The organism is Ruegeria sp. YTSC004 (genome assembly GCF_059609805.1).
Map to the genome: position 1 here is coordinate 57672 of NZ_JBXWMJ010000006.1, position 57671 is coordinate 115342.

Annotated in this window: 50 protein-coding genes and 1 riboswitch (2 of these 51 cut by a window edge); of the genes, 21 read left to right on the plus strand and 29 right to left on the minus strand. The window is 57.6% G+C overall.

Annotation, left to right across the window (positions count from 1 at the left end):
• The 4 genes from sucD to AC2FFP_RS12280 all read left to right on the plus strand — a co-directional run.
• Nucleotides 1–438 carry the end of a succinate--CoA ligase subunit alpha gene (gene sucD / locus AC2FFP_RS12265; protein ID WP_496739150.1) on the plus strand. Its footprint begins 453 nt before the window's first position, so only the last 438 of its 891 coding nucleotides appear in the window; its start codon lies beyond the left edge, outside the window; its stop codon occupies nucleotides 436–438.
• A complete protein-coding gene (locus AC2FFP_RS12270; protein ID WP_496739149.1) occupies nucleotides 438–1409 on the plus strand; it encodes a 2-hydroxyacid dehydrogenase in 972 nt (323 codons plus the stop codon). The genes sucD and AC2FFP_RS12270 overlap by 1 nt, the downstream gene beginning before the upstream one ends.
• Nucleotides 1410–1454: 45 nt before the next feature.
• Nucleotides 1455–2432, plus strand: coding sequence for an HpcH/HpaI aldolase/citrate lyase family protein (locus AC2FFP_RS12275; protein ID WP_496724917.1), 978 nt, complete (start codon nucleotides 1455–1457; stop codon nucleotides 2430–2432).
• 233 nt (nucleotides 2433–2665) lie between these two features.
• Nucleotides 2666–3631, plus strand: coding sequence for a GlxA family transcriptional regulator (locus tag AC2FFP_RS12280; protein ID WP_496724915.1), 966 nt, complete (start codon nucleotides 2666–2668; stop codon nucleotides 3629–3631).
• A 31-nt stretch (nucleotides 3632–3662) separates the two neighbouring features.
• Here AC2FFP_RS12280 and AC2FFP_RS12285 read toward each other — a convergent pair whose 3' ends face one another.
• The 7 genes from AC2FFP_RS12285 to AC2FFP_RS12315 form a co-directional block, all read right to left on the minus strand.
• Nucleotides 3663–5531 (minus strand): adenylate/guanylate cyclase domain-containing protein, encoded by a 1869-nt coding sequence (locus AC2FFP_RS12285; RefSeq protein ID WP_496844289.1) that lies wholly within the window; start codon nucleotides 5529–5531, stop codon nucleotides 3663–3665.
• Nucleotides 5532–5597: 66 nt separating this feature from the next.
• Complete coding sequence (locus AC2FFP_RS12290; RefSeq protein WP_496766203.1) at nucleotides 5598–6290, minus strand: thiamine ABC transporter ATP-binding protein; 693 nt, start codon at nucleotides 6288–6290, stop codon at nucleotides 5598–5600.
• Nucleotides 6277–7824, minus strand: a complete 1548-nt coding sequence (locus AC2FFP_RS12295) for a thiamine/thiamine pyrophosphate ABC transporter permease ThiP (protein ID WP_496766205.1) — start codon at nucleotides 7822–7824, stop codon at nucleotides 6277–6279. Before AC2FFP_RS12295 ends, AC2FFP_RS12290 begins: the two co-directional genes overlap by 14 nt.
• On the minus strand, nucleotides 7800–8780 hold the full coding sequence (gene thiB, locus AC2FFP_RS12300; RefSeq protein ID WP_496766207.1) for a thiamine ABC transporter substrate binding subunit: 981 nt from the start codon (nucleotides 8778–8780) through the stop codon (nucleotides 7800–7802). Before thiB ends, AC2FFP_RS12295 begins: the two co-directional genes overlap by 25 nt.
• 33 nt (nucleotides 8781–8813) lie before the next feature.
• Nucleotides 8814–8919: riboswitch (TPP riboswitch) on the minus strand.
• A gap of 137 nt (nucleotides 8920–9056) precedes the next feature.
• A complete protein-coding gene (locus AC2FFP_RS12305) occupies nucleotides 9057–10421 on the minus strand; it encodes an ArsB/NhaD family transporter (RefSeq protein ID WP_282169644.1) in 1365 nt (454 codons plus the stop codon).
• A 24-nt stretch (nucleotides 10422–10445) separates the two neighbouring features.
• Entirely contained in the window at nucleotides 10446–10934 is a 489-nt protein-coding gene (locus tag AC2FFP_RS12310; protein ID WP_058272048.1) for a CBS domain-containing protein, read from the minus strand.
• A 319-nt stretch (nucleotides 10935–11253) separates the two neighbouring features.
• On the minus strand, nucleotides 11254–12018 hold the full coding sequence (locus AC2FFP_RS12315) for an enoyl-CoA hydratase (RefSeq protein ID WP_496766210.1): 765 nt from the start codon (nucleotides 12016–12018) through the stop codon (nucleotides 11254–11256).
• Between the two features lie 475 nt (nucleotides 12019–12493).
• Here AC2FFP_RS12315 and AC2FFP_RS12320 point away from each other — a divergent pair, with 475 nt between their 5' ends.
• Nucleotides 12494–13279: a HalD/BesD family halogenase gene (locus AC2FFP_RS12320; RefSeq protein WP_496844291.1), complete on the plus strand. Its 786-nt coding sequence runs from the start codon at nucleotides 12494–12496 to the stop codon at nucleotides 13277–13279.
• Nucleotides 13280–13517: 238 nt separating this feature from the next.
• On the opposite strand, the gene AC2FFP_RS12325 is transcribed toward AC2FFP_RS12320, so the two are convergent.
• Nucleotides 13518–14570 (minus strand): zinc ABC transporter substrate-binding protein, encoded by a 1053-nt coding sequence (locus tag AC2FFP_RS12325; RefSeq protein WP_496881091.1) that lies wholly within the window; start codon nucleotides 14568–14570, stop codon nucleotides 13518–13520.
• A 56-nt stretch (nucleotides 14571–14626) separates the two neighbouring features.
• Between AC2FFP_RS12325 and AC2FFP_RS12330 the strand changes: the two genes are divergently transcribed.
• From AC2FFP_RS12330 to AC2FFP_RS12340, 3 genes are read left to right on the plus strand one after another with little or no spacing between them, the layout of a single operon-like run.
• Nucleotides 14627–15139 (plus strand): Fur family transcriptional regulator, encoded by a 513-nt coding sequence (locus AC2FFP_RS12330; protein ID WP_496881092.1) that lies wholly within the window; start codon nucleotides 14627–14629, stop codon nucleotides 15137–15139.
• 2 nt (nucleotides 15140–15141) lie between these two features.
• Nucleotides 15142–15894, plus strand: a complete 753-nt coding sequence (locus AC2FFP_RS12335) for a metal ABC transporter ATP-binding protein (RefSeq protein WP_282169639.1) — start codon at nucleotides 15142–15144, stop codon at nucleotides 15892–15894.
• On the plus strand, nucleotides 15894–16691 hold the full coding sequence (locus AC2FFP_RS12340; RefSeq protein WP_496881093.1) for an iron chelate uptake ABC transporter family permease subunit: 798 nt from the start codon (nucleotides 15894–15896) through the stop codon (nucleotides 16689–16691). The genes AC2FFP_RS12335 and AC2FFP_RS12340 overlap by 1 nt, the downstream gene beginning before the upstream one ends.
• Nucleotides 16692–16756: 65 nt before the next feature.
• On the opposite strand, the gene AC2FFP_RS12345 is transcribed toward AC2FFP_RS12340, so the two are convergent.
• The 5 genes from AC2FFP_RS12345 to AC2FFP_RS12365 form a co-directional block, all read right to left on the minus strand.
• The gene (locus tag AC2FFP_RS12345; RefSeq protein ID WP_496881094.1) at nucleotides 16757–17494 is read right to left on the minus strand and encodes a maleate cis-trans isomerase family protein; all 738 of its coding nucleotides are present in this window, start codon (nucleotides 17492–17494) and stop codon (nucleotides 16757–16759) included.
• Nucleotides 17491–18558 (minus strand): pyridoxal phosphate-dependent aminotransferase, encoded by a 1068-nt coding sequence (locus tag AC2FFP_RS12350; RefSeq protein WP_496881095.1) that lies wholly within the window; start codon nucleotides 18556–18558, stop codon nucleotides 17491–17493. Before AC2FFP_RS12350 ends, AC2FFP_RS12345 begins: the two co-directional genes overlap by 4 nt.
• On the minus strand, nucleotides 18555–20207 hold the full coding sequence (locus AC2FFP_RS12355; protein WP_496881096.1) for a hydantoinase B/oxoprolinase family protein: 1653 nt from the start codon (nucleotides 20205–20207) through the stop codon (nucleotides 18555–18557). Before AC2FFP_RS12355 ends, AC2FFP_RS12350 begins: the two co-directional genes overlap by 4 nt.
• Entirely contained in the window at nucleotides 20207–22303 is a 2097-nt protein-coding gene (locus AC2FFP_RS12360) for a hydantoinase/oxoprolinase family protein (protein ID WP_496766225.1), read from the minus strand. The genes AC2FFP_RS12355 and AC2FFP_RS12360 overlap by 1 nt, the downstream gene beginning before the upstream one ends.
• Nucleotides 22304–22565: 262 nt before the next feature.
• Nucleotides 22566–23537, minus strand: coding sequence for a TetR/AcrR family transcriptional regulator (locus AC2FFP_RS12365; RefSeq protein WP_496766227.1), 972 nt, complete (start codon nucleotides 23535–23537; stop codon nucleotides 22566–22568).
• A 179-nt stretch (nucleotides 23538–23716) separates the two neighbouring features.
• Here AC2FFP_RS12365 and AC2FFP_RS12370 point away from each other — a divergent pair, with 179 nt between their 5' ends.
• The 10 genes from AC2FFP_RS12370 (at nucleotide 23717) to AC2FFP_RS12415 (ending at nucleotide 37057) form a co-directional block, all read left to right on the plus strand.
• Entirely contained in the window at nucleotides 23717–24850 is a 1134-nt protein-coding gene (locus AC2FFP_RS12370) for an LLM class flavin-dependent oxidoreductase (RefSeq protein WP_496766229.1), read from the plus strand.
• A 10-nt stretch (nucleotides 24851–24860) separates the two neighbouring features.
• Nucleotides 24861–25508 carry a 3,4-dihydroxy-2-butanone-4-phosphate synthase gene (ribB, locus tag AC2FFP_RS12375; RefSeq protein ID WP_496766231.1) on the plus strand — a complete coding sequence of 216 codons (648 nt, stop codon included), beginning with the start codon at nucleotides 24861–24863 and terminating at the stop codon, nucleotides 25506–25508.
• Nucleotides 25509–25556: 48 nt separating this feature from the next.
• Complete coding sequence (locus AC2FFP_RS12380) at nucleotides 25557–25934, plus strand: nuclear transport factor 2 family protein (protein ID WP_496766233.1); 378 nt, start codon at nucleotides 25557–25559, stop codon at nucleotides 25932–25934.
• A 26-nt stretch (nucleotides 25935–25960) separates the two neighbouring features.
• Complete coding sequence (locus tag AC2FFP_RS12385; protein ID WP_496766235.1) at nucleotides 25961–27349, plus strand: amidase family protein; 1389 nt, start codon at nucleotides 25961–25963, stop codon at nucleotides 27347–27349.
• A gap of 39 nt (nucleotides 27350–27388) precedes the next feature.
• Nucleotides 27389–29038, plus strand: coding sequence for a long-chain-fatty-acid--CoA ligase (locus tag AC2FFP_RS12390; RefSeq protein WP_496881097.1), 1650 nt, complete (start codon nucleotides 27389–27391; stop codon nucleotides 29036–29038).
• A gap of 23 nt (nucleotides 29039–29061) precedes the next feature.
• The gene (locus AC2FFP_RS12395; protein WP_496766239.1) at nucleotides 29062–30243 is read left to right on the plus strand and encodes an acetyl-CoA C-acyltransferase; all 1182 of its coding nucleotides are present in this window, start codon (nucleotides 29062–29064) and stop codon (nucleotides 30241–30243) included.
• Nucleotides 30244–32541 carry a 3-hydroxyacyl-CoA dehydrogenase/enoyl-CoA hydratase family protein gene (locus AC2FFP_RS12400; protein ID WP_496844298.1) on the plus strand — a complete coding sequence of 766 codons (2298 nt, stop codon included), beginning with the start codon at nucleotides 30244–30246 and terminating at the stop codon, nucleotides 32539–32541.
• Between the two features lie 12 nt (nucleotides 32542–32553).
• On the plus strand, nucleotides 32554–34323 hold the full coding sequence (locus tag AC2FFP_RS12405) for an acyl-CoA dehydrogenase family protein (protein WP_496881098.1): 1770 nt from the start codon (nucleotides 32554–32556) through the stop codon (nucleotides 34321–34323).
• A 140-nt stretch (nucleotides 34324–34463) separates the two neighbouring features.
• Entirely contained in the window at nucleotides 34464–35600 is a 1137-nt protein-coding gene (locus tag AC2FFP_RS12410; RefSeq protein WP_496881099.1) for an LLM class flavin-dependent oxidoreductase, read from the plus strand.
• Nucleotides 35601–35887: 287 nt separating this feature from the next.
• The gene (locus AC2FFP_RS12415; RefSeq protein WP_496766248.1) at nucleotides 35888–37057 is read left to right on the plus strand and encodes an amidohydrolase family protein; all 1170 of its coding nucleotides are present in this window, start codon (nucleotides 35888–35890) and stop codon (nucleotides 37055–37057) included.
• Between the two features lie 204 nt (nucleotides 37058–37261).
• Here AC2FFP_RS12415 and AC2FFP_RS12420 read toward each other — a convergent pair whose 3' ends face one another.
• From AC2FFP_RS12420 to AC2FFP_RS12435, 4 genes are read right to left on the minus strand one after another with little or no spacing between them, the layout of a single operon-like run.
• Nucleotides 37262–38410 carry an acetyl-CoA acetyltransferase gene (locus tag AC2FFP_RS12420; protein WP_496844302.1) on the minus strand — a complete coding sequence of 383 codons (1149 nt, stop codon included), beginning with the start codon at nucleotides 38408–38410 and terminating at the stop codon, nucleotides 37262–37264.
• 11 nt (nucleotides 38411–38421) lie between these two features.
• Nucleotides 38422–38835 (minus strand): Zn-ribbon domain-containing OB-fold protein, encoded by a 414-nt coding sequence (locus tag AC2FFP_RS12425; RefSeq protein WP_496706163.1) that lies wholly within the window; start codon nucleotides 38833–38835, stop codon nucleotides 38422–38424.
• A gap of 16 nt (nucleotides 38836–38851) precedes the next feature.
• Entirely contained in the window at nucleotides 38852–40480 is a 1629-nt protein-coding gene (locus AC2FFP_RS12430; protein ID WP_496881100.1) for an acyl-CoA dehydrogenase family protein, read from the minus strand.
• Nucleotides 40477–42321 carry a feruloyl-CoA synthase gene (locus tag AC2FFP_RS12435; RefSeq protein WP_496881101.1) on the minus strand — a complete coding sequence of 615 codons (1845 nt, stop codon included), beginning with the start codon at nucleotides 42319–42321 and terminating at the stop codon, nucleotides 40477–40479. The genes AC2FFP_RS12430 and AC2FFP_RS12435 overlap by 4 nt, the downstream gene beginning before the upstream one ends.
• A 208-nt stretch (nucleotides 42322–42529) precedes the next feature.
• Here AC2FFP_RS12435 and AC2FFP_RS12440 point away from each other — a divergent pair, with 208 nt between their 5' ends.
• A complete protein-coding gene (locus AC2FFP_RS12440) occupies nucleotides 42530–43291 on the plus strand; it encodes an SDR family NAD(P)-dependent oxidoreductase (protein ID WP_496766258.1) in 762 nt (253 codons plus the stop codon).
• A 9-nt stretch (nucleotides 43292–43300) separates the two neighbouring features.
• The gene (locus AC2FFP_RS12445; RefSeq protein ID WP_496766260.1) at nucleotides 43301–44071 is read left to right on the plus strand and encodes a crotonase/enoyl-CoA hydratase family protein; all 771 of its coding nucleotides are present in this window, start codon (nucleotides 43301–43303) and stop codon (nucleotides 44069–44071) included.
• Nucleotides 44072–44147: 76 nt separating this feature from the next.
• Here the strand turns inward: AC2FFP_RS12445 and AC2FFP_RS12450 are convergent, their stop codons facing one another.
• Both AC2FFP_RS12450 and fdxA read right to left on the minus strand, forming a co-directional pair.
• Nucleotides 44148–44954 (minus strand): ferredoxin--NADP reductase, encoded by an 807-nt coding sequence (locus AC2FFP_RS12450; RefSeq protein ID WP_109311145.1) that lies wholly within the window; start codon nucleotides 44952–44954, stop codon nucleotides 44148–44150.
• A gap of 9 nt (nucleotides 44955–44963) precedes the next feature.
• Nucleotides 44964–45293 carry a ferredoxin FdxA gene (gene fdxA / locus AC2FFP_RS12455; RefSeq protein ID WP_282169614.1) on the minus strand — a complete coding sequence of 110 codons (330 nt, stop codon included), beginning with the start codon at nucleotides 45291–45293 and terminating at the stop codon, nucleotides 44964–44966.
• Between the two features lie 268 nt (nucleotides 45294–45561).
• Here fdxA and AC2FFP_RS12460 point away from each other — a divergent pair, with 268 nt between their 5' ends.
• Entirely contained in the window at nucleotides 45562–46674 is a 1113-nt protein-coding gene (locus AC2FFP_RS12460) for a CaiB/BaiF CoA transferase family protein (protein ID WP_496766264.1), read from the plus strand.
• Here the strand turns inward: AC2FFP_RS12460 and AC2FFP_RS12465 are convergent.
• From AC2FFP_RS12465 to AC2FFP_RS12510, 10 genes are all read right to left on the minus strand, one after another.
• Nucleotides 46669–47094 carry a MarR family winged helix-turn-helix transcriptional regulator gene (locus AC2FFP_RS12465; RefSeq protein WP_108859585.1) on the minus strand — a complete coding sequence of 142 codons (426 nt, stop codon included), beginning with the start codon at nucleotides 47092–47094 and terminating at the stop codon, nucleotides 46669–46671. The genes AC2FFP_RS12460 and AC2FFP_RS12465 overlap by 6 nt on opposite strands.
• Nucleotides 47095–47166: 72 nt before the next feature.
• Complete coding sequence (locus AC2FFP_RS12470) at nucleotides 47167–47868, minus strand: ABC transporter ATP-binding protein (protein ID WP_496766266.1); 702 nt, start codon at nucleotides 47866–47868, stop codon at nucleotides 47167–47169.
• Nucleotides 47861–48634: an ABC transporter ATP-binding protein gene (locus AC2FFP_RS12475; RefSeq protein WP_496766268.1), complete on the minus strand. Its 774-nt coding sequence runs from the start codon at nucleotides 48632–48634 to the stop codon at nucleotides 47861–47863. The genes AC2FFP_RS12470 and AC2FFP_RS12475 overlap by 8 nt, the downstream gene beginning before the upstream one ends.
• Nucleotides 48631–50442, minus strand: a complete 1812-nt coding sequence (locus AC2FFP_RS12480) for an ABC transporter permease (protein WP_496881102.1) — start codon at nucleotides 50440–50442, stop codon at nucleotides 48631–48633. The genes AC2FFP_RS12475 and AC2FFP_RS12480 overlap by 4 nt, the downstream gene beginning before the upstream one ends.
• A gap of 100 nt (nucleotides 50443–50542) precedes the next feature.
• Nucleotides 50543–51757 carry an ABC transporter substrate-binding protein gene (locus tag AC2FFP_RS12485; protein WP_496844305.1) on the minus strand — a complete coding sequence of 405 codons (1215 nt, stop codon included), beginning with the start codon at nucleotides 51755–51757 and terminating at the stop codon, nucleotides 50543–50545.
• 88 nt (nucleotides 51758–51845) lie between these two features.
• Nucleotides 51846–52427 (minus strand): amino acid synthesis family protein, encoded by a 582-nt coding sequence (locus AC2FFP_RS12490; protein WP_496844306.1) that lies wholly within the window; start codon nucleotides 52425–52427, stop codon nucleotides 51846–51848.
• Complete coding sequence (locus tag AC2FFP_RS12495) at nucleotides 52424–53005, minus strand: amino acid synthesis family protein (RefSeq protein ID WP_113788527.1); 582 nt, start codon at nucleotides 53003–53005, stop codon at nucleotides 52424–52426. Before AC2FFP_RS12495 ends, AC2FFP_RS12490 begins: the two co-directional genes overlap by 4 nt.
• Complete coding sequence (locus AC2FFP_RS12500; protein WP_496739110.1) at nucleotides 52998–53861, minus strand: UPF0280 family protein; 864 nt, start codon at nucleotides 53859–53861, stop codon at nucleotides 52998–53000. The genes AC2FFP_RS12495 and AC2FFP_RS12500 overlap by 8 nt, the downstream gene beginning before the upstream one ends.
• Nucleotides 53862–53867: 6 nt before the next feature.
• A complete protein-coding gene (locus tag AC2FFP_RS12505) occupies nucleotides 53868–55361 on the minus strand; it encodes a 6-hydroxynicotinate reductase (protein ID WP_496881103.1) in 1494 nt (497 codons plus the stop codon).
• Nucleotides 55351–57671: the 3' portion of a molybdopterin-dependent oxidoreductase gene (locus AC2FFP_RS12510; protein WP_496766279.1), read on the minus strand. 430 nt of this gene lie beyond the right edge of the window; the window shows 2321 of its 2751 coding nt (coding positions 431–2751); its start codon lies beyond the right edge, outside the window; its stop codon occupies nucleotides 55351–55353. Before AC2FFP_RS12510 ends, AC2FFP_RS12505 begins: the two co-directional genes overlap by 11 nt.

Genomic DNA, 57671 nt, shown 5'->3' on the forward strand with positions numbered 1-57671 from the left:
GTCGGAATCATTGGCCGCTCGGGGACGCTTGGATACGAGGCTGCGGCCCAACTCAAGGAACGTGGTATTGGCGTTTCGACCAGCGTGGGTATCGGTGGTGATCCGATCAACGGGTCCTCGTTCCGCGATATCCTTGAGCGGTTCGAACAGGACGAAAGTACCGAAGTCATCGCCATGATCGGCGAGATCGGTGGCCCGCAGGAGGCCGAAGCCGCGGAATACATCCGCGATCATGTGACCAAACCCGTCGTCGCCTATGTCGCAGGCTTGACCGCACCCAAAGGCCGGACGATGGGCCACGCGGGCGCGATCATCTCGGCCTTTGGCGAAAGCGCGTCCGAGAAAGTCGAAATCCTTTCGGCAGCCGGCGTCACGGTCGCTGAAAATCCCGCGGTCATCGGCGATACCATCGCCCGCGTCATGGGAAAGGCTGCGTAATGGTTAAACCTTCGGTTCTTGTTACCCGTCGCTGGCCTGCTGCCGTCGAGGCGCAGTTGGCCGAGAATTACAACGTCGTTCTGAATACCGGGGACAAGCCCATGTCCCCGGCTGAAATACGGGATTGCTTGAAACACTATGATGCGGTGTTGCCCACCGTCACAGATACGTTGAACGCCGAGGCACTGGACGTTTCAGCGGCGCAAACCAGGATCCTTGCCAATTACGGGGTCGGCTACAGCCACATCTGCGAACCCGCGGCCCGCGAATTGGGCATGACGGTTACAAACACGCCTGACGTTCTGTCCGAATGCACTGCTGATATTGCGATGACGTTGCTGCTGATGGTGGCGCGCCGTGCAGGTGAGGGAGAGCGTGAGTTGCGCTCGGGCAACTGGACCGGATGGCGGCCTACACATCTGGTGGGCACCAAGGTCAGTGGCAAAACTCTGGGCATCATCGGCTACGGCCGCATCGGACAAGAGATGGCCCGCCGGGCGCACCACGGGTTCGGGATGGATATCATTGTCTACAACCGCAGCAAGGTGGCGCCGGATGTACTGGCCCGATGCAACGCAACTCAGGTAGATACGATTGACGATCTGTTGCCGCAGTGTGACTTCGTTTCGTTGCATTGCCCAGGTGGTGTTGCGAACCGGCACCTGATCAACTCGCGCCGGTTAAGCCTGATGAAACCCGACGCCTTTCTGATCAACACCGCGCGCGGTGAGGTGATCGACGAATGGGCACTGATCCAGGCGCTGATGTTTGACATGATCGGCGGAGCGGCGCTGGATGTTTTCGATGGCGAACCCCGCATCAGCCCGGACCTGTTGCAATGCGACAACCTCGTGATGCTGCCGCATCTGGGCAGCGCCACGCGCGAGGCGCGCGAAGCGATGGGGTTTCGCGTTCTGGATAACCTCAACGACTTTTTCGCCGGACGCGCGCCCCGAGATCGCGTGATCTGAGGCCAACCCCGATCACTCTGAACCAAAAGACGAAGGACCCAAACCATGAGCTTTCATTCCATCGACCAGGCACCCGCCCGCCTGAACCGCAGCGAACTTGCCGTTCCGGGCAGCCAGCCTGGTATGTTCGAAAAGGCCGCGAAATCAGATGTGGACGTCATTTTTCTTGACCTCGAAGACGCTGTTGCCCCGGACGAAAAGGAACAGGCGCGTAAGAATATCATCGAGGCACTGAATGATATCGATTGGGGTTCCAAAACCATGTCGGTTCGGATCAACGGGCTGGATACCCATTACATGTATCGCGACGTGGTCGATGTGGTCGAACAGGCTGGTGAGCGGCTGGACCTTATCATGGTCCCAAAGGTAGGCACCGCCGCAGACGTCTATGCTGTTGATATGCTTGTCACTCAGATCGAGGATGCCAAAGGATATAAGAAGCGGATCGGTTTTGAACACATTATCGAAACTGCATTGGGCATGCAGAACGTCAGCGAGATCGCGGCCGCCTCAAAACGCAATGAAAGCCTGCATTTTGGGGTTGCCGATTATGCCGCTTCTACCCGCGCGCGGACGACGATCATCGGTGGGGTGAACCCGGATTATTCGGTTCTGACAGACGCGGATGCTGATGGTGGCCGTCTGACTCATTGGGGCGACATGTGGCACTATGCACTAGCCCGCATGGTCGTTGCTGCCCGTGCTAACGGTCTGCGCCCAATCGACGGGCCTTTCGGAGACTTTCAGGATCCTGACGGCTACAAGGCTGCGGCAAAACGTGCGGCCGTTCTGGGCTGCGAAGGCAAATGGGCCATCCATCCCAGCCAGATTGCATTGGCCAACGAGGTCATGTCCCCATCTGACGCTGAGGTGAACAAGGCACAGCGTATCCTTATCGCCATGTCCGAGGCCGAGGCATCCGGGAAAGGTGCTGTGTCGCTGGATGGACGATTGATCGACTATGCTTCGATCCGTCAGGCAGAAGTATTGGTCGAAAAGGCAGGCCAGATAGCGGCGGCATAAACCAAGGTAGACCAGGCATCACTTGGCGCGGGGTCGTTCAGACCCTGCGTTTCGATTTTACGACTACGATCGGAAACGCATGGCCGCGACGACCCCTGCGGACTTGTTCCTTGCTTTCAACCCCACGATCGGTTCAAACTAGGTCCTTGCCAATTGATGTTCGGCTGCCCCAAAGATTGATCGGGTCTTGAAAGGGGCTATCGCGCTGATAAAGAACAACAAGATCTCGTCGAATGTTAGCACTCACAGACAAATCGAAGACCGAACAGCAAATAGCTTTCGAGATTTTTGTTCAGGCGGAATTTGCCTATCTGGAGCTGTCATCCATCATTGCAGTTTTGCAGACGGCAAATGATGTTCTCAACCGCGATCTTTTTCGGTGGCAGATTACGTCGGACACGCCCGGCTTGGTATCCAGCAGTTCAGACCTGATTGTGCGGGCAACGCCTGCCATCTCTGACCAGTATCTGAGCGATTGCCTGTGTGTCGTGGGCGGTCAATTGGGAAATGTCAGTACATGGTTGCGACGCGTCCGGGCAATGCAAAAGCATAAACGACCGGTTGCCTTGTTTTCGGACGCGGCGCGCGAATATATCAAGGCGACAGTGCAACAATCCGGGCCGGTCACGGCACATTGGCGCGACATAGGTTTGCTGCGTGAGATTGGGGATTACCCCATGCTTTCTGAAAGTCTTGTTGCCCGAAATGGAACGGTGCTGACTTGCGCCGGGCACGGTCATACCGTCGAGGCGATCATCGGCATTCTGGCCGAGGTTCTTGAGCCTCAGGACAGGGCTGAACTGGCCTGTCAATTGATGCTGAACGACGTTCGGGGCCACGCGCAAGAGCAACCCAAAGGCGTGAGCGCGAACCCGAATTTCCTAGAAAAGCGGCTGCAAAACGCGATCCGCATCATGGAAGAAAACACGGAACACCCGTTGCCAACGGCCAGTCTTGCCCGCCGCGTGGGCGTATCCACCCGGCAGTTAGAGCGCCAGTTTATGCTTCACTTGAGCACATCGCCCGGAAAATTTTATAGAAAGATCAGATTAAAAAAAGCGTTTACCCTGGTCTCGAACTCGCAAATGCCGATTATTGACATCGCCATTGCCTGCGGTTTTGCATCAACCTCTACGCTTGCCCAGACATTTAAGGCCGAATACGGCAAAACACCAAAGCAATTGCGGCGCACCGAGTGACCTTTATGTGGCCTCCGGAATTTCTGGCAGGTTATGCTGAGGGGCCAAGGGTCTTATCTGCATCGCAAAGGCGGTAGACATTCACTTTCCTTGAACGTCCTTTGACCGTGAATTCGCCGCAGTCGATCAGATGAAAAACCGGGCCGATCAGTCGCGCTGTGGCATCGCTGATCAAAATCCTGGTTTGCTCGTCACTTGGCAGTTCGCCTACCAGGGTTTCGATCCGGGCACAGGTGTTCACCGTGTCGCCGATCACTGTGTAATTCATCCTGTCGACGGCCCCGATATTGCCGACAATCAGCGGTCCGGTGTGCACCGCGATCTTGACGCCGTACTCGACGCCAGCCTCAGCCAGAGATTGCTTGATTGCCAATGCAGCCCGGCAGGCGCGCTCGGCATGATCCGTCTGGTCCTGAGGGGCGCCCCAGAACGCCATCGCCGCGTCGCCGATGTATTTGTCGAGCGTTCCGCCTTCGGCTTCGATACAGCGGTTCAGGATCTCGAAATGCCGGTTCAGCATTGCTGCCGTGGCTTGTGGTGTCATGGCCTCGGATGCGGGTGTGAACCCCACGATGTCGGCGAACATGACGGTCAGTTCGACTTCGCGCGGCAACACAAGGTTAGGGTCTCCGGTCTTTAGCATTTGCCGTACAAGGGTTCGGGGCAAATAAGTTTGAAACCAGCGCAGCCCGTCGAGCATCTTGTTGAAGGCCACAGCCTGAAGGTTCAGTTCAGAGACCCGAGAGGGGGGCAGGTGGTCGATTTGGTTCAGATTCAGCTCGCTGATTTTGATGGCTTCTTCGGTCGACCTGTGAATGGGTGCCGCCAATCGTCTGGCCAAAACAAGCGCCGCAATGACCGAAGCGATCAGTAAACCAAGACTGACCAGGGCGGCATCACTCAGCCGGGACCACTGGTTGCTCCAATCGCTTAGTGGAGAATACTGCCCGATCACCCACGGCTCAGATCCGAAGCCTCTGACGATGCTTGTCAAAACCAGGTGTTCTCCGTTCAGCGCCTCGACCACATATCCGACAAATGTTCCATCGTTGCCCTGAAACTCAGGTGGCTGCATCAGCATTTGTGAGATGACCGCGTCATCAAGTGCTGCGACTGAATGCAAGGGGGCGTTTGAGCTTAACGTGTTTGCAGACAGGTTCAGCAATTTGGGATGGGCCAGAACGCGGTTGTCACCGTACAGAACAAAACCGGTTGCCCCGTATTTCCCGCTTAACTCGTCGACCAGGCCCGAGAAATGGTGAACGGTAGAAGAAACGAGCACGGCCCCGAGGAAAATACCGTCTTTATAGGCAGGTACAGTCGCTGAGATATGTGTCCGGCCCTGGTCAAAGAAGGGTTCGTTCCAGAACAAACCATCATAGCCTTTAACATCTTTAAGATACTGAAGTGTGCCTGCAGCCGGAGGCTCGTATGACGTTATTAAACGTGGCCCCTCAACATCCGTGATATGTGTTGAAATGAACAGACTGCCGTCAGGATACACGATGGCAAGATCTGTCAGATACGGGACCGAAGCCACCACGCCTTTGAAGTAGGCTTTCAGAAAATCGGTGTCGTGCAGATCGACTTCACCCGTGCTTGCGTCTTCTTGTAGGGATTGTGCCAGTTCCTCGATCGGTGTCGTCAGGCTGAAGATATCGTCTTCGATGGATTCGACGATCATCGCGGCAGACGTATTCAACAGTTCCGTCGTGTTCTGAAAATTGGCATAAGTCGAAACCAACAGAACTGCGCCAGCCGATATTGCCACCAGTCCGCCAATGGTCAGCGCCAGCAGAGTGGAAATTCGGATTTTCAACCTTGTTTGGCGGTTGCTTTGCGCCTGGGCGCTTTTGTCGATCACGCCAGTGTGCTGCGTATGCTTGTCTTCGTTGACCATCTTTGAACGATATTTAGCTTGGCGACCCGTTACAACGCCTCGTTGACTTCTGAGGCGGGATCACCGCTAGCCAAGATAGGCACGCAGGCTTGGCGGCGGGTTGTCAAAGAGTTCCGCTGTCTGAACGGGGGCATGCACCGTTTCGTCTGCAACAAGTACGGTTTGGTCGGCAATACGGCGTGCATCCTGCGGGTCGTGGCTGACCATCAACAGGGTCGTTTGAGTTTCGGCTACCAGATCGGCCACCAAATCCAGCATTTCGGCCTTTAGGGCTGGCCCAAGGGCCGCAAATGGTTCGTCCAAAAGCAACAGTTCGCGCCGCTGCACAAGTACGCGGGCCAGGGCAACCCGGCTTTGCTGTCCTCCGGACAGTTCCGAGGGTTTGCGCGCGCCCATACCATGCAAAGAAACCCGGCCCAGAGCGGACTGAACCTGTGCATCCTCGTCTTCGGACAACCGACCGTTTGGGCGCAGGCCCAGGGCGATGTTTTGTTCAGCCGTCAGATGCGGAAACAGGTTTCCGTCTTGAAACAGCATCGCCATAGGGCGCTTGCCGGGATGCAAGTTGGAAATCTGCTGACCACCCCAAAAGATCTGACCCTTTTTCAGATCCCGAAATCCAGCGATAGTCTCCAACAATGTGGACTTGCCCGCCCCGGAGGGGCCGACAATGGCAATGCTGTTGCCAACCTCGATCTGGATATCGGCGTTTAGGGTGAAATTCCCGTTTTCAATCACGCAGTCGTCAAGCTTCAGCATGCGAGCGCCCTCCTCGGTCCAATAGCCAGAATGCGCCCATGGACAGCAGCAACAGCAGTAATGCCCCGCCGGCAGCCGCCTGCATCTGATAGGCACCCATCAAGCGGTAGATTTGCAAGGGCAGGGTCGCGATCTGCGGATCGGCGAACAGTGCGATCACGCCCAGATCACCCATTGACAGAGCCGCCCCAAGACCAGCGGCGAAACCGATCTGTGGACGCATGCGCGGTAGCAAGATGCGCGTGAAAAACGTCCATTTTGTCATATCCAATGAAAGCGCGAGACGTCCGTGCCTAGCGGTTATGTCGCGCGCCGCGGGGACCAGAATGCGTAAAGCAAAGGGCAGGGCCATCGCGGCATTCACCAAAGCAGTGACAGGCAGAGCCAATGTCGTCGGATTTGCCAAAGGCCGGATCAGGATGAACAGGCCCGTACCGATGACCAGTGGTGATGCCGCCAAACCCAAAATGCCACTGAGTTCCACAAGCCCGTGCCGGCCGCTCGCGACGGCGGTGGCCATGGGCAAAGCAAGCAAAAGCAGGACAGCGGTACTTGCAGCGGCAACAAGGACCGAGATCAACGCGGCACGAAAAACGATTGCGGGCATGTCAAACAACCCGGCAACTCCCGAAATTACGACCGATGCCAAAGGCAGTAGCAAAAAGACGGCCGCTGCGACGATCCAGAATACATCTATCGTCGGCGCACCCCCGTCCCAGCGGCGCAATGCGCGATCAAGGCCTGTTCCAAAACCGTCCCCGCGCGAAAACTTCAGCGCCACTAAAGCGGTCGCAGCTGTCAGGGCAAGTTGCAGGGCGGATAACAGGGCGGCGCGGCCCAGGTCGAAATCGTAGGTGAAGGCCTGATAGATCGCCAGTTCGATCGTTGTAGCCCGTGGTCCTCCGCCCAAGGTGAGGGCGACGGCGAAGCTGGTCAGGCAAATGGCGAAGATTACTGCAAGAACCCCGGGCAGGGTCCGTTTCAGCATGGGCATCTCGATCAGTCGAAACATGGCCATGCCGTTGCATCCCAGTTGTGCGGCCAGGCGAAACCGTTCTGCCGGAATTTCCTGCCAGGCTTGCAACACAAGGCGTGTGGCCAGAGGCAGATTGAAGAACACATGCGCCAATACGACGCCATGCAAGCCGTAGATGCGTATGGGCGGCAGGCCGAAAATGCCAAGGATGTCCGAGATCCATCCCGACCGGCCAAAGACTTGCAGCAGACCCAGAATGGCAACGATGACCGGCAGGATGAAGGGCGCGCCCAAAAGCGCAATTAAAGCCCGTCGGCCGGGGAACCTCCGACGTGCCAAAGCCCGCGCAACCGGCACGGCCAACACCACGCTGAACAATGCGGACAGTGTGGCTTGGGTCAGCGTGAACCGCAGCGCAGCCCAGTCGGCGGGAGTGAACCCGCCGCTGGTTTCAGCACGCAGTGCAACCGCCGCAAGAGTGCCCAGGATCAGCGCGGCGACCAGAGCTGCCGCACCGATACCGGGCCATAGGCTTACTGGCTGAGCGCGTTCTGCCATTCTGCCAGGGCCTGATCCCGCACGGCGGCGGCTTCATCGGGAGAGAACAGCAGCGACTTTGCCGGCACTGTCAGGGTGTCAAACCCTTTAGGCAAACCTTCTGCCGGGGTTACGGCCGGGTACATCCAGTTGGTTGTCGGAATAATTTGCTGGAACGCATCCGAGACCATGTACTGCAAAAACTGATCCGCCAGTTCGGCCTGATCCGTCGCGGCCAGCTTTGCCGCAACCTCAACTTGCAGATAGTTGCCCTCGTCAAAAGCGGACGCGGCCTTGCTGCCGTCATCCTCGGCGATCAGGTGATAGGCCGGAGATGTGGTGTAACTGAGAACCATGTCCGACTCGCCCTCAAGGAACAGGCCGTATGCCTCGGACCAACCTTTGGTGACGGTCACGATGTTGTCGGAAAGACCTGCCCAGATTTCGGGTGCTTCGTCACCATAAGCCGCTTTGACCCACATCAGCAGACCCAGACCTGGTGTGGACGAGCGAGGGTCCTGGATGATGATCTTGGTGTTGCTGTCCGCCAGTTCCCGGAAGTTTGCAGGCGCTGTCGCATCCGCTTTGTGAACGAAGGCGAAGTAGCCCCAGTCATACGGTGTGAACGTGTCATCGGTCCATTCGATCGGCAGCGCGAAGTCGGCAGAGACGGAATTGGGCGCAAACAGGCCGGTTTCCCGGGCCGCTGCAATCAGGTTGGTATCCAGACCAAGCACGACGTCGGCGTCAGAGTTTTCACCCTCAAGCCGGACACGCGACAAAAGTGCGGCACCATCTTCGACGCCCACGAGGTTCAGCTCGCAGTCGCAGGTTGCCTCAAAGGCTTCTTTGACCTGCGGGCCGGGGCCCCAATCGGATACAAAGCTGTCATAGGTGTAAACGGTTAGCTGAGGCTTGTCGGCAGCGATGGCCGTAGTTGCACTCAGAAGTCCCGCAGCAATTAGCAGATGTTTCATGTCATCCTCCATTGCGGCGAGAGGGCAAGGATGGATGAAACCGAAACCCTTCCCTCCGCCGGTTCTAGCCGGTTCAGGTTCTACGGGTTCGCTTGATAAGCATCTCAGCGCGGCAGGCCGTGCTCCCCGAGGTGAGGCCGTCACTAGGGGGGATTGGCTAGAAAGACAACCAAATTCGGTGCCTCAGCGCGGTGCGTGTCACATGCGGGCAAGTAAACCTGTCCGGAGTCGGACGCCCTTTGAACCTGTAATACGTTTGGTTCAAAGGGCCATAGGTCAGAAGTAACGCAGCCAAATATAGACGTTCGCGATCATCAGGGTGAGGATCATGATCGGGAATGCAATTTTGGCGAAGGCGATGAAGCCGATGGGCTGCTTGGCCTTTTCCGCAAAAGCAGCCACCGTAAGGTTGGCGCTTGCCCCCAACAGTGTACCGTTGCCGCCCAGACAGGCCCCAAGCGCCAGCGACCACCAAAGGGGTTCAATCGCGTCCTTGCCGCCGAACGTGTCTGCGGTGGACTCGATCAGAGGGATCATCGTTGCCACGAAAGGAATGTTGTCGAGGATTGCGGACAAAATGCCGGAGGCCCAAAAGATGAAGAACGCGGTCCACATCATGTCGCCTTGGGTCAGCTCCAGCACTTTCTCACCGAAGAATGCCAGCAGTCCAACATGTTCGACACCGGCAACGATGACGAACAGCCCACCGAAGAAAAAGATTGTGACCCATTCAACTTCGCCAAAGATGTGGTGAACCGACTCCGACTGTTCTTCACCGCTTTGGTGGCCATAGGCCAGCAGCATCAACAGGCCTGCACCGGCCAACGCTGACGTACCCGGCTGAATGCCGTAGCTGTGCCCCAGCGTGAACCCCAGCAAAACCAGAGCCAAAACGGCCAGAGACTTGATCATCAAGACTACATCAGTAACCGCTTCGGATTCGTTGAACCCCATAATCCGATCGCTGGCCGATTTCGGAATGCGGGCCAGTTCCTTGCGGTTCATAAGGTAAATAATGCCGGTCAGGACAACCAGACATATGGCCGAGATAGGCGCCAGGTTCACCACGAAATCGTTGAAGCTAAGCCCTGCGGCCGAGCCAATGATGATGTTGGGTGGGTCACCGATCAGCGTCGCTGTTCCGCCCACGTTCGAGGCCAGGATCTCGGCGACAAAGAACGGGAACACACGCGTTTCCAGGGCTTCAGTGATCAGCAGCGTAATCGGGGCGATCAGCAAAACGGTCGTCACGTTGTCCAGCAGGGCCGAGAACACCGCCGTAATCAGCGTCAGCATGATGAGGATGCCGGTTGGATTGGCTTTCACCGCTTTTGCGGCCTTGATCGCTACGTATTGGAACAATCCGCATTTGCTGGTGATCCCCACGATGACCATCATGCCGATAAGCAGTGCCAGAGTGTTGGCGTCCACACCCGCCACGGCCTGTTCCTGATTGATGATGCCAAACAGGACCATCAGGGACGCGCCCAGCATCGTCAGAATGGCGCGGTTAACCTTTTCGGTGATCAGGACCGCATACACCAAAATCAGAATTCCGGTCGCGATCCAAAGCGGATCAATGCCCAATAGTTGTGGAACAGAGAGAGCGGCCTCTCCGTGTGACGTCGAATGCGTAGCCAAGGTTTTAGTCCGGTTTGTATAGGGTTAGCTGAGTGCGCGATCCAAAAGCGAGTTGGCGCTTACGGTGCCAACGAAACGGTTGGTTTCGGGCTCAACAAGGATCACGTGCCGTTTGAATTTGTAGATCAGGAAGATACCTTCCATCACCGGCGTATCAGGTGCAGCGACAGGGATGTTCGAGGGCCTCGACATGTTGTCGCGAACCTTTTCGGTCTTCAGCCGCTCCATCTGTTGTTCGAAATCATCCCGCGTCAGATTCATGAAGCTGAGCGAGTCGATCGCGACGCGCGACGCATCATCATTTAGACCGATTGTAGCCGCCTTCGGCAGAATCAGTTTCAGCAGCGTCGGGGCGGTAAAGACGCCAACATAAGTCCCGTCTTCGGCCACGACAGGCAGAAACCGTGCCCGGCTGCCCCTGATGATGTTGAAAGCCGTGGCGATGCTTTCATCCGGCAGAATGGTCTTTTGTACCTCAGGCGGCACCATCACGTCATAGCAGGTTAGGCCCATGCTTTTCCTCTGACTTCACGCGGCTATCGGGTGAAACGCCATCCAACAGCCACAGGGCACGCCCTTTTCGGCTTGTTAAAGCGTGTCAGGGCGAATCAAAATTTGTTGATGTGCACTGATTCCATTGCCGGGCGGAATTGACCAGCCCGGTAATGAAATTAAGTTGTTATCCTTCCGTTATTCGCGATGCAGGCCAATAACGGAAGGTTGGTTTCAGCTTGGGTTTGCGTCAGAGGCGTTTTGTGCCTCAGCTTTCGTTTCCGAAATAACCGGGGCTGCCTTCGAGGCGAGGAAAGCCGTAGTCCCTCAAAGGCGCAGGTCAGCTGTAATTCGGTGCGCGTTTTTGCAGTTTGGCCGCAACGCTTTCGGCGAAATCCGGGGATTGTAGCTGCGCGGCAAAGATCTTGATTTCTGCGGCCATGTGTCCGGCCACTTCGTCACGCTGATTGCGGATCAGGACCTTGGACTGCTTGAGCGCCACTGGGGATGAGGCTGCAATGGCTTTTGCGATCTCCTGGACTTCGCTCATCAACTCACCGTCGGCAAAGACGCGCGCGACCAACCCGTGGTTCAGGGCCTCGGATGCCGTCAGAACCCGCCCCGCCAGCAAGACGTCATTGGCGACAGCCATGCCGAGGGACGCAGGCAGCAACATCGAAGAACCGGCCTCGGGCACCAGACCCAGTTGGACAAATGGAGCGCTGAATGAAGCGCTGTTCGCGGAATAGACCAGATCGCAGTGCAGCAGCATGGTCAGGCCAACACCAATTGCAGAACCGTTGACTGCGGCGATCAGGGGTTTCGGACAATCCCGGATCGCATTCAGGAACCGAATAATCGGATTTTCAACGTCACCCGCCGGAAGGCCCCCTGTCATAAAGTCCTGCAGGTCATTCCCGGCTGTGAACATATCGCCTTCACCAGTGATGACCAGCGCCCGGGCATGATCAGTTTGACCGTATTCTTCGATGGCTTCAGCTATCGCAGTATACATGGCAAAAGTGATCGCGTTTTTCTTGTCTGTGCGAGAAATCGTGACTGTGGTGACGCGATCCTGAGTGCTGACGATGATATGTTCGCTCATGGCGTTATTCCTTGGATGTCCGGCGGAATTTGTGCCGCGTCGGCTGTGGGTTTCCTGCATGTGGGCAAGTTCGTATGCGGGCAAATAGCCTGCGTCAACAAATCAGGGCGGTTACCTCACGTCGCCGGGCGAGTGTGCCAGATTGATCCCCACCGCTGAATTCAGTGGTGCCTTAACTTTGCAGCGCAGCCACGACTTTTTTTACATCTGGAGGAGATCTACGTCTTTTTGCGTAAGCTATCCGGTAATCCTGCCGCAAAGGGATCGGCGACATGCTCATCCTGGTGAGGGTCTCCGACTTTAAATCCATCGCCGTCATTTCTACTGAACCAGCGCCCTCAGGAACGGGCGCTTTCCGCCGGGCAATCCGTTTCTGGTCAGAGCTTTTGAAATTCTTATGCTCCCCAAAAAGGCTATCCATTGATAAAACCCTGTTTCAAGCCCTGCTTAGGATAACAGGAAGGGAGGGTCGAAGATGCGTGATGTCATAAACTTGGATTTGTATCCGCTGGACCAGCCGGGCAGCATGGCCTGGCACAGCCTGATCGAACGCTGCAAAGCCGATCTTTCTGAGAATGGACTTTTCAACCTGCCTGGCTTTGTTCGCGACAGTGCGCTGGAATCGGCGGTGTCTGAGCTGCAACCGGTTTTCGCTGAAGAGGCTTTTGTCCATGCACGGCGGCACAACATCTATTTCAGGACGTCTATCGAGGGCCTCGGTAGCAACCATCCTGCCCTGACCCAACTTGAAACGTCTAACAGGACGATTTGCGCCGATCAGTTGGGGCAGGCCTTTGTCATCCGCCTGTATGAATGGCCGCCATTTGCGAAGTTTCTGGCCGCGGTCATGGAAAAGCCTAAGCTTTTTGTCATGGATGATCCGCTGGCCCGCGTGAATGTAATGGCTTACTCAGCCGGGCAGGCCCTGAACTGGCATTTCGACAGGTCCGAATTCACCACAACGCTGCTGTTGCAAGCGCCGTTGGCGGGCGGTGAATTCGAGTACGAAAAGGACCTGCGTAGTGATGACAACCCTAATTATGACGGGGTGGCTGAATTGCTGGAAGGTCGGCGCAAGCCCACGCTCATGAAACTGCAACCGGGGACTTTGAACATCTTCAAAGGCAAAAACACGGCGCACCGCGTTTCGCCTGTTCAAGGCGACCGCGACCGCATGATCGCCGTGTTTTCCTTTTATGATCGGCCAAATGTTCAGTTCACAGACGAAGAACGCATCGGGTTTTACGGGCGCGCGTCGTGATCTGAGATGGCACATGCCTGACCCTAGCCAGTGTCAGAATCGTTAATCCGGACAGCGCTAAAGCCTCTGACTGCGTCGTTCTGATGGGAACTCAATAAGACATCTGGGTGCGTTCCCAAACGGGCGAATACCCCGGGCACTGAAACGCAAAAAAAGCAAGTGTCCGAGATGCTTTGGTGTCCCCGGCTATGTTCAGCCCGTTCTGGGTTTTCATGCCAAAACGGGCTGCCCGGTCAGGTCATAGACATTTCGCCAAAGTTTTTGCGATGCTCCGGATCATTTGCGGGTACAGTTCGGCCCCAGGTTCAAGATCAGAACCTAGCGGATCTATCACACCGGTATTCGCTTCGGTTCTGTCCAAGACGGTGGCGACGATGCCGGGGTTGAATTGCGGCTCTGACAGAACACAATTGATCCCTTCTTCACGAATGCGCACCTGAATTTCTGAAATCCGCGCCGGACTTGGATCCGACGCATCGCTGAGCGAAATCGCACCCGACGCGGGGATGTCGAAGGCGTTCTCGAAGTACTGATAGGCATCGTGGAACACGATGAAGTTGCTTCCGCGTACAGGTTCCAGAGTTGCACTTACTTCAGCAGAGAGGGCTGCCATCTCTTCGCGCGCAGCCGCCGCGTTTGCGAAATATGCACCCGCATTGTCCGGGTCCGCAGCGGAAAGCTGAGCGGCAATCACGTTCAGCCAGGTGTCGGCGTTTTTGGGCGAAAGCCAGGCATGCGGATCATGATCGCCGTGCGCGTGGTCATGGTGGTCGTCGTGTTCTGCATGATCCTCGTGATCGTGGTCATCGCCCTCGGCATGCTCTTCGTGGTCATGATCGTCATGGTCTTTGTCGTCGGCATGATCCTCGTGACCATGATCGTCATGTTCCTCCTCTTCGGCGTGATCTTCATCGTCATGATCGTGCGCCTCAAACAGCGCATCCTCGCGGAAATCCAGAAGGACGGTGCCATCCACTTCCAGCAGGGGGGTGACTGTCGCGCCGTTGGCCAGGGTCTCTACCGCGCCTTCCATCCATGGGGTCAGGTCCTTCCCCATCCAGAATACCAGATCCGCATTTTGCAGGGCAGCCGCCTCAGAAGGGCGCAGGTTGTATTCATGCGGGGACGCGCCGGTTTGTACGATCAGGTTAGGTGTCCCAACACCTTCCATCACGCGCGCCACCAACGAGTGCACCGGTGCAATATCAACTGCAACATTTGGGACATCGGCCATTGCTGTGCCCCCCATCAACGCAGCCGTGATCGAAACAGGAAGAAGCTTTCTGGACATCAAACCCTCTATGTGATTTTATAACGTTGCGAGTGGCATATATGATATGGAATAACATGACAAGTGAGACGAGACCTGCACCTGCCGAAGACTCCGCCCTTGTCGGATTCCAAAAGCACGACCACGCGCACTGCGTCGAAAGCAGCCTGACCGTTGCCGAGACCCGGTGCAAAGAAGAAGGTTTGCGGCTGACTCCCGTGCGGCGCAAGGTTTTGGAAATGCTGCTGCAGGAACATCGGGCCTTGGGTGCCTATACAATCCTTGATCGATTGCGCGACGAAGGCTTCGGATCGCAGCCGCCGGTGGCTTATCGCGCCCTCGATTTTCTTGTTGAGAACGGGTTTGTCCACAAAATCGAACGGTTGAACGCATTTGTCGCCTGCGCGCATCCCGGGGCAACGCATTCCCCGGCCTTCATGATTTGTAGGAAATGTGATGCCGTGGCCGAAACACATTCAACACCCGCGAAAGGAGAGCTGGGCGCAGCCGCGCGGGCGGTGGGTTTCGAGATTGAGCGGACCGTTGTAGAAGCCGAAGGCGTTTGCCCCGACTGCACCGAAAAGGCGTAGAAATGAACCTGATTACCGTAGAAGACCTCAGCGTTAGCTATGGGGCCAATACCGTGTTACGGCACATTAACATGGGGGTCGAACCTGGTGAAATTGTGACCATCGTCGGCCCTAACGGTTCGGGTAAGACAAGCCTGCTTCGCGCCATAATCGGTGCAATCAAACCGTCTGCCGGGCAGGTAAAGCGAAAGCTGGGGCTGAGAATTGGCTACGTCCCGCAAAAGCTGCATATCGACCCGACCCTGCCGATCACCGTCGAACGGTTCATGCGGCTGACCCATCGCGCTTCAAAGAAGGATTGCGCGACTGCGCTGGAAACAGCCGGAGTGCCCGATCTGCTCAAGCGCCAGATGTCACAGCTTTCGGGCGGACAATTCCAACGCGTGCTGCTTGCGCGGGCCTTGATCAACCGGCCCGAAATCCTGTTGCTGGATGAGGCCACGCAAGGGTTGGACCAGCCCGGTTCGGCCGCGTTTTATCGCCAGATCGAAGACGTGCGTCAGGAAACAGGGTGTGCGATCATCATGATAAGCCACGAACTCCACGTTGTGATGAGCGCCTCGGACCGGGTGATCTGCCTGAACGGCCATGTCTGTTGCGAGGGCTCACCTGCGGTCGTGGCCTCGGCCCCCGAATATCGCGCCCTGTTCGGAACCGGAACAGGCGGTGCCCTTGCCCTTTACCGCCATGATCATGATCACAACCACGATCATCATCATGACCATGGAACAGATTCTCAGGAAGCCGCAGAATAATGCTTGATGATTTCATGACCCGGGCCACACTGGCCGGAGTCGGAGTGGCCTTTGCTGCAGCGCCGTTGGGGTGTTTTGTGGTGTGGCGCCGTATGGCCTATTTCGGCGATGCCACAGCGCACGCAGCCATTCTTGGCGTGGCTTTGTCGCTAACGTTTCAGATGTCGATTTTTACAGGTGCGCTGGCCGTCGCCTTGTTGATGGCGCTGACGGTGACACTATTGGCAGGTCGTGGGTACGCAATGGATACGTTGCTGGGGGTTATGGCGCATTCCGCCTTGGCATTCGGTCTTGTGGCAGTCTCATTCCTCTCCGGTGTCCGGATTGATTTGATGGCCTATCTGTTTGGCGACATTCTGGCCGTTTCCCGTTCGGATCTGGCCGTCATCTGGGGTGGCGCTGCACTGGTCGTAGTTTTGATTGCGTGGCGTTGGTCCCAGTTGTTGACGGCGACGTTGAACGAGGAACTGGCGTATGCCAGCGGGTTCGACCCCAAGCGAGAACAACTGATTTTGACGCTTGCACTGGCCATCACGGTGGCAGTCGCCATCAAGGTCGTGGGTGTTTTGCTAATAGCAGCGATGCTCATCATACCAGCCGCAGCGGCGCGGAGTCTGGCGCGGTCACCGGAAACGATGGCTCTGATCGCTGCAGCGATTGGGGCGACATCTGCTGTGGCCGGGTTGCGAGCGGCTTATGTCTTCGACACGCCCGCAGGTCCTTCCATCGTCTGCGTCGCCGCCATTCTGTTTGCCTGTTTTAGCTTGCTTGGATGGCAACGCCATACCAAGCCCTGAAAACCGCCTGTAGACTGCTGCCTATGTTGGGCGGTGTGTAAAATCTCATTTGCCCTAGCTGCGGGTCACAAGCTATCGAACAGACGCCCAGGCAACGCTTTGTGACCTGGCAGGTTCAGCGCTTTCAGCAGTCCAAAGACCATCGCTTGATTGGAGGTAATGACGGGTTTGTTCAGCGCGGCCTCAATCCGTTCAATCGCCTCGACCGAGCGCATGTCTGTGCAACTTAGGACGATTGCCTGCGCATCCGGGTGATCGGCCCTACACGCCAGATCGAACACCTCGTCCGGGGTCAGTTCACCTTGCCCATAATTGCCAAGCTCGCGCCCGACATCGGCACATTTGACGGTTTCAATGCCGTTTAGGGCCATGAAATCCATCGCCTGGGCATTGATCTCGCCCAAATAGGGCGATGAAAAGCCGACCTTTGTTGCGCCGACTGCTTTGATCCCAGCGATCAACGCCCCCGCAGCGGTCAGCGAAACTGCACCCGAGCCTGCCTTGATCTGCTGGGCCAGCTCTGCATCAAAGGACGGTCCGTGGGTCAGTGTCGCCGAGGTGCAGCCATACAGCACCACATCGGGGCGTATGCCCGAGATCATCCGCAGGTCGTGAGTGATATCCGATGCGCCCAACCCCGCCATCTGCTCCGAGCCGGGGATTTCATGCACGTCATATCCGCCCATGCGTTGATAATGGACTGTAGTGTTGGGCGGCCTCAACAACTCCATATCCGGTTCGAGGTTGGTGTTGGTGAAGGGTACCAGAACACCGATTTTGGCTGCGGTTCGTGTTTCGGTCACTTCAATGCTCCCTTCAGGGCGGTCAGGCACCGATCCATGATCGGCGTCTCGCAGATTGTGGCGCGCAAGCAGTCGGTTAAGCCGTATCCACCCATGCCGCGCATTAGTAGGTTGTCCGCCCGCAGTGCCGCGTCCGCCCGTTGCGCATCCTGCGTTGTGGCAAAGTGCAATAGCACAAAGTTTGTGTGGCTTTGAGGAACGATCAGGCCCAACGCACGACATTCCACGGCAAACCGTTCACGGATTTCAGTCGTTCGGGCAACCACATTTTGCATATGCGCCTGATCGCGGATCGCGGCAGCGGCTGCTGCTTGTGAAGCGATGGAGATATTGTTCGGGTTGAGCAATTTTCGCAACTCAGCTGCAATCTCGGGCGGGAAGTATCCCCAACCTGCGCGTGCACCCGCCAGACCATAGGCCTTGGAAAAGGTGCGCATAATCACGGTGTCCCCTCGATCGGTCAGTGCGAAGATGTCGGTCGGATCATGTATGTGATCGGAAAACTCAGCATAAGCTTGATCGACGACCAGCAGAACATCGGTGGGCAGCTCATCGCGCAGACGAAGGATCTCGGAATTGGGGATCAGGGTGCCGGTCGGATTGCCGGGGTTGCAGACAAAGACGATCCGCGTTTCAGGTGTCACCGCGGCGATGATATCGTCGACGGATACGGTCAGATCCACTTCACGCGCCTTGACGTAATCGGCCTGAACCTGGGCTGCTGCTGAGGCGACAAACGCATATCCATAATCCGTGCCAAGGACCCGATCACCGCGCCCGGCATAGGCGCGGATCAAACAGCCGATCAGCTCCATCGAGCCCGCTCCGCACAGCACCCGTGCCGGATCAAGTCCATGCACATCGGCAATTGCTGTGCGCAGTTCCGACCATTCCGGATCAGGATACAATTGCAGATCGGCCATTGCGTCACGACCCGCCTTGGTGGCTGCGGGGCTTGCGGGAAAGGCGCTTTCGTTCTGGGCCAACGAGATAGTGTTTTCGCCGCCAAGGTCGGCCAGCGCATAGGCCGCCATTGCACTTATGTGGGGAACCGGGCGGATCATGATGTGCCCCCATAGGATTTTGCGCCTTCTGCGCTGATCAGACCGCGCTTGAGGTCTAGGGAGATTGCCTGTGGGTCTCGCGCGGCCGGGTCGCCAAAACCACCGCCCCCAGGGGTTTCAAATATAAGGTAGTCGTCAGCTTCAACGCGCAGTTCTCCTTTGCCCGGGATATCACTTTCGCTATCGCGGAAACGAATACGACCAGGTGCGCCGGGTTTTCCACCCATGCGTCCGAGGGCGGGGAATTTGAGGCGCTCAACCGACAGGAAAACGAGAAAGGGTGCACCATTGGCCGAGGTCATCTCGATCCGTTGGCCGAGACCGCCGCGAAACTTGCCTGCACCTCCTGCATCCTGGCGTAGTTCGCGTTTCCAGATTGTGACGGGGGCCACGCTTTCCGTGATCTCGACCTGAGATCCGAACACGCCCGAAGGGTAGGCTGTGGCAGACAAGCCATCCGCGTGTGGCCGAGCGCCGGTGCCGCCATTATGCACAGGTTCAACCGCGAATTCCCGACCTCCATCACGCGCCACTTCGGGTGCGTGCCGCATCGGCAGATCGAACATGCAGGATGCGCCCTCGGCGGGGACCTGAGCTGGCAGGGCCTGATGCAGGCATCCAAGCACCAGATCTGGTGTTACCTGTCCTAGAGTGTGCCGCATTGCCACCGGGGCGGGGCGTTGTGCATTGAGGATGCAGCCTTTTGGGCCGTCCACTGTAAACGGCTCCAACGATCCGGCGTTGTTGGGGATGTCAGACCCGACGATGCAGCGCAGGGCGAAGACTGTATAGGCGGTCGCATAGTTCAACGGCACATTGATACCCTTGCCCGAACAACCCGACGTTCCCGTGAAATCCACATGCATGCCCGTTTTGCTGACCGTTAGGGTGGCGTGCAGTTCCAGTTCTTTTTCATAACCGTCCATCCTCAGAACGTTTCTATAGGTGCCTGTGGGCACTTCAGCGATGGCTTCAAGCGTGCCTCGGCGCGAGGTGTCGATGATGTAGCCGCCCAGTTGATAAAGATCGTCGATTCCGAATTCATCCATCATACCGAGCAGCCGGTTCACGCCCGCTTCGCAGCAAGCGATCAGTGCATATATGTCGCCCTCATTCGCAATGGGCTCGCGGCTGTTGGCGCGGACAATGTCCAAAAGCAAGGCGTTCGGGACACCTTGTTCGACCAGTTTGCAGGGTGGGATCAGCAGGCCCTCATCATAGATATCCGACCCTTCGGGTCCCATTCCAAGGCCGCCCAGATCTACAAGATGCGATGTGCATGAAGTAAAGCCGACGACCTTACCGTTTTTGAAGGCAGGCATCATCAGCAGAAAGTCGTTGAGGTGTCCCGAAGCCAGCCAAGGATCATTGGTCATGTAGATATCGCCGGGCTTCATGTTCTGAACCGGGAAATGACCGCGCAGATGCATCACGGCTTCGGCCATCGTGTTGATGTGTCCGGGCGTTCCGGTAACCGCCTGTGCCAGCATCCGACCCCCGGCGTCAAAGATCCCGGCTGAGATGTCTCCGCATTCGCGCACAATGGGTGAGAATGCGGCGCGGATCAGGGTCTGACCTTGTTCTTCGACGACGGCAAGCAGGCGGTTCCACATGACTTGCAGGCGGGCGGGGGAATGATCGGCAGTCATCATACACCTCCTTTCGGATCTTGGATAAGGATGAGGTTTCCAATGGCATCCACATGCGCCGAGAAGTCTGATGAGACCAAAGTCGTCGTCTGCGGTTCCGTGATCAGCACCGGGCCGCAAACCCGGTCGCCGGGGCTCAGACTGTCGCGTGGCACAAAACCAGCCTGCTTTATCTGACTATCTACATCGCAGGTGATGGGGCGGGTTTGGGCTGGTGTGATAGTTGTCAGAACTGGCGTTTCCGGCAAATCTGGAACATCCGCATCTGGGGTTGCGACGCGGACCGCCCAGTTCAGGATCTCGATTTGCATCCCGGGCACGGGACGCGAGAATTGTTTACGGTATTCCGCCTCGAACGCATCGGTCAGCGGTTTTATGTCTTCGAATGTTAGGTCGCGATCGGGCAGGGCAATCTCGATCTCGTGGCCCTGACCATTGTAGCGCATGAAAGCCGTGCGTTGGGTTTCGGTGAGTGCATCACCCGCGCCTTGGGCAACCACCCGGCTTGCCTCGTCGATCATGTCGGAAAACAGGGCATTGACCCGCTCCAGATCCAGGTATTCAAGTAGAGAATAACTTGATCTGACGATCTCAAAACTGACCGGAGCAAACAGGAACCCCACCGCGGATCCAACACCTGGATTGGGCGGGATCACGATGCGACGGACCCCGGCGGATCGGGCCACACGGCTTGCATGCAGGGGGCCGTTGCCGCCGAAAGCGATCATTGTGCGCGAACCGAGGTCCTTGCCCGACTCCACCGCATGCATTCGGCCCGCACTGGCCATGCTTTCATCGACGATGCGACTGACGCCGTCCGCTGCCGCAGTGCCGTTCGTGCCCAGACGCGCGGCGATGACCCGGTTCAGCGCAGCTTCAGACGCTTCGGGGGCGATCTTGATAAACCCTTCGGCAAATGTGTCCGGCACAATATAGCCCAAGGTAATGTCGCTGTCGGTCACGGTTGGCTCTGTGCCGCCCCGCCCAAAAGCTACCGGACCGGGTTCTGATCCGGCCGATTTTGGACCCACAGTCAACCGACCCAGACGGTCAACCCCGGCGATTGAGCCGCCGCCCGCGCCAATCTCGATCATTTCGACCACAGGGATACGTACAGGCATGCCCGACCCCTTGATGAACCGCGCGGCCCGCGCGATTTCGAATTGGCGCGAGGTTTGAGGCCTTGCATTGTCAATCAGGCAGAGCTTCGCAGTCGTCCCGCCCATGTCGAAAGATAAAACCTCGTCAATCCCAGCCCGCGCTGCGATCCGTGCGGCCAAAATTGCTCCGCCCGCCGGGCCGCTTTCGACCAGCCGGATCGGAAAGCGTGAGGCCGTCTGAACGGTGCACATTCCGCCACTGGCCGTCATCATCAGGATCGGACAGGTCACGCCTTCTGTCTGGAACCGTGAGGCAAAGCGCGCCAGATAGCTTTCCATTAGTGGCTGGATGTAGGCATTGGCGACCGTGGTACAAAGCCGGTCGAACTCGCGCGCCTCGGGGCTGACATCAGAGGAAATTGAAACTGTCAGGCTGGGGCGTTTTTCCGCGAGAATGTCGCGCAACCTGCGTTCGTGCGACGGGTTGGCGTAGGCATGCATCAAACAGATTGCGACCGCTTCTGCACCGGTGGCATCCAGTTCGGCCAACAGCGCGTCTATCGAACTGGCGTCCAGCGGGATCAGCACATTCCCATCGGCAGCCATTCTTTCGCGAATGGTCAGCGCCCGTTCGCGTGGGACCAGCAGGGCCGGCTTTTCCAGGTTGATGTCATATTGCGCATATCGCCGCTCATACGCGATTTCCAGAATGTCGCGAAACCCTTCAGTCGTCACGGTTGCCACAACGGCGCCTCGACGTTCGATCAATGCGTTGGTCGCCAGTGTCGTTCCGTGGATGAAACCTGTCACCTCATTCAACGACCGGCCGGATTCCGCCATGACACGTCTTGCGCCCTCCATCGCGCCATCTGCGGGATTTTTGTGCGTCGTGAGCGTCTTGGTCGAAGCCAATATGGTCTCATCGCCCGAGACGAGTACCGTATCGGTAAAGGTGCCGCCGATATCAATGGCCAGGCGTAAGGTTTGAGATGTCATGAGAGTGTCCGAATTGTCCGTTGTCTGGGCAGATGGCAAAAGGCGCAGAGCGCCTGCCATCATCCACTCACGACGAGGTCACAACCGGTTGCGCGGCGATCCAGAGGGTTAGGACTACAAAGCGTTGTCATATACGCAGTTTGACACGCCCAAGACGTGTCGCAAGTTGGTTTGCGACCAAATCGCCCGGAAGCGACAGAGATGTGCGACTTGATTGCCTAAGCGTTTATGCATCAACAATCCTGAGCGGTTGATGGTTCGCTCAGGATTTCTTGGAGAGAGCAGCCCTGACCAAAACGCCATCCATGATAAGCGCCTTCAGGCTGGTCCGGATTTCACTTTCCGGGAACTTTCCGATGCTCCAATGCCGGAGAGACCAGACATTACAAAGGAAATACAGATAATTGGCCATCAGCTCTGTGTTCATGGGGCGGAACACATTCTGCTCGACCCCTTTGTCCAGAATGCCTTTCCAGCGGCCCATGAACTCACGCTCCATATCAAATACGCGCGCGCGGTTCTCGGCAGACATGGACCGCGTTTCCGAATAGACCAAATTGATATAGCGGCGGTTTTCGCCAATGTAGTCGATGTACCGGTCAACCGCTTTTTCAAGGTTTTGATCGGCGGGGCCGGTGAACAGTTCTCCGGTATCGAAAAAGTCGATGATGTCCTGCATGCACATCGTAGTGATCAAGTGCAGTATGTCATCTTTGTCCTTGATGTACTTGTACATCAGCGGAACCGACAGCCCGGATGTTTTGGCAATCTCGCGCATCGATGCATTGCCGAACCCATGCTTGGCAATCACCTTGCATGCGCCTTCAAAGATCTGCCGCCGCCGTTCCTCGGCGGTGTCGGACAGGGCGCGGGGCGGCTTTTCAGTCTGAGTGGATTTCGGCGTTTCCGCCAGTTGCGCATCGACTGAGAACGTGCAGGTCACTTCCATCAGCGTGGCGGCTTCACCGGGATTGTGTCCGGCCTGAACGATCGAGACACGGTATGTGGTCAGCGGCGAATCTTCTGGCGACATGCGGATGGCCTGAGCCTCGATTTGCCCCTGTCCCGCAGTTGCCAGATTCGTGGCCGAGGTGTTGACCAGTGTTGGATGCAAAGTGTCTCCGAGGCGTTTGAGTTCCTCGCGCGCAGCATCAATCGCCAACGCAACGCACACGCCATCTAGCTGCGATTTATTAATAAATTCATCAACTTGCGCAGCAGAATACAAAAACACGTGGCTTGCCTCCATAGGACCCTACCTGAGGGCAACATGTTGAAATCCCTATCTCTTGTCCAGTTGGAAATCGTCGCAGTGTCATTGCGACGTAGGGAAAATCAATTCGGGGCTTGACGAAATTGCCGGCTGTATGGGATTGTTAGTGAACGTTCAATCACACGCCAGGGGACGCCTGTATGAAGTTCAAGATTCTCGCCATTCCATTCGCACGCCAGCATGGCGAGGATACTCAGCTTGCCGGACGTGACCCTGCTCGGTTCAACAAGATGATGCACACGATGCGTGATCAGATGGTCCTTGCCGAAGAGCTGGGCTATGACGGCTTCTGCCTGACTGAGCACCACATGCAGGTCGAAGGCGTTGAATGCACCACGAACCCGCTGTTCTGGAACATGTACATCGCCCAGCACACCAAGAACTTCAAAGTTGGTCAGTTGGGGATGAACCTGACCGCGATGAACCCGATCAAGACAGCCGAAGACATCGCCATGCTGGACCATATGACCGGCGGCCGCGTCTTCGCAGGGTTCTCGCGCGGGAACACGCCGCGCTGGACGGCGACCATGGGGCAGCACCTGGACATCACCTCGGCTGAATCCGACAAGTCCGAGGCCGACCAGCGCAACCGTCGCGCGCTGTACGAAAACTGGCGTCTGATCAAGTCGCTGTGGACGGACGACCTGACCGAACATCAGGGCGAATTCTGGAATTTCCCGTCGAATGTCGAGTGGGAGTTCAATCCAACCAAACTCTGGGGTGGTGACAGCCCGGTTGATAGCAACAAGATCCTGCGCAAATCGGGCATCGTGCCTCGTCCGCTGCAAAAGCCGCACCCAAAAGTATATGCGCCGTTCTCGTATTCGATGGAAACTGCCAAGTTCTGGGCTTCGGAAGGGGCCAAGATGGTGTCCTTCGTGACCGCCGACAAAGAAGAATTCATGCCGGTGATTCTTGAGAACTGCCTGAAGGCTGCGCATGAAAACGGGCTGCCTCAAACCACCAACAACGACGTCCTGGCTCTGGGTGCGCATCTGATGATGGGCAAGACTCCGGCCAAGACCAAACAGTACCGCGAAATGTTCGACAACCTGTGGTTCTCGGCCTACGACGCGCCGCCCTATCACGTCCCACTGGGCCGCGTCTGGGACGGCTCGCGTCAACAGGTTCTGGACCAGGTCGGTGAACTGGCCGTGCGCTATCAGATCGACGAATTCTTTGTCTGGCACCACGTGAACTACTTTGGCGACGAGATCGAGCAGGAAGCTCTGATCGAATTTGCCGAAGGCGTCATCAAGCCTCTGAACGGATAAGGGGAAGACCGTGTTCGATCTGCATGAAGTTTATCAGCTGTCGCCCATCGAAGAGATCATTACGGATTGCGAACAAGGCCGTATGGTAATTCTTGTCGACGATGAAAACCGCGAGAATGAGGGCGATCTGGTGATCCCCGCCGCCTGCGCGGATGCGGCCGCGGTAAATTTCATGGCACGCTTTGGTCGGGGTTTGATCTGCATGGCCATTCCGCCCGAACGGGCCGAGCAGTTCAGTCTTGGACCGATGACAGCGTTGAACACGGATCCACATCATACGGCGTTCACCATTTCGGTGGATGCGAAAGAAGGCACGACCACCGGCATTTCCGCCAGCGACCGGGCGCGGACCATTGCACTTTTGGCATCCGACAGCGGCTCTTCGGTCGATCTGGTTTCGCCCGGGCATCTGTTTCCATTGGTGGCGAGACCGCACGGTGTGCTGGAACGCGAAGGCCACACCGAAGCCGCAGTTGATCTGGCCCGCCTGTCCGGGCAGGGGGATGCCGGCGTGATCTGCGAAATCATGAATAATGACGGTGAAATGGCGCGCCTGCCGGATCTGCTGGAATTTGGGGCCCGGCACGGCCTTAAGGTCGGCACGATCGAAGACCTCAAACGGTATCGTCAGGACCTGCTTGCAGACAAGGCCGCCTGACAGCCAACACCACCTGCGTTTCAAGACACTCATGACCGAGGATATCCTATGACCGCATTCGCCGAGATCGAAACCCTGATGCAAGCGTATATCGAAAACCTGCATGACGGAGACATCAGCAAGACCGACCAGATGTTTCTGCCAGAATGTGATCTTTGCTGCGCCAACGAGGATGGCAGCTATGTCCACATGACGCTTGAGAAGTACAAAGAGGTCATCGGCGGTCGCGAAAGCCCAAAATCCAAAGGCTATCCGGTCTATGGTCACACGATCTCGATCGATCAATCAGGGCCAAACACGGCCTTTGTCAAGATCGACTGCGCCGTGCAGCCGCGATACTTCATCGACTACCTATCGCTGGTCCGCACCGGCGAGGGCTGGAAGATTGCGGCCAAGGTCTATTACGTCCAGCGCACCGAAGACTGATCCCCTTTATCTGATCGAGCCCCCGAATGACCGCCCCCTATTCCCAACTTTCGGCGCGTGCCATGGTGCAGGCCTTTGCTCGGCTGGAACTGTCTCCGGTCGAGGTCACGCAGGCAGCGCTGGCCCGTATTGAGTCGGTTAATCCTAGGATCAATGCGATTTACCACGTGGATGCCGAGGGCGCGCTTGAAGCCGCATGGGCGTCCGAGAAACGTTGGCACGACAACATACCAATGGGGCCGCTGGATGGCGTGCCGACAACAGTCAAGGACGCAATGGATTGCATCGGTATGCCCGCATATCGCGGCTCGGCGGCGGGTGAGGCATCGGTCAGCACAACCGATCATCCCACGGTAGCACGCATGCGTGAGGCCGGTTCCGTGATCCTGGGCAAGAATACCATGTGTGATTATGGCATTCTTGCAGGCGGAGTGAGCTCAAAGCACGGAGTTACCCGCAATCCATGGGATGTATCGCGCACAACAGGCGCATCATCTTCGGGCACGTCGGCCAGTGTTGCCGCCGGGATCGAGCCGGTTTCGATTGGCACCGACATCGTGGGATCCATTCGCCTGCCGGCCTCGTATTGCGGCCTGGCCGGGCTGAAACCCAGCCAGGGGCGTGTGCCCTATTACGTCTGCAACAGCCCGGCGATCACAGCGGGGCCGTTGGCCCGCAATTTTGGCGACGTCGCGCTGCATATGAATGTTCTGACCGGAGAGGATACGCGCGATTTCGCGGCTTTGGCGCGGGACGGCGTGAACTATGTCTCGCGCCTGACGCGCGGCGACCGCAAAGGCATGTCGGTTCTAGTTATCCCAGAGCTGGGCTTGGGCGAACCGGTGGCGGAAGATGTTCAGGCAGCGCTGGAACGGACGGCGCAAGTTCTGCGGGATATGGGTGTTCAGATCACCTATCTTGAAACCGCACCGTTCAGCCGAACAGACTGGGAACCCGCCGAGGCGTTCTATAAAATACGTACCCTGTCCGAACTGATGCGCCAACCCGATGCCGAACAGGCGAAAACGCCCTATATTCGCGATTGGACCAACGATGCTCGCGTTTTGTCTGCTGTTGAGCATCAGCGAAATTTCGACCACACACAGGCGTTGCGCGAACGTGCGTTGGCGCTGATTGACGGCCATGATTTTGTCCTGCTGCCATCGACACCGGACACAGCCTTTGCTGCCGAACTGCCAGGATCAGACCCCGATAAGCCGTTCGAAAGCTGGGCTAATACCTTCCTGTTCAACCTCACTGAGCAACCGGCATCCAGTATTCCGGTCGGACCAGACCGCAACGGGCTACCGATCGGTATGCAACTGGTCGGACGCCGCTTTGACGATCTGGGCGTTTTGCAAATGTCGTGGCGGATCGAACAGGACATCGGGGAAATGCCGCCTGCGCCTCTGTGACGGACGCAGATGCAGAGAACCACATTGAGAGGCAAAATAATGAGCGCAGAAAAAACGACGATTCCCGGTCAGATCATGACGATGCCACTGACGGTGACCAGCATTTTCCGTCATGGCATGCGTGCGCATCCCGAGGCGGAGATTGTCTGGCGCAACTCGGACATGACGATTGATCGGTACAGCTTTGCGGATATGGGGCGACGGACCCAACAACTGGCGCACGCTTTGACCGAACTGGGTGTGGGGCCGGGTGACCGCGTCGCGACGCTGGCCTGGAACAACAATCGGCATCTGGAACTCTATTATGCATTGGCTTGCATCGGTGCGATTTGCCACACGATCAATCCGCGCCTGCATCCCGATCAGATCGCGTTTATTATCAACGACGCCGAAGACACGCATATGTTCTTCGACACGACTTTTGCGCCGCTGATCGATGCTGTCTCGGCCCGCTGCCCCAGCGTTCAGGCCTGGTTCAGTCTGACTGGCCCGGACCAGGTGCCGCAGATGAACACCCCGGTCAGTGACTACGAATCCCTTATCGCGGGCAAGCCCGAGGTTTATGACTGGCCCGAACTGGATGAGAACGCGGCCATGGCGCTGTGCTACACATCTGGCACAACTGGCAATCCCAAAGGCGTTTTGTATTCCCATCGCGGGACCGTGTTGCACGCCATGGGCGTGTCCGGTGGCGACTGGCTGGCGCTCAGCTCGCGTGATGCCACTTTGCCCGTGGTGCCGATGTTCCACGCCTGTGCCTGGGGTATTCCCTATGCGGCCCTGATGAACGGCACCAAACTGGTAATGCCCGGACCGGGCATGGATCCAGCCCCCCTGCGCGAACTTATGGACGATGAAGAGGTCACGATGATCTCGGGTGTGCCGACGGTCTGGCTAGGTTTGTTCGAATATCTGGATCAACAGGGCACCACGTTAAAAACAGTCAAACGTGCGATGATGGGAGGTTCAGCAGCACCTCTGTCACTGATCGAGCAGATCGAAAAAGGCCACGGTATCGACGTGGTGCATGGCTGGGGCATGACCGAGCTGAGCCCAGTCGGCACGCTTTCGGTGCCCAAATGGGGCGAGGATAAACTGCCAATCGACGACCGTCTTGCGTTGAAGACCAAACAGGGCCGCGCGCTTTACGGCGTCGAGATGCGTATCGTTAATGACGAAGGCGCGTTGCTGCCACATGACGGCGTCGCCTCTGGCATGTTGCAAGTGCGTGGCCACTGGGTTGCCGAAAGCTATTGGGGTGGGGCCGGTGCCGATGCCTTTACCGAGGACGGTTGGTTCATCACCGGTGATGTGGCGGCGATCGACCCGAAAGGCTATCTGCGCCTGACCGACCGAACCAAGGACGTCGTCAAATCGGGCGGCGAGTGGATTTCCTCGATCGATCTGGAAAACATTGCGATGAGCCACCCGGACATTCTGGAGGCCGCCTGTATCGCCGCCAAGCACCGCAAATGGGATGAGCGCCCGCTGATCGTTGCTGTCAAGCGTGAAGGATCAGATGTCAGCCGCGAGGACATTCTGGCACTGTATGACGGTCAGATCGCCAAGTGGTGGACGCCCGACGACGTAGTGTTCCAGGCCGAGCTTCCGCACACCGCGACCGGCAAAGTTTCAAAGCTGCATCTGCGTGAGCAATACGCCGACTACAAGCTGCCCACTGACATCTAATACTTCCTTCAAGGATCAATCTAATGCGTTCTGCTGTAATCGTCTCAACCGCCCGTACTGCAATTGGCAAAGCCTTTCGCGGTGCTTTCAACGACACTCACCCCGCCGTTTATGGTGGCCATGCTGTCGCCGAGGCGGTCAAACGCGCCGGTGTTGACCCGTCCGAAATTGAGGATGTGATCATTGGCAATGCCGTCCCCGAAGGTGCAAATGGCGGCAATCTTGGCCGTCAGGTCGCCATGCGCGCCGGTCTGCCCGTGACCGCATCGGGCCAAACCATCAACCGGTTCTGCTCCTCGGGTCTTGAGGCGCTGACACGCGCCTGCTCGCGGGTCATGGTCGATGGCTGCGATGTGGTTGTCGGTGGCGGTGCCGAAAGCATCTCGCTGGTGATGGGTCGCGATAACACCTATCGCCTGAAAGAGGACTGGATCGCGCAGAACATTCGTGGGTTCTACGATCCGATGATCGCGACCGCCGATACTGTAGCCGAACGCTATGGCATCACCCGCGAGGCGCAGGATGCATTTGCCTTGCAATCGCAGCAGCGCACCGCCGCGGCGCAGGCTGCGGGCAAATTTGACGATGAAATCGTGCCAATCACGGTCACCAAGGCGAACAAGAATAAGGAAACCGGCGAGATCACCTATGAAGAGGTCACGCTGTCGCAGGACGAGTGCAACCGTCCTTCGACCACGCTGGAAAGCCTGCAGGGTCTCACTCCAGTGATGGGTGAGGACAAGTGGATTACGGCCGGTAACGCCTCGCAACTGTCCGACGGTGGCTCGGCGCAGGTTGTGATGGAAGAGAAGCTGGCCGAAAAGCGCGGGCTCGAGCCGTTGGGTCGCTATATGGGTTACGTCGTCGCGGGTTGTGAGCCCGATGAGATGGGGATCGGCCCGGTGTTTGCAGTGCCGAAATTGCTGGAACGCAATGGCCTCAAGATGGATGATATCGGCCTGTGGGAATTGAATGAGGCCTTTGCATCGCAAGCCTTGTATTGCCGTGACAAGCTGGGCATCCCGAATGAGATCCTGAATGTCGATGGCGGTGCGATTTCCGTGGGTCACCCCTATGGCATGTCGGGCACGCGTATGGTTGGTCACGCGCTGATCGAGGGTAAGAAACGCGGTGCGAAGTACATCGTTGCCACCATGTGCATCGGCGGCGGTATGGGTGCTTCTGGTCTGTTCGAGGTTCTCTAAATGACTGCGATCAACAAAGTTGCTGTCATCGGCTCGGGCGTGATGGGGGCAGGCATTGCCGCCCATTTCGCCAATGCCGGTGCCGAAGTCGTTTTGCTGGACATCGTACCAAAGGATGCCGAAGACCGCTCGATGTTGGCTAAAGGTGCCATTGCACGCATGACCAAGGGCCGCGCGCCGCAACTGGCCGATCCGGCCTATGCGGCCCGACTGACAGCGGGCAATCTGGATGATGATCTGGATCAGCTTTCGACCTGTGATTGGGTGGTTGAGGTTGTTCTGGAAGACCTCGCCATCAAACACGCGCTCTATGCGAAAATTGCACCCTACCTTCGCGAGGACGCGCTGCTGAGCTCGAACACCTCGACCATTCCGCTGGCCGATCTGGTCAGCCAGATGGATGAAAGCCTGCGCAAGCGGTTCATCATCGTGCATTTCTTCAACCCGCCGCGCTATATGCGCCTGATTGAGCTTGTGACCGGACCGGACACAGATCCGGCTGCTGCGGAACGTGCGCGTGCGTTCAGCGATGAACGCCTCGGCAAAACCGTCGTGCCCTGCAACGACCGCCCCGGTTTCATCGCCAACCGTCTGGGCGGGCTGTGGATGAACGCCGCTGCCCGCGAGGCTGTGGCGCGTGGCATCACAGTTGAAGAGGCTGATACAGTGCTGGCCCGTCCCTTCGGCGTGCCCGGAACGGGTGTATTCGCGTTGATGGACCTGATCGGTATCGACCTGATGGGCAAATCGCGCCTGTCTATGCGCAATCTGCTTGAGGCTGATGATCCGCAGCAATTCCACACCGACGGTCTGGAGCTGTTCGATCAGATGGCCGCCAAGGGCCTTGCTGGTCGCAAGGTCGGTTCGGGTTTCTATCGCAGATCCAAGGACGAAAATGGCAAACCAGTCGCCGAAGCCGTTGATCTGGCAACGCTAGAGTATCGTGCGCAGGCCAAGGGTCCGGAGTTTGCCAAAAGCTTTGGTGTCGACTTCATTGATCAGGCCGGTGATCGGTTGGCTGATTTTGCCTGGGCCGTAATGGGGCCGACTTTGTCTTACGCAGCATACTGCGTGCCCGAGATTACCGCCAACCCGGCGGATATCGATGCAGCGATGGAGCTGGGATACAATTGGCGTATGGGCCCATTCAAGCTGATCGACAAGATTGGTGCGGACAAGATTGTGGCTCGCTTGAAGGCCGAGGGTCAGGACGTGCCGCCCTTGCTGGCGCTGGCCGCTGAACGCGGCGGGATTTATTCAGGCCAGGGCCGTGACCGTAAGGTGCTGTTGCCTTCGGGCGAACAGGCGGACGTGCCGCGTGGGCCCGGGGTGATCTTTGCATCTGACCTGACGGATGCTCCGGTGTTCCAGACCGAGGCCATTGTGCTGCGCGATATGGGTGATGGTGTCGCTCTGCTGACGATCACGGCACTTAATGCGGCTTTGGATGATCAGGTGATGACAGGTGTGAGCGAAGCACTGGACGTTGTAGGCCGAGACTTCAAAGCGATGGTCATCGGGTCGGACGGCAACCACTTTTCTGTGGGCGCGAACCTAAAAAAAGCGCTGGATCGTGCTGATGCGGGGGAATTGGATCTGGTCGAAGGGCAACTAGCCATCGGTCAGGCCACGATGCGCAAGATTAAATACGCGCCGTTCCCGGTTGTCTCGGCCGCCTGTGGTCTGGCCCTTGGTGGCGGCTGCGAAATCCTAATGCACTCGGATCGGGTCATGGCCGCTTTGGAAAGCAATATCGGGTTGGTCGAGGCCAATGTTGGCCTGCTGCCTGCGTGGGGCGGAACCACAGCCCTGTTGCTGCTCAAGGCGGCGGAGTTGGGTGATCCGGTCCAAGGGGCCGAGGCTGCGTTCGATGTGATTTCTGTGGCGCTGATGACCGGCTCTGCCCCGATGGCGCAACACGCGGGCTATCTGCGCGCGACGGACGGCGTTGTCATGAACCGCGACCGCCTTCTGGCCGAGGCCAAGGCGGCGGCTCTGGCGCTGGCTGACGGGTACAAACCCGCGCCCAAGGCCGAGATCACACTGGATGCCGCCGCTATCAATGCCGCGCTGGAGCTCAAACTGGCCGCACTGGCCGAGGCTATGCCAGACGCGCCCTACGCGGTCGAGATTGCGCGTGAAACGGCGCACGTACTGGCCGGGGGTGAGGGCGGCGTTCTGGATGAAGAAGCGCTGCACAGGCTGGAAGCCGAAGGCATGATGCGCCTGATCCGAAAGGATAAGACAATCGAACGAATGCGCCACACCATGACGACCGGCAAGCCGCTCAAAAACTGAGGGATCATAGGTATGGACTATCAACTCCCGCAGCGGGACATTACTTTTCTGTTGGACGAGGTTCTTGACCTCGACAAAACGCTGGCACTGCCTGGGTATGAGCATTGCGACAAAGATACGTTCTTTGCGGTCGTTGACGCGATCAACGGCTTTGTGCGCGACAACCTCGCCACTTGCAACGAAACGGGCGACAGCCCGGGCGCGCGGCTGGAAAACGGTCAGGTCTATGCCGCCCCCGGGTTTAGTGATGCCTATAAGGTATTCTGCGAAGACGGCTGGAACGCGCTGGCACTGGAAGAAGAATATGGTGGCCAACAACTGCCCTTCGTCCTGCATGCCGCCCTGCGTGAAGGGATGGCCGGAACCAATCTAGCTTTTGCCCTGATCCACGAACTGAACTTCGGCGTTGTCGAAGCGCTGATGGCCTATGGATCGGACGAACAAAAGGCGGTCTATTGCCCTCAGCTGACGTCCGGCAACTGGGCCGGAACCATGAACCTGACCGAGCCGCATTGCGGCACCGATCTGGGCCTGATCCGCACCAAGGCCGTGCGAAATGATGACGGATCTTATGCCATCACCGGTAACAAGATCTTCATCACCTGGGGCGACCACGACATGTCGGAAAATGTCGCCCATCTGATCCTGGCGCGGGTCGAGGGCGCTCAGCCCGGACCGCGTGGACTGTCACTGTTTTTGGCACCAAAATACATGCTGGATGCGGACAACAACACGACGGACCAGCAAAACACGATCACCATTGCCGGGATCGAGAACAAGATGGGTATCCACGGATCACCCACCTGCGCGATTTCGTTTGAAGACACCAAGGCCTGGATCGTCGGTGACGAGGGTAAAGGCCTGGCCGCGATGTTCGTAATGATGAACGCCGCGCGCCTGTCGGTCGGCTTGCAGGGGTTGGGCGTGGCTGAGGCCGCTGTGCAAACCGCGTCGAAATATGCCCACGAACGTCTTCAGGGTCGCGCGGACGGGGAACCGTTGAACCCGGACGGTCCTGCGGATCCGCTGATTGCCCATGCGGACGTACGCCGCCGTCTGCTGACCGCCCAGGGCGAAATGGACGCTGCCCGTGCGCTGGCCTATTTTGGAGCGGGCCTGTTGGACGAAGCTCATCGTGCCGCTACGTCCGAGCAGCGCAAAGCGGCAGACGCGCGCCTTTCGCTACTGACGCCGGTCATCAAGTCTTACCTTTCGGACATGGGATCGCGAATGGCGAATGAGGCTGTGCAGATGCATGGCGGGCATGGGTTCATCAAGGATTACGGCGTCGAACAGCTGGTGCGTGATGTGCGGATCACTGAAATCTACGAAGGTACCAATGCCGTTCAGGCCCGCGATCTGGTTATGCGTAAGGTGCGCGGCGACAATGGTGCCGTCATCAAGGGTCTGGTGGCCGATATGCTGGACGAGGCGGGCAAACTGGGCGACGACCTCTCTGACTTAGAGAATAACTTGCGCGATGCGGCATCCCGGCTTGGGCGTTCGACAGATTGGGTACTGGGCACGGCGCAAGGTGACGTGTTGTCCGGTGCGTGCGACTATCTGGAAATCGTGGCGTTGAGCGTATCGGCCTTGATGTCCGCCCGGATTGCACGGGTGGCCACCGCTGCAGCAGGTTCTCAATCGACAGAATACTATGCGGATCGGGTGGATGCAGCGCGCGCCTTTATGGCGCGGGCATTGCCCCGCGCTGTCAGTCACGAATTGATCATGCAGGCCGGTGAGCCCGGCGTTGTATGTCGGGCTGATCGCTGTCTGTAACTCCTCCTTCTTCACAGACAGCGGTTCTAAAGGGCGTTCTGGAAACAGGGCGCCCTTTTGCGTTTCTTGACCCAAATCAAGTTCCGCTGAGAGGTCAGGGAATAGTATTTAGTTAACGATCACTAAATTCAGGTAATACCATGAAGACCCATATCCTTGTGCAACCCTACATGCGTTCAAAGGGCGAAGATGTCGTTTTGCCCGGCTCGGACCCGGATCGGTATGAAACGCTGTTGGAGCGGACAACCGAGCAGATGAAGTTTGCCGACGAAAGCGGGTATGCCGGGTTTTGCATGACCGAGCATCACTTTCAGGTGGAAGGAATCGAAACCACGACCAATCCGCTTTTGTGGAACATGCACATCGCTGCAAACACCAGGAATCTGATGGTGGGGCAGGTGGGTATGGCGCTGACGGCGCATCACCCGATGCGTCTGGCCGAGGATCTGGCAATGATCGATCACATGTCCGGTGGCCGATTGTTCTGTGGGTTTGTTCGAGGCAACACGCCGCGCTGGCTGAATACACTGGCGCAGCATCTTGATATCAAAACAACCCAATCTGACCGATCCAAGGAAGATGCCCGAAACCGTCGATTGATGGAGGAAAGTTGGGCCGTGGTCAAAAAGGCCTGGACCAACGAAACCTTCAGTCATCATGGCGAGTTTTGGAACGTCCCTGCCGACAACATCACATGGCCCTTCCCCCCGACCGCAAAGTATGGCGGCGAAGGCGCGGTGGACGATAATGGCACGTTGCGCAAAATGGGTATTGTTCCGCGCCCGCGTAAGCGGACCGATGGACGGGATTTTCCACCGCTTTACGTGCCGTTTTCGTGGTCGATGGAGACGGCGAAGTTCTGGGCCAAGGAAGGCGCCAAGCTGGTGTCTTTTGTGTCCAAGGATGAGTTCATGGATATGACGATGCCGATCTATCTGGAAGAAGCGCACCACCATGGCCATACCGATCTGACGGTTGGAAACGCCCTGGTTTTGGGCGGGCATTTGGCCATCGGATCGACCGACGCGCAGGCCGAACGGCACTATCGCGATTTTGAGGAACTGTTCAATTTCGCTTATAATGCCCCGCCATATCATGTGCCGATGGGACGCGTCTGGAAAGGCACCGTAGACCAGGTGATTGATCAGGTTGGTGCATTGAAAGAGAAATACGGGACCGAAGAATTCGTCGTCTGGCATCACGTCGGATACTTCACGCAGGATGAAGAGCTTGAGATGCTGGACAACTACGCCAAAGTCATCAAAGCGTTTTCCTGAACCGGGGCAAAAAGGGCCAACAACCCCCAAGCCGCGGTACTAAACTGCGGCTTCGGTAATCCAGTTTTCTATTTAACAGGCGAGGATTGGTTGGCTCTGGTCAATCAGCCGCTCAAGGGTAGCCATTCCCGGCGTAGCGCCAACTAGAAGGCCTTGACACAGGCCTTTAAATATCACTTGTATACTAATGAAAATGTCTGAAGGAAGCACGACGGCCGAACGGTTACTTGGCGTGCTTTTTTTGATCCAAATATGAACCAGAAATCACACGCCAAATGGGGGATCAGATGGCTGACGCACCAAAAGACACGCCGGAACAGGGTCGCACACTAATCCGCAACATCGGTTTGCTTCTGACCGGTGATCTGGACTCGCCTATTGCGGACAGTGATAGCCTTCTCATCGAAGACGGAGAGATTGTGGGCCTTGAGGCCAGCGATGCGGATCGCATCATCGATGCCTCTGGTTGTGCGGTCGCACCGGGCCTGATTGATGGCCATTGCCACCCGGTTTTCGGCGATTGGACCCCACGCCAAAGCCAGATCGGCTGGATCGAAATGAATGTTAACGGCGGCGTCACAAGCTTTATTTCCGCGGGCGAAGTCCATCTGCCCGGTCGCCCCAAGGATGCCGAAGGCGTCAAGGCATTGGCGATGGTGGCACAACGTTGCTATTCAAATTTCCGCCCGTCCGGTGCCAAGGTTTTGGCGGGAGCGCCAGTGCCTGAACTTGATTTTGATCGCGACTTCTATGCGGCAATAAAGGCGGCCGGTATCCGGCATATTGGTGAGATCGGCCTTGGGACAGTAGCCAAAGGCCCCGACGCGGCACGCGTCACTGGCTGGTGTCGGGAATTGGGAATTGAAACCATTATGCATACTGGCGGCCCTTCGATTGCGGGCTCTCACGATGTTCGAGCTGCAGATGTGCTAGAGGCGCAACCGGACGTAGTCAGTCATATCAATGGCGGACCAACCTCAATTTCGCAGGATGAAATCCGAGAGCTTTGCCGTCACGCGAAAGGGGCGCTTGAAGCCGTACACAATGGTAACGAGAAATCGGTACTTGTGACACTGGAAGGCGCTCTGGCCGAAGGACGCCTTGCCGATTTCCTGATTGGAACGGATGCCCCAGCAGGGTCCGGCGTACAGCCGAACGGAATGCTGCGGATGGCAACTCTGTTGGCCAGTATTGGCGGATTGCCTGCCGAACAGGCGTGGTGCTGTGGCACCGGAAACGTGGCAAAGAGACGGGGTCTTGCACAAGGGATCGTGGCACCTGGCCGTCCAGCCGATCTGGTGTTCATGGACCGCCCAGAGGGATCGGACGGTAAGAACGTTTTGGAAGGAATGGCCGTCGGCAACATCCCCGGAGTTGGGGCTGTTATGATTGATGGTAAGATGCGTACCGGACGGTCGCGCTCGACCCCTCCTGCAGCGCGCGTACCTGTACTTTAAAGACACGAGAAACGTAGGTTTGAAGCCTAAACCCGGCCGCCAGATTGGCGGTCGGGCTTAGGGCTTTACCAACAAAACGAACTTGGATTGTCTGCTTCAGACGCTAAATAACCCTTGCCGAGGGTACGTCTTCGGCAGGTTGCGTTTTATCGTATTAGCAAAATCTCAAGCTTTGGGGGCGCAATTGCGCCCCACTTTGATCACTTAAAGCGCAGCTTCGCTGCCCAGAACGGTCGTGAACTCGTTCGAGAACGTGCCGCCGTTGCCATGGGCAATCGCGACATTTACATCGTCGATCTGACGATCGCCACCGTCGCCCCGGATTTGGGTTGCAGCCTCGATCAGACAGAACAGGCCGTACATGCCGGGGTGTACGCAACTTAACCCGCCGCCATTGGTGTTTACTGGCAGCGAGCCACCAGGTGCGATGTTGCCATCGGCTACAAAGGCCCCCGCCTCACCTTTCTTTACAAAGCCCATGTCCTCGAGGAACAGCAGCGTGTTGATGGTGAAGGCGTCATAAAGTTCGACGACATCCACGTCTTTGGTGGTGACGCCGGCCATCTCGAACGCGCGTTTCGAACTTTCCGCGGCACAGGTTGTGGTCAGCGTGGCAGCCTGGCTGATCTCGCGGTGGGAAATGGCATTGCCGCCCCCAAGGAAATAGGCGGGCTTTTCCTGAAAATCCTTTGCGCGGTCGGCCGAGGTCACGATGATCGCGGCACCGCCATCCGACATCAGGCAGCAATCCAGAACCGCCAGTGGATCGGCAACCATGGGCGAGGACAGATACTCCTCCATCGTCAGGTCATCCTGCATTGTCGCATCGGGGTTCAGCTGAGCCCATTTCCGGGCCGAGATGGCGACATGTCCGAAATGCTCTTTGGGTACGTTGAACTCGTGCATATAGCGTTGCGCGGTGAAGGCATATCCCGGCACCGGCACCATTGGTTCATAGGCGCGTTCCCATTGAGGAGTTTCGATCAACCCATTGAGATCGCGCGCGGATTTCGCGTTCGAGCCGTAGCAGATCAGCACGTTCTTACACAAGCCCGCCTGAATCGCCATGGTCGCTTCGACCAGATAGGACATGAAGGACGATCCGCCCACCATGTCCGAGTTCGCCCAGGTTGGCTTGATGCCCAGATACTCGGCGATCGAGAGGGTGGGGAAGAAGTGGTAGAAGGTGCCGCCACAGACGCCGTCGATCTCGGACAGGTCCATGCCTGCATCGGTCAGCGCGTTCTGTGTGGCTTTGACGATCAGTTCCATTGGTGAGGTGTTGGGCGTTTTGCCCAAACCCCAATAGCCTTTGCCAACGATAGCGGATTTGCCGCGAAGTGCGTGTGCCATGATTGAATTCCTTATTCCGCGGGCTTGAAGAACACGGCGGCTTCGCCGGATTTTGCGTTGGGTCCGAAGTCGGGGGTCATGACAACGGCCTGCACTTTCATACCGATGGTGATCGCTTCGTTGTCCACGTCCACAATGCGGCTGAACATGCGAGGACCTTCGTCCAGATCAATTAGTACGTTGTTGATGTCACCGCCGTATTTCGCCGGACGCCGGATGATGGTCGAGGCAAAGACGGTGCCGCGGCCCGAGGCTTCGACCCATTCCAGATCGTCTGCTCCGGTGGTGGGGGACAGGGCGCGTGGGTAGAAGTTGTATTCACCGGTGGTTTTTGAGCGCTGGATCAGAAATTTTCCAGCGGCCAGACCGGCACGGAACGCCGCGTCGGCCTGAGGGCTGGCCTCGGGAAGAGTAAAGTCAGTCATGTGTCGTCCTTGATGTTCACGCGGCGAAGATCGCCGCAGAATGCGTGGGTTCTGGATTAAGGATGCGGTGCCGCAGCAAACCGGCTTCCGGCAGAATGCGCGCCCGGACATGGGCCGCAGTGGCGCGCAACAATTCGGGCTCGGGGGCATTGTCCGCGGCGGCCTCGAGATCCGCCCAGGCGCGACCAAAATATACCAGCCCGGTCAGCCGCATATAGTCCGAGACCGACGGTCCGATATCCGTATAGCTTTGCATGACTTGGGTTGCGGATTTCCAGGCGTCGATCGCATCGGCCAGCTCGACCGAGCTGGGGCCCGTTGAGGCCAAATCGGCAAAAGCTTGCGCCGCCGCGCCGCCATTTGCGCGGATCGCGCGGCGGGCCACTCCGGTCGCCAGAACGCCGTTGGTGCCTTCGTAAATCGCCATGATGCGGCTGTCGCGCATGATCTGTTCAACGCGGTATTCCTTGCAGAATCCATAGCCGCCGTGGATTTGTACCGCTTGGCTTGAGGCCGCGTTGACTGCGTCGGTCGCAAAGGCCTTGCAGGTCGGAGTAAGGATATCCAGCAACCCCTGATCGGCGCCCAAATCCATATCCACAAAAGTGCGATAGACCATCGCCCGGCATCCCAGCGTATAGGCGTAGATATCCAGCAACATCCGCTGAACGTCACCGTGTTCGGTGATCAGCGCCGTGCCTTCTGATGTCGTTCCCTGGCGCCGACCTGCGGCATGCAAACGCGAACGCTGAAAGGCCACGTCCATCTGGCCCACGGCCTGCAGGGCCACATCCAGGCGCTCGGCATTCATCATGGTGAACATGGCGGCCAGACCTTGGCCTTCATGGCCCAACAATTCGGCCTTTGCGCCGTCGAACGCCATCTGACAAGTGGGTGATGCATGCACCCCCATCTTTTCTTCGATCCGCACGGTCTGAACCCGGTTACGTGTCCCATCGGGTAACACGGCAGGGCAGGCGAACAGGCTGAGACCCCTGACCCCCGGTGCCGCATCCGGGGTGCGCGCGAGCACCAGATGCAAGACGTTGTCGGTATAGTCGTGGTCACCGCCCGAAATGAAGATTTTTGTTCCGCTGAGCACGTAGTCATCACCATCGGGCGTAGCGGTTGTTTTGATCCGACCCAGATCTGACCCCGCATCCGGTTCGGTCAGGCACATCGATGCCATCCATTCACCGGACACCAGCGGCGGCAACAGCCGCGCCTTTTGATCGTCATTGCCCGAGGCATTCAGAGTTCGAATGCAGCCCTGCGCCAGGCTCAGCACCATCTCATAGGAAATACACGCGCCAGCCAGCATGTCCGCCAGAACCGCGCCCAGAATGTGTGGCAGTTCTTGCCCGCCAAATTCTTCAGGCGCACAAAGGCCCGGCCAACCGGCATCGGCATAGCGTTTATAGGCGGCAACCATGCCTGGTGGCATCCGCACCCGGCCATTTTCCAAACGCGCGCCGTGTTCCTCGCCGATCATGTCTAAAGGGGCAATTTCGGTGTTGATGAAGCGGCCTAAGGCTGGGATTACGGCCTCGGCCAGATCGTCGCTCCAATCTGGCAGCCGCTCGGGCCGACCGATATGCTTGAGGACGAATGCAATCTCGGCTTCAGAGGCGGTGTAGTCGATCATGTGGCGGCCTTTCCTGATACGATCACATCCGCGGCTCCATCATACAAGCCAGTGACCGCGTCAGCCCGAAGCTCTAGCGCAAGGCGTTGATTGATATAGCTTTTGTCGGTGATCTCGTTCTTTTCAACTGACGGGGCGTCGTGTTCGATGCGAACGCGCTTCACGCGTGTGGCGCTGCCGGTTTGCCCGGCATTGTATGCAGCCAGCTTTTCAGTGAGAAAGGCGCGTATTGCCGGATCGTCGGCATAGCCAGCCAAAGTGTCGCCCCGTCCGGTCAGGACTTTGCATTCATCTACGTTCAGGAACAGCAGCGCACCAATTTCGGTCCGGTCATGACCGGTAATGACGGCATCCGAGGCAATCGGGCTGAGGGCCTGCAGCAATGCAACGCGTAAGTTGCCGACGGCGACCCAAGTGCCGGTCATCAGTTTGAAATTCTCAGAGATGCGGCCATCGAATACGATGCCCTTTGATGGGTCATCTGGATCTTGCAGGCGTCCCGCGTCGCCAGTCAGGAAGTACCCTTCCTCGTCAAACGCCTCGGCGGTTTTTTCGGCGTTGTTCAGATAACCTGTTGTCACATGCGGTCCGCGGACCCGCATTTCCAGCTTGCCACCATTGGGCAGAAACTTCAGCTCGGATCCCGGACCCGGCACCCCGATGACTCCTGCCTTTTCGATGGGGAAGTGCACACATGTGGCCATCATCGCCTCGGTCAGGCCCCAGGCGCTTACAAACGGGATTTTCTCGCCCCTTTCCTGCAGGCCCAATTGTTCCAGACCTTCCCAAAGATGGTCGGGTAGCCCCGCACCAGAGAAAAAGATCAGGTCAAGCCGCTTGAAAAAAGCGTTGCGAAAGGCTGTGTCCTCGCGCAGGACCGGCAAAAGCATGTCAAAACCGCGCGGGACGTTGAAGAACAGAGTGGGCGATACGTCGCGCACGTTGCGAATTGTCTTTTCGATTTCACCCGGCACGGGTTTGCCATCATCAACATAGAAGCTGCCGCCGTTGCGCAGCATCATGTTGAAATTGAAATTGCCGCCGAACGTATGGTTCCAGGGCAGCCAATCAACCACGACAGGTGGGGCGCTTTCCAGAAACGGCCAAATCTGCACCACGGCTTCTTGAGTGGCCAACATCATGCGCTGCGTTACGATCACGCCCTTGGGCAACCCGGTCGAGCCGGAAGTGAACAGAATCTTGGCCAGCGTGTCATGGTCAATCACGGCCCGCGCTTGGGCAACCGGTTCGTCAGCTGTGGCTTCCAGGGCGTGTTCAAATGTCAGTGCGCCATCGTCCGACAGCTGTTCGATGCCTTCCGAGGCGAGAAACTCAAAAGCATGGGCAAAGCCCTTGGCATCATCGGCATAGGCCATACCGGGATTGGTGGTCCGGACGATATGGCGCAGTTTGGCCAGCGACTCGTCGAACAGAGAGTAAGGGACAGAAACCGGCACTACCGGAATGCCCACATGCATAGCAGCCAGCATCAGCAGACCGTGCCGGACCGAGTTGCCTGACAGAATCAAAAGCGGGCGATCTCTACCCAGTCCCTTGTTCAGAAGAAACGCAGCTAGTGAGCGGGTTTGCGTCAAAGCCTCGGAATAGGTGACGCTGATCCATTCACCGTCTGGCCCACGTTCGGCCAGAAACAGGCGATCGGGTGCTTCTTCCGCCCAGCGTTCCAGATATTCAGAAACGCACTGTACATCCACATTCAGCGGGTATGGGCTGCGCAAAACAAAGGCGCCATCGCTTAGGTCTTCTCGCAACACCTTTGAAGGCGCGAATTTTTGGATAGGCACAACACCGTCTTCACTTTGCCGGGCTGAAATGCTCATCTTTCCTCTCCCTGTCATCTGGTCGTCATGGACACGACATGATGCATATTTTGAAAATCAGGCTATCCAAAAAATTGTTAGTATGCAAATGTATTATTGATCGTTCACTAAGTTCTGACTTAACGGGTATGATGCATCAGGAAATCGCGCAAGACCGAAGCCTGATTTCGTTGCGTCATGGCGTACGGGGCACACAGGGAGACATGGAATGAGAATCGAAAACGCATCCGCAATCGTGACTGGCGGTGCTTCGGGGTTGGGGTTCGCGACGGCCGAATATCTTGCATCATGCGGGGCGAAAGTGGCCCTGTTCGACTTGCCCGGCGACAAACTGGACGAGGCCGCAAAGCAGATGGGGGCAATTGCCGCGCCTTGCGACGTCACCAAAGAGGCCCAGGTTGCTGCGGCGCTGGACACGGCAACTGCCGCCAATGGTTTGCCCCGTGTTGTCGTCAATTGCGCCGGCGTAACGCATGGCGAGCGGATCGTAGGGCGCAACGGCCCGGCGGCGCTGGACGGGTTCGCCAGAACGGTTCAGATCAACCTGATTGGCACCTTTAATGTCATGCGCCTGGCGGCTGAGCGGATCATGCAAAATGAACCGCTTGAGGATAACGAGCGGGGGATTATCATCAACACCGCGTCGGCGGCGGCCTTTGAGGGGCAGATCGGGCAGGCGGCTTATTCTGCCTCGAAAGGTGGGGTGGCCAGTCTGACCTTGCCTGCGGCGCGGGAGTTTGCGCGCTCGGGCGTTCGGGTCATGGCGATTGCACCGGGTATCTTCTCGACCCCGATGATGGATTTGCTGCCACAAGAGATTCAGGACAGTCTGGGTGCCAAGGTTCCCTTTCCGTCGCGCCTTGGGCAGCCGGCTGAATTTGCGCGCTTGGCAGGGCACATGATCGAAAACACCATGCTGAACGGTGAATGCGTGCGTCTGGACGGCGCGATCCGTCTGGAACCCAAGTAAGGCTTTGCAATGGAATATACACATATCACCCCAGAGACAGACGGCCCGGTTGGTATCCTGACGCTGGACCGACCTGCCAAGTTCAATGCGATCAATCACGGGCTGCTGTTCGAGATCGAGCATTATTTTGACACCCTTCCCGATGAGATCGGCGCAGTTGTGATCCGCAGTTCCGGTCAGCACTTCTGTGCCGGGCTGGACCTGTTGGAACATTCGATGCGCGACGCCGCAGGGGCGATGCATGAATGCCGCCTGTGGCACCGGATTTTCGACAAAATCGAATACGGACGGGTTCCGGTCGTCGCCGCAATGAACGGTGGTGTTCTGGGCGGTGGGATGGAGCTGGCTATGACCGCCCATATTCGGGTCTCGCAGCAGGATACGTTCTATGAGCTGCCCGAAGGACGCCGCGCGATCTTTGTCGGCGGCGGCGCAACGGTACGTGTTGGCCGGATTATTGGGGCCAGCCGGATGATGGAGATGATGCTGACCGGCCGCCGCTATGGCTCGGACGAAGGTTTGCAACTGGGGCTGGCACATTATGTTGAGCCGGACGGAACCGTGTTCGACAAAGCGATGGAGCTGGCCCGGCGCGTGATCGAGAACGCACCGCTGTCAAACTACATGATGATGCAGGCGATCACGCGCATCAATGACATGTCGGCCAGTGATGGCTTCTTTACCGAAAGCCTGGCTGCGGCGATTGCCCAATCCTCACCCGAAGCGCGGGCCGGGATGGAGGCGTTTCTGAACAAGACAGGAAAGCGGGACAATCAGTAAGTCCCGAGACACGCGGGATCTGGTGTGAGAGCGTTTCACCAGATCCCGGTGTAGGGCGGGGCAGAGCCCCGGTTGGTCAATCGACAAAAGCGCGTTCGACCACAAAAGTTGCAGGTTTGTTGTTCGCGCCCTCTTCCAGACCGAACCCTTCCAGCGCGGCCTTGGTATCCTGCAGCATCGCCATCGAGCCGCAGATCATTCCGCGATCTGTTTCAGGTGAGATTGGCGGCAGGTCCAAATCATCGAATACTTTGCCCGATGCCATAAGGTCGGTGATCCGACCTTTGAACGGATAGTCCTCACGCGTGAGGGTGCAATAGTGCCGCAAATTCTGCGCCATCTCGCCCACCAACGGATCGGATTTGAGCGCCGCAACCAATTCTTTGCCATAGTCCAGCTCGCCTTTTTCCCGACAGGTATGGGTCAGGATTACTTCGTCGAACTTCTCATAGGTTTCGGGGTCGCGGATCAGCGATGCAAAGGGCGCAATGCCGGTTCCGGTCGAAAACATCCAAAGCCGTTTGCCTGGCAACAGCGCGTCATTGACCAGCGTGCCTGTGGGCTTTTTGCGCATCAAAACCGTATCACTTTCGCGAATTTTCTGCAGGTGTTCGGTCAGCGGGCCGTCGGGGACTTTGATGGAATAGAACTCGATCTCTTCGTCCCAACTGGGTGATGCGATGGAATAGGCGCGGTACACAGGTTTTTCCGCGTTCGGCAGGCCAATCATCACAAACTCACCTGACCGAAACCGGAAGGAAGCCGGGCGGGTGATGCGGAATTTGAACAGCCGGTCGGTGTAATGCTTCACTTCGGTAACGGTTTGGGCGAACACGCCCGCCGGAATGGGGAATTCAGTTTTGGTCGTAGAATCCAGCGACATATTAGTCTCCTATTCTGCCGGGGCATCCGACAAGAGCGCAAGCTTGCCTTCTTTGCCGTTCCAGTCGTCCGCTGCAGGCATCGGGTCTTTCTTTTCGGTGATGACGGGCCAAGCCTCTGCGTATTTGCCGTTTAGTTGGACCCACTTTTCCATCCCATCCTCGGTGTCCGGGCGGATTGCGTCGGCGGGGCATTCCGGTTCACACACGCCGCAGTCGATGCATTCGTCCGGATGGATGACCAGTGTATTTTCCCCTTCGTAGAAACAATCCACTGGGCAAACCTCCACGCAATCGGTGAATTTGCAGTTGATGCAGTTTTCGGTGACGACGTAAGTCATGGAGCGCCTAATCGTTAGTATACAAATGAGTATTGTGAGAAGCGCGTGCCTGTCAATACGTTTCTGTACGAATAAAATTTTCCTGAGTCGGACTCTTGACCCAAATGTGAAAAAAATTAGTGTACTAACGAAAATACTACGCTTCGGCAGGGTGGCATGACTGACAAGCGGGTTGTCGAAACATCGGACTTATGCTGTTGGGGAGATGCAGGATTCGATCCCGGACACAAGTTGGCCGATCGCAGCAGAGTTTTGAAAGGTTCAACCAATGAGCACCCCCTTGCACGGATTGAAAGTGATCGAGCTGGCCCGCATTCTGGCCGGACCCTGGATTGGGCAGACACTGGCTGATCTGGGGGCAGATGTGCTGAAGATCGAAAGCCCCGAGGGGGATGATACGCGAAAATGGGGCCCTCCGTTTATCGAGCGCGATGGCGATAAGACAGCCGCCTATTTCCACGCGGCCAATCGGGGCAAGGACAGTATCGCATTGGATTTCCGGGATGCGGGTGATCGGGCGAAGCTGTTGGACCTGATCCGCGATGCGGATGTGCTGATTGAAAACTTTAAGGTTGGCGGGTTAAAAAAATATGGCCTGGATTATGATAGCGTCAAACAGATCAACCCCGGACTTGTTTACGCATCCGTCACTGGGTTCGGTCAGGATGGACCCTATGCCCATCGGGCGGGGTATGATTTTCTTATCCAGGGTATGAGCGGGATCATGGACCTGACAGGCGACCCGGAGGGAGAGCCGCAAAAGATCGGCGTCGCCTTTGCAGATATCTTCACAGGCCTCTACGGGGTAATCGGCATTCAGGCTGCACTTGCTGAACGAGAGCGTTCGGGGCAGGGACAACACGTGGATCTGAGCCTGCTGGATTGCATGACGGGCGTTCTGGCCAATCAGGCGATGAATTATCTGGCCTCGGGTGTGTGCCCAACGCGACTGGGTAACGCCCATCCCAATATCGTGCCTTATCAAGTGTTTCCGGTGGCGGATGGGCACATCATCATCGCCTGTGGAAACGACCGGCAATATGCAAGCCTGTGCGAAATACTGGGCCTGTCGGGGTTGATCGACGATACCCGATTCATGTCCAATGCGGACCGTGTGGAAAATCGCGCTGCGTTGACTGAATTGCTGACGAGTTCCTGTCTGAAATGGACCAAGGCTGATCTGTTGGCGGCCCTTGAACAACATGGCGTGCCCGGTGGCCCGATCAATTCAGTGCACGAGGCACTAAGCGACCCGCAGATTCAGCATCGCCAGATGCAGATCAACCCGGAGGGCGTGCCCGGTTTGCGCACTCCGATCCAGTTTTCCCGGTCTGAATTGCAGTTGGACAAGGCGTCTGCCAAACGGCCCGTCAAATCATGAGATTTTTCGCAGAATACGGATAAGGTTGCGCTGTTCAGCGGCCGTCAGCGGCTTGAGCGTTTCGTTGGTGATCTGTTGACCGACATCTTTCATCCGCGCGACCATGGCCTCGCCTTCGGGGGATAGCGAAATCAGTGTGCGTCGCTTGTCGTCCGGATCGGGTTCGACAACCGCAAATCCCTTTTGACGCAGGCGATCAACGACCCCTTTGATTGTCGCAACATCCATTGCCGCCAGCCGCCCCAACCGGTTTTGAGAGCACTTGCCCAAATCTGCAATACGGATCAGCGCAGCAAACTGCGTTGGCGTCAGGCCGTCCAATGTGTGTGACTGGAAAATCGACGCGTGGCGCTGGTTCGCCAGCCGCAAAAGATAGCCGACCTGCTCGTCAAGCGCATAGCTTTCAATCGATTCCGTCATGACGGCTCCTGCCTGATTCAATTGTTCGTACTATAATAATCAAAGCCATGTCCTTCCCACAAGACCAAGGTATTATACGGCAAGATAGGTATTTGAAATTTCTGGGTTTTCGTCGAGGTCAGTAAAGCTGCCTTCGAACCGCATTTCGCCTTTTTCGATGATATAAGCCCGGTCCGACACGATACGCGCAAAGTGCAGGTTCTGTTCACTGATCAGCACCGACAGCCCCTCTCGTTTCAGTTCCGCAATCACGCGGGCCATCTGTTCAACAATGACCGGGGCAATCCCTTCTGATGGCTCATCCAACAGGACCAGCTTGGGATTGCCCATCAACGTGCGGGCAATGGTCAGCATCTGTTGTTCCCCACCCGAAAGCTGTTTGCCCAGGTTCTTGCGACGTTCAGCCAGATTTGGAAACAGCTCGAACAAGTGTTCCTGTGTCCATTCGGGTGCATCTGGACGTGGTTCGCGGCGTCCGACTTCAAGGTTTTCTTCGATGGTCAGATCCCCGAAAATCCGACGGTCTTCGGGGACATAACCCATGCCAAGGCGACAGATCGCATGAGGGGTATTCCCCTGAATCTCGCGTTCGGCATAGCGGATGGTGCCATTTATGTGCCGCACCAATCCCATGATGGACTTCATGGTGGTCGATTTGCCGGCACCATTCCGGCCCATCAGCGCAACCACCTCGTTCTCGCCGACGTTCAGCGAAACACCGTTGAGGATTTGCGCACGGCCGTACCAGGCCCCAAGGTTTTTGACATCAAGCATGGGCGCTCTCCGCTTCAAAGACTGAGCCACCGCCCAGATATACCTCTTGGACCAATGGGTTGGTGCGGATTTCAGGCCCTGTGCCTTCGGCGATCAACTCACCCCGGTTCAGCACCAGAATACGATGAGCATGGGCAAAAACGACGTCCATGTCATGTTCGGTGAACACCACGCTTACGCCGCCTTTAGCCACGATTTCCGCGGTCAACGCCATCAGGGCTAGCCGTTCGGACGGTGCCATGCCCGCCGTCGGTTCGTCCATCAGCAGAAGGGCGGGTTCATGCGCCAAGGCAATCGCCAGTTCCAGCCTTTTCAGATCGCCATACGCCAGTTCCGAACATGCCCGCCCGGCTTGATCCTGCATCGAAACAAGTTCCAGCAACGCCATTGCCTCATCCACATACATCCGCGTCGCGCGGGAAAACAGGTCGAACACCCGGCGGTGATGCGAGATCAGCGCCATCTGGACGTTTTCCACAACGGTCATCGACAGGAAGGTTGCCGTAATCTGGAACGTTCGACCAACGCCCATACGCCAAATCTTGCGCGGCGGATGGCCGATCAGGGCCTGACCGCGCAAGGATACCGAGCCTGCATCCGGTTTCAGGTAGCCATTCAGCATGTTGAAACATGTGGTTTTGCCCGCGCCGTTGGGACCGATCAAGGCAAGGAATTCCCCTTCCTTCAGATCGAAATTCACACCCTTCACGGCCTGCACGCCGCCAAAGGATTTAGACAGGTTGCGGACTTCGAGAACGTTGGTCATGCGCGGCCTCCTTTCAGGCCGCGCAGCAGGCGCTGGACACCGCCCGCAATTCCGTCAGGTGCCACTAGGACAACGATTAGAATGATGGCCCCGAAGATGAAACGCCAATAGTCTAACCGCGTGACCCAATCTTCGATCAGTACAAAGGCACCGGCCCCCAGGATCGGACCCGCCAGTGCGTGAATGCCACCCAGAAGAACCATGATCAGACCGTCGATGCTCAGCGCGATGCCGAGGCTGTCAGGAAAGACGCTGCCCTTGGAGAATGCAAAGACGACCCCGGCCAAACCGGCAAAGCCACCCGCCAGCACAAATCCCATCCATTGATGAAACCGGGTATCGATGCCAATCGATTCAGCCCGGGTTTGGCTGTCGCGTATGCCGCGCAGGATATAGCCGAACGGAGAGAAGGCCACACGACGCAGCGCCCATATTCCGCCAATACAAAGGACGAAGGCGATGTAAAAATAAACCTTGTCAGAGCTGGCCCATTTCGCAGGCCATACACCAAGGATGCCATCATCCCCGCCTGTAAATTCCTGCCATTGGAACGTGACACCCCATAGGATCTGGGCTGCGGCCAAGGTCAACATGGCAAGGTAAACGCCAGACAGCCGAACACAGAACCAGCCGAAGAACAGCGCTGCAATAGCCGCGCAAACCGGGCCGAAAAGCATTGCCGAGACCATGCCGAGCCCAAGGAATTTGACCACCATCGCGGCACCATAGGCACCAACGCCGAAATAGGCGGCATGTCCGAAACTGACCATGCCGCCGACGCCCATCATGAAATGAAGCGATACGGCAAATAGCGTCGCGACCATCACATCGACCATCAGGACCGAGGTGAAATCTGCAGTGAACAAGGGGCTAAGGGCCAAAACCAACAGCGCAGCCATCAGCACCATTGCTGATTTCTGATCCATCAGCGCAAGTGGTTGGTCCGGCTCCTCGGGTGCTCCTTTTTCGCTGCCCGGTTTGCCAAACAGACCATGCGGGCGGAAGATCAGGACAATCGCCATGATAATGAAGGGTAAGACGATCGAGATCTGCGGGAAGATCAGGATGGCAAATGCGTTCAGGACCGAGATCAGAACCGCCGCCACAAACGCGCCGGACACGCTGCCCATACCACCGATGACAACCACAACGAAGGCCTCACCAATGATCGACAGGTCCATCTGCAGAGATACTGCCTCGCGCGGGATTTGCAGCGCGCCGCCCAATCCAGCCAGGAATGACCCCAGAACGAAGGCCGCTGAAAACAACCAGACTTGGTTGACGCCTAGCGCCCCGACCAACTCGCGGTCTTGGGTTGCAGCACGCACCAGAACACCCCATCGCGTTTTGTGAAACAGCAGCCAGATGGCCAACAGGACGACCGGCCCGATAGCAATCAGGGCGAGGTCATATTCGGGAATTGGTTCTCCCATGATGCGCACCGCACTATCCAACCCCGGTGCGCGCGGACCCAGCAGGTCCTCTGCCCCCCAGATCGCCAGCGTGCCATCCTGAAAGATCAAAACGACGCCAAACGTTGCGACCAGTTGGAACAACTCGGGCGCGTGGTAAATGCGGCGCAGGATAGTGAGTTCGATGATCAGGCCGATCACCCCGACGATTATTGCCGCCAAAATTACGCCGACCCAAAATCCAAGGATGCTGCCACTCCAGAGTGTGACCAGTGTGTAAGCGAGATAAGCGCCGACCATGTAGAACGAGCCATGCGCAAAGTTCACGATCCGCGTGACGCCGAAGATGATCGAAAGCCCGGATGCGATCAGGAAAAGCGAGGAAGCGTTCGCCAATCCAGTCAATAGCTGTGCAAAATAGAACCCCATCGGGCCACCGTCCCTTGTTCGTGTTCTTTTTGTGGGGCGGGGCAGCTATTGCCCCGCCAACGTCGGCTTATTCCGCTGGACGCAAGGCTGCTGCGTCGTCTTCGCTGGGCAAATAATCTGCCCCGTCGGCATAGGACCAGTCGACCATCGATGGTTTGCCGTCGACTGTCCCAGTCATGCCGACATAGGCGCCCATCGTGGACTGATGGTCAGCCGCGCGGAAGGTGAAGGGGCCGGTTGGGCTGCTGTCGACGGTCAGGCCCTCCATCGCGGCTAGCAAGGCGTCAGTGTCTGTGGAATCGGCCTTTTCTAGTGCTGCGGCGATGGCGAGGATCGAGTTATATCCAACGATAGATCCGGTTTTGGGCGCTTCGCCGAACTTTTCGATATAGGCTTCAGCAAATGCCTTATGCTCGTCCGTTGCGATGTCGGTCGAGGGGTATCCGGTGACGATCCAACCCTCAGGAGCCTCAGCCCCCAGCGGGTCGAGGTATTCCGGTTCTCCGGTCAGCAATGATGCCACGTCGCGATCCTCGAACAGGAACCGCAGCGAACCTTCGCGAACAAATTTGGCCAGATCGCCGCCGAAGGTCACGTTGTAAATCGCATCCGGTTTCGAGGCCTCAAGTGCGCGTACGGTGGAACCTGCGTCGATCTTGAACAGCGGTGGCCATTGTTCTTCGACAAATTCCACATCGGGGCGCAATTTGGTCAGTTCGGATTTGAAGGCCTTCACCGCATCCTGCCCGTAGGCGTAATTGGGTGCGACAGTTGCCCATTTCACGGCATCCAACTTGGCGGCCTGTTCGGCCAGCATCGCGGCCTGCATGTGGGTCGAGGGGCGCAGGCGATAAGTGTATTTATTGCCTTTGGACCAGACAATCGCGTCGGACAGAGGCTCGGAAGCGATGAACAGGACTTCTTTCTGCTTGGCAAAATCGGAAACCGCCAGACCGATATTGGACAGGAAGGTGCCAAAGATCAGAACTGCACCGTCTTTTGAGACCAGCTCCTCGGCGATCCGGATTGCCGTGGCTGGATCACCGGTATCATCCCGGCTGATCACTTCCAGTTGCTTGCCGTCGATTCCGCCTGCAGCGTTGATTTGTTCGACCGCCAGTTCCCAGCCTTTCTTGTAGGGCTCTGTAAAGGCGGGCAGACGGGTATAGCTGTTCACCTCACCCAAAACGATTGTGTCCTGGGCCAGACTGACCCCAACCGTCAAACCGGTGAAGGACAGCGCAGCAAGCGCGCCCAGTACCGTGCGTCTGATCAGATTCATTTCAAATTCCTCCCAATGATCATTGTTCACGGCCAGTTATCCCGGCTTCTTAATGTGTTGTCAGCCCTAAAGAGCGCAGCTGCTACATTCAGCGCAGCCCGTCTTTGCCTTCTGCCTCCTCATTCGTCAGTCCGCCTACACGCGGCAGCGGTCGTCCGCTGTCGGTGATCGCAACTGCCACCATGATCTCATTCGCGCGGGGCGCGTCGTTCAACTGCACTTCGATGCCGTCAAAATGGCTGCGCACATAGGCTGCGTCCTTGTGACCAAGCGGTACGTCCAGTACCTGCCCAGGGCTGCCCATCTTCTTCGAAGAAGGCACCAAGGCAGCGCCCTTTTCGACCTCTTTGCGCAGTGGCGCGCCCAACTTGGGGTGCAGGATGGCGGCGGCATGTTCCAGCTCGCCATTCTCACCGACCATCGCAGATTTTCCGTAGCTTTCAGCCTGTTCCGGCGTGATGTTAAGGGCCTCGACGCAGCGGCGGCCCAGCAAAGCGCCCAACTCAGCACCAGTTTCCATCAGCGGTGTCAGATCCTCGACATATTGCCCGGCAAAGGGGTTTTCGATCACGGCCACAGCCACCGCCTTGCGTGTGGCGGGCGAGATCGGGCGCCCTGCCTCTATATGGGTTTCTTCAACGTTGACTGCGATTTTGCGGATCTTTGTCATCTTAGGCCGTCCTCTCCTTTGATGTCCCAGGCCTCAAGCCCGCCCGAGCGCGAATGCACCCGCGGCCCAGTTGTCATGACCAGCGAGAAAGCCAGCTCGCCTGCGCGCGGGGCGTCATTGCAACCCACCTCCATGCTGTCGAAATGGCTGCGCACATATGAGGCGTTGATATGCGTGATCGGCACATCCAGCCGCGCACCCACGCCGCCAACTTTTTTCGATGAAGGCACAATCGCGTTGGCTGTACCCAGCAACTGCCGCATCGCGTAACCACCGGGGGCATGCCACAGCGCGCCGTGTTCCAGCTCGCCGCCTTCGCCAACCAAGGACCCTTTGCCGTACCCTTGGACGTTTTCCGGACCGCCCAACATGTCGATCAGTGTTTGCGCCATTTCCAAACCTAAAGGTTTGAGGTCTTCCATAAAGCCCTGAATTTCGGGTTCGTAGCGTCCTGCGAAGGGGTTGGCGATCACGGCCATCGCAGCGACCCGCACCAGCGGCGTGTCGGACAGTGGTCCGCCTTCGTGATAGATTTCTTCAAGCGAAAACAGCTTTTTTCGCAGTTGAACGTCAGGCATATTGTGGAACCTTCTGAGTGGTTGAGATCACCAATCGGGACGCGCCCGTCTGGCAGGAGTGAGAGCCAAGAGACAGATGGGCGGCAGAGATCAAACCGCGTCCAAGCATGGTCTCGGCAGTATTCAGGCCGTGTGACAGGGCATCTTGAATATCTTGGGCAGAGAGTTGACCGACAGAAACCGGAACCGGCAGGTCGCCCAAATCGCTGTCATCGCGCAGTTGATTGGCCGGAAGGCGCCGGATGGCCGGATGCCCGGGCAGATCAACCGCGTTGGCGATCAGAGTCGCTGCCACATCGGCCATTGCTGCGTTGCTGGCCAGCACTGTAACGCTGTCGGCGATGCCAAGGCTCAGACTACGTCCGCCGCGACCCGACGTGGCAATGCCACCAATTTTGTCGCTTGCACGGATAGCAATGCGGCCCAGGTCGCACCCGTCAAGCCCACTCATGGCGATGCTATAGTCCTGACTCGAGCACAGATGCACGGCGATGTCTCCGCCATTGTTGACCGACGCGCGATCCAGGGGCGTGGCCTGTAGCATGGCCGCCAGTACTTCGTCTGCAACGGCTCCGGCAACTGCGGCCATGCGTGTAACAAACACGTTGGTATGAGGGCGGGCAGCGTCATCCATACGGCGCGCTACCCGTCCTTGAGGGCGGGCGCATTCAGCCGTCATGGGCGTTTTCAACAAAGCCAGTTCATCCACTAAGCCTTGCAGCAAGGATTGGAACCGTAACTGGGCAGCTTCAAATGCGATATCGCGCGCCCCATCTGCCTCGACGATCAGGTCGATCGGGCCGTGTTGCAGATGCAATCTGCGGCCACACGGCAATATGGCAGAGATGGGTTGCATCTGACCTTATGCTCCTTTCGCCCAGCGGTAGTTGTTCGAAGACATAGGGTCGGGCTGGTTTTCGAACTGATCTACCTTGCGGGTTTCGTCCGAGATGACATCTGCAACTGGCTTGATCTCATCCATGTGCCCCCCCAGCGTGCCATAGTCGCTGACACGCATTGTGAACTCGATGGGGGCGACCAGTGCCGGGGTCGGAACATATCCGAACGATCCTGTGGGCATATCCAGAATGTCCACCATCACGGTGATGCCGCCGCCAGGCCAAACGTAAGCTTCGGCCCCGCCGCAGGATACAAAGGTAAGCGAGTCCTTGACCGATTTCGTGAGACGAACCGGGTTTTCCGTGACACCCGCCCGCAGGCTGCCGCCTGCGCCGCCCATGAACAGAACCGAGCAGACCGAAGGTTCGCAGTTTTCGGCAATCAGCTCAGCAGACGCCTTCAGCGCCGGGGGAATCTCGACGGGCTGAGGTTTCAGCTCGGCATCCAGTTCAAAATAGCCATATTGCTCACCAGTGGTGGATACCATCAACAGGCTCATACCTTCACGCGCGAATTTCGGATTGAAATCGCCCAGAATTTTCAGCGGATCCTCGATATCCGTACCGCCCCAGCCGGTGCCGGGCTCTGCGACCTGAAAATAGCGACCCGGAGTAGAACGACGGCCATTGATTTTGATCCCCGTGGGTTCGACGTCCAGCAGTTTGCCTGCCTGATGCTCGGACAGAACGCCGGTAATGTGGTCGTCGACCACCACCACGTCATCCACATGTTCAATCCACTGCTTGGCGAACATCCCGATTGTGGCCGAGCCGCAGCCCACCCGCATCAGTTTTTCCTCGACCCCGTTGATGATGGGCGCTTTGCCGGCCTGAACAACAACCGTGGTCTCATGTCCTTCATCACCGATCACCATCTCGACGGCTTCACGATTGCACAGCCGAAGCAGGGCATCGCAGGTGATCCGGCCCTCTCTTTTGGTGCCGCCAGTCAGGTGCTCTACGCCGCCCAGCGACAACATCTTGGATCCGTATTCTGAGGTCATTACGTGCCCGACCGGCTCTCCATTTACGCGGACAACATCGCGTTCGTGGCCGATATGACGGTCGGTGTCGATCTTCACCTTGACGCCGCAATACGAGAATATCCCCTCGGTCACCACGGTGACCATATCCACGCCCGCCACGTCCTGGCTGACGATGAAGGGCGCGGGTTTGTAGTCGGGATAGGTCGTGCCCGCGCCGACGGCCGTCACAAAGGGCCGTTTTCCCTGCACGATGTCGCCGTCCCAATCTTCGGGGCCCTTACCATCCTTCAGGAACGGGACCAGACGAGTGTCTTCTGCACTTTCGATGATGGTCAGCGCATCCAGTCGGACAAGATCGCCGCCATGGTTGGCATAGCGGTCACAGGCCCCGATTTTGCCATCTGCGATATAGCACATCACCGGGCAGGCGTCGCAGCGGATTTTTTCCGTTATTGTGCGCTCAGTTGGCATCTGTCAATTCCTTGATTGCTGCGCGCATTTTTGCTGGTGTGGCGGGACCGTGAGTCAGCCGAACGCCGCAGGCGCGCTTGATTGCGTTGAATAGGGCCGGGGCTGTCGGGATCAGCACGTGCTCGCCCAGGCCTTTGGCACCATAGGGGCCGTGGGCATCCTCTTCCTCGATGATCAGCGTTTCGATCGGAGGGATGTCACCAATGGTCGGGACCAGATAGTCATGCAGGTTCTCGGTGCGGCCGGGCAGGTATTCTTCCATCAGTGCCATGCCCAGACCCTGCGCGATACCGCCCTGTACCTGACCTTCGACCAGCATCGGGTTGATCGCCTTGCCAACGTCATGGGCGGCCACGAATTTGATCGGTTTCACCGTGCCCAGCTTTGTGTCCACCTCGACAACCGCCAGATGCGCAGCATAACCAAACTGAGCATAAGGTATCCCCTGACCGTTTTCGTCCAACGGTTTTGTGGGCGGGTCATAGGTTTCTTCGGCGCGCAGGACGTAGCCTTCTGCGTCAGGCTCCAGCACAGTCAGGTCGATAGAGTGATGTTGCCCGTTGTCGTCCACCACAATCAAACCTGCGCTCAGGGTGATCATGGCGTCAGGCCCGGCGTTCACGCGGGACAAAATCTGCGCCCGCATCGATTCACCCGACAGACGTGAAGCGCTGCCAGAGACATAGGTCTGACGCGAGGCCGAGGTTTTGCCGGCATCCGGCGTGACATCCGTATCGGCCCCGATGATTTCGATCTGCGCAACCGGGACACCAAGCGCTGTGGCAAAGATCTGCGTGATCACGGTGTTTGCCCCTTGGCCGATATCCATCGCCCCTTGGTGCAGGACCAAACTGCCATCAGACCGGATGCCCGATTTGATCGTCGACGGGTTGGGCAACGAAGTGTTGCCGCACCCGTACCAGCCTGCCGCCAGTCCAACGCCGCGCTTCAAGGTATTGTTTTGTGCATTGAATGCCTGAACTGCTGTATTTTCTTCGGCCCACGCGGGACGCAGCGCTTCGAGGCAGGCGCGAATGCCGACGCCCTGATCGAAGATCTGTCCACAAACGGTGGGTACACCGTTTTCCAGCGCATTGTTGATGCGGAAATCAAGCGCGTCGATGCCCAGCTTGTCCGCCAACTCGTCGAACAGGCATTCCTGTGCGATAGCCGATTGCGGAACCCCAAAGCCGCGGAATGCGCCCGATGGCGGGCAATGCGTATGGATGCCTTTGGCTTCGGCGCGGTAGTCTGTGATTTTGTAGGGGCCTGAGGCATGCACGGGCACCCGGTTGGCTACGGTCGGACCCCAGCTGGCATAGGCGCCTGTGTTGAACAGCCCGTCAAAAGTCATCCCACTGATACGACCGTCTTTGGTTGCCCCGATCTTGACCTGCAGGTCGGAAGGGTGGCGTTTGGTGGTGGACTGCATCGACTCGGTTCGGGAATAGGTCAGTCGCACCGGCTTACCGGTTTTAAGCGCGGCAAGTGCCAGATAAGGCTGCACCGAGATATCGAGTTTTGAACCGAACCCGCCGCCGACCCCGGTCGGGGCAATACGGATCTGATCGCGCGGCATCCCCAGAATGATCTCCAGCGCGTCCAGATCCATCACCGGGGCTTGCGTGCAGGCATGGACTTCGACCCGCCCGTTCACGATCTCGGCGAACCCGGCCTCAGGCTCGATATACCCATGTTCGACAAAGCCCGAGCGGAAATGGCCTTCGACCACAACATCTGCGTTATCCAACGCGGTTTCTGGTGTTCCGCATTTCACGAAACCGGCACACATAACGTTGCCGTCGCGATCTGGGTGCAGCTGCGCGGCTTGGGGCGTCATGGCGTCAAGGGAGTCCAGCGCCGCGGGGCGTTCTTCCCACGTTACCGGAAAATCTGCTGGGTCGAATGTTGCCAGAACCTCGGGCAGGCCAATGATGGCGGCGACAGCCTCACCACGGAACCGAGCCTCGGTTTCCGCAAAGACAGGCTGGTCGGCAAAGTCGGGAATAACGCCAAAGTTGTTGCGCCCGGGAATGTCGGCCGCAGTCAGGACTGCTTCGATCCCAGGGGTCTCGTTGGCCCAAGCGTCCAGATCGCCAAGCGTAAACCCGGCGCGGTGGTGAGGGGAACGGATGACATGGATTTCCAACGTACCTGCCGGGGCAACATCATCGCCAAAAAGCTCTGTGCCTGTGACCTTGTTGTGCCCATCCACGCGCCAGATAGCGTCGCCCGCATGTCCCAGTGTTGCTTCTGGCAAAGTAGGCGCACCAGCGGCAACAACGGCATCGATAATCTTGCGATACCCGG

What these genes read in the sequence shown, in the direction of transcription:
- AC2FFP_RS12445 (WP_496766260.1), top strand. Translation starts at nt 43,301, where the DNA reads ATGGAATATACACATATCACCCCAGAGACAGACGGCCCGGTTGGTATC.
- AC2FFP_RS12435 (WP_496881101.1), bottom strand. Translation starts at nt 42,321, where the DNA reads ATGAGCATTTCAGCCCGGCAAAGTGAAGACGGTGTTGTGCCTATCCAA.
- AC2FFP_RS12430 (WP_496881100.1), bottom strand. Translation starts at nt 40,480, where the DNA reads ATGATCGACTACACCGCCTCTGAAGCCGAGATTGCATTCGTCCTCAAG.
- AC2FFP_RS12475 (WP_496766268.1), bottom strand. Translation starts at nt 48,634, where the DNA reads ATGACCAACGTTCTCGAAGTCCGCAACCTGTCTAAATCCTTTGGCGGC.
- AC2FFP_RS12420 (WP_496844302.1), bottom strand. Translation starts at nt 38,410, where the DNA reads ATGGCACACGCACTTCGCGGCAAATCCGCTATCGTTGGCAAAGGCTAT.
- AC2FFP_RS12405 (WP_496881098.1), top strand. Translation starts at nt 32,554, where the DNA reads ATGGACTATCAACTCCCGCAGCGGGACATTACTTTTCTGTTGGACGAG.
- AC2FFP_RS12315 (WP_496766210.1), bottom strand. Translation starts at nt 12,018, where the DNA reads ATGAGCGAACATATCATCGTCAGCACTCAGGATCGCGTCACCACAGTC.
- AC2FFP_RS12320 (WP_496844291.1), top strand. Translation starts at nt 12,494, where the DNA reads ATGCGTGATGTCATAAACTTGGATTTGTATCCGCTGGACCAGCCGGGC.
- AC2FFP_RS12285 (WP_496844289.1), bottom strand. Translation starts at nt 5,531, where the DNA reads ATGGTCAACGAAGACAAGCATACGCAGCACACTGGCGTGATCGACAAA.
- AC2FFP_RS12390 (WP_496881097.1), top strand. Translation starts at nt 27,389, where the DNA reads ATGAGCGCAGAAAAAACGACGATTCCCGGTCAGATCATGACGATGCCA.
- AC2FFP_RS12410 (WP_496881099.1), top strand. Translation starts at nt 34,464, where the DNA reads ATGAAGACCCATATCCTTGTGCAACCCTACATGCGTTCAAAGGGCGAA.
- AC2FFP_RS12460 (WP_496766264.1), top strand. Translation starts at nt 45,562, where the DNA reads ATGAGCACCCCCTTGCACGGATTGAAAGTGATCGAGCTGGCCCGCATT.
- AC2FFP_RS12385 (WP_496766235.1), top strand. Translation starts at nt 25,961, where the DNA reads ATGACCGCCCCCTATTCCCAACTTTCGGCGCGTGCCATGGTGCAGGCC.
- AC2FFP_RS12400 (WP_496844298.1), top strand. Translation starts at nt 30,244, where the DNA reads ATGACTGCGATCAACAAAGTTGCTGTCATCGGCTCGGGCGTGATGGGG.
- AC2FFP_RS12470 (WP_496766266.1), bottom strand. Translation starts at nt 47,868, where the DNA reads ATGCTTGATGTCAAAAACCTTGGGGCCTGGTACGGCCGTGCGCAAATC.
- AC2FFP_RS12370 (WP_496766229.1), top strand. Translation starts at nt 23,717, where the DNA reads ATGAAGTTCAAGATTCTCGCCATTCCATTCGCACGCCAGCATGGCGAG.
- fdxA (WP_282169614.1), bottom strand. Translation starts at nt 45,293, where the DNA reads ATGACTTACGTCGTCACCGAAAACTGCATCAACTGCAAATTCACCGAT.
- AC2FFP_RS12395 (WP_496766239.1), top strand. Translation starts at nt 29,062, where the DNA reads ATGCGTTCTGCTGTAATCGTCTCAACCGCCCGTACTGCAATTGGCAAA.
- AC2FFP_RS12290 (WP_496766203.1), bottom strand. Translation starts at nt 6,290, where the DNA reads ATGCTGAAGCTTGACGACTGCGTGATTGAAAACGGGAATTTCACCCTA.
- AC2FFP_RS12490 (WP_496844306.1), bottom strand. Translation starts at nt 52,427, where the DNA reads ATGACAAAGATCCGCAAAATCGCAGTCAACGTTGAAGAAACCCATATA.
- AC2FFP_RS12450 (WP_109311145.1), bottom strand. Translation starts at nt 44,954, where the DNA reads ATGTCGCTGGATTCTACGACCAAAACTGAATTCCCCATTCCGGCGGGC.
- AC2FFP_RS12335 (WP_282169639.1), top strand. Translation starts at nt 15,142, where the DNA reads ATGAACCTGATTACCGTAGAAGACCTCAGCGTTAGCTATGGGGCCAAT.
- AC2FFP_RS12350 (WP_496881095.1), bottom strand. Translation starts at nt 18,558, where the DNA reads ATGATCCGCCCGGTTCCCCACATAAGTGCAATGGCGGCCTATGCGCTG.
- AC2FFP_RS12360 (WP_496766225.1), bottom strand. Translation starts at nt 22,303, where the DNA reads ATGACATCTCAAACCTTACGCCTGGCCATTGATATCGGCGGCACCTTT.
- AC2FFP_RS12340 (WP_496881093.1), top strand. Translation starts at nt 15,894, where the DNA reads ATGCTTGATGATTTCATGACCCGGGCCACACTGGCCGGAGTCGGAGTG.
- AC2FFP_RS12415 (WP_496766248.1), top strand. Translation starts at nt 35,888, where the DNA reads ATGGCTGACGCACCAAAAGACACGCCGGAACAGGGTCGCACACTAATC.
- AC2FFP_RS12275 (WP_496724917.1), top strand. Translation starts at nt 1,455, where the DNA reads ATGAGCTTTCATTCCATCGACCAGGCACCCGCCCGCCTGAACCGCAGC.
- AC2FFP_RS12270 (WP_496739149.1), top strand. Translation starts at nt 438, where the DNA reads ATGGTTAAACCTTCGGTTCTTGTTACCCGTCGCTGGCCTGCTGCCGTC.
- AC2FFP_RS12425 (WP_496706163.1), bottom strand. Translation starts at nt 38,835, where the DNA reads ATGACTGACTTTACTCTTCCCGAGGCCAGCCCTCAGGCCGACGCGGCG.
- AC2FFP_RS12505 (WP_496881103.1), bottom strand. Translation starts at nt 55,361, where the DNA reads ATGCCAACTGAGCGCACAATAACGGAAAAAATCCGCTGCGACGCCTGC.
- AC2FFP_RS12310 (WP_058272048.1), bottom strand. Translation starts at nt 10,934, where the DNA reads ATGGGCCTAACCTGCTATGACGTGATGGTGCCGCCTGAGGTACAAAAG.
- AC2FFP_RS12485 (WP_496844305.1), bottom strand. Translation starts at nt 51,757, where the DNA reads ATGAATCTGATCAGACGCACGGTACTGGGCGCGCTTGCTGCGCTGTCC.
- AC2FFP_RS12355 (WP_496881096.1), bottom strand. Translation starts at nt 20,207, where the DNA reads ATGACTGCCGATCATTCCCCCGCCCGCCTGCAAGTCATGTGGAACCGC.
- AC2FFP_RS12280 (WP_496724915.1), top strand. Translation starts at nt 2,666, where the DNA reads ATGTTAGCACTCACAGACAAATCGAAGACCGAACAGCAAATAGCTTTC.
- thiB (WP_496766207.1), bottom strand. Translation starts at nt 8,780, where the DNA reads ATGAAACATCTGCTAATTGCTGCGGGACTTCTGAGTGCAACTACGGCC.
- AC2FFP_RS12500 (WP_496739110.1), bottom strand. Translation starts at nt 53,861, where the DNA reads ATGCAACCCATCTCTGCCATATTGCCGTGTGGCCGCAGATTGCATCTG.
- AC2FFP_RS12440 (WP_496766258.1), top strand. Translation starts at nt 42,530, where the DNA reads ATGAGAATCGAAAACGCATCCGCAATCGTGACTGGCGGTGCTTCGGGG.
- AC2FFP_RS12295 (WP_496766205.1), bottom strand. Translation starts at nt 7,824, where the DNA reads ATGGCAGAACGCGCTCAGCCAGTAAGCCTATGGCCCGGTATCGGTGCG.
- AC2FFP_RS12465 (WP_108859585.1), bottom strand. Translation starts at nt 47,094, where the DNA reads ATGACGGAATCGATTGAAAGCTATGCGCTTGACGAGCAGGTCGGCTAT.
- AC2FFP_RS12330 (WP_496881092.1), top strand. Translation starts at nt 14,627, where the DNA reads ATGACAAGTGAGACGAGACCTGCACCTGCCGAAGACTCCGCCCTTGTC.
- AC2FFP_RS12325 (WP_496881091.1), bottom strand. Translation starts at nt 14,570, where the DNA reads ATGTCCAGAAAGCTTCTTCCTGTTTCGATCACGGCTGCGTTGATGGGG.
- AC2FFP_RS12380 (WP_496766233.1), top strand. Translation starts at nt 25,557, where the DNA reads ATGACCGCATTCGCCGAGATCGAAACCCTGATGCAAGCGTATATCGAA.
- AC2FFP_RS12495 (WP_113788527.1), bottom strand. Translation starts at nt 53,005, where the DNA reads ATGCCTGACGTTCAACTGCGAAAAAAGCTGTTTTCGCTTGAAGAAATC.